The following is a 57,671-nucleotide window of genomic DNA, read 5'->3' as shown; positions in this document are numbered from 1 at the left end:
TTTCGGTCGGTATTAAGTTCGCCATTATGCGCCATTCGCCTAAAAGGTTGTGCAAACATCGGATTTGGTGCGGTATTGGTGGAAAACCGTGTGTGAAAGAATAACGTGTGAACTTGGTGAGACACATCCGTTAAGTCGGTAAAATAGGGGATTACTTCCCAGCTATTTAAGCGGCCTTTTAATACTTGGGTGCGGCTACTCATCGACAAGAGGTAGAGTCCGTTAAGTTCAGGGTCAGTAAAAGCCACATGCTCTATGTCGTGGAGTGCGTGATGGATCAGCTTTTCAAAGTGAACTTGAGTATCACACGGGCTTGGTTTTAAGAAAACGACTTGTTTGATTTGTCGTTGTGCCTGTTGGCTGGCGTGATTCAGTACGGTCTCATTTGTTGTGATAGTGCGAAATGTGACAATGGATAAGTCATATGCCGCCAGTGTTTTTTTAATTAATTGGGTGGCTTTGTTGTGGTGCGTAAGTTCTTTGGGGTAAAAAAAGTTGGCTACCCCAAATTCACCTAGTTGTAATTTTGAGTTGCCGGTCATTTTTTTGAAAAAGTTAAGCGACAAGTCAATATTCACGCCCGCACCATCACCAATACCCTCTGCATTCATTCCACCTCTATGTGGTATACGGCAAAGCGCTTGGTGAGCATGTTTGAGCAATTGATGTGTTTGTTCGCTTTTTTTATGGGTAATAAACCCAACACCACAGCTCGAATGCTCTAAATTTCTATCAAATAAATATCTTTTCATTGAGTACCCAATTTACTAAACGGGTGAGTTCATTGCATCACAAGTACTTAATTTGAACTACACATTTTTTAAGCAGGTCATCCAAACTAATGTTCAATGTATGCTTATGCAAATGATAAATATTTGTATTCGCTTTTGTTTTATTTTAATTTAATTAATTCTTGTAAGATTTGTTTTTAACTTGTTGTTTTTAACTTGTTATTTTTAATCAGTTTAAAAGTATTTTATGAATTGAATTTTTTTCATAAGTATAAATTATGAATCTATATGAAGAATTTCTCACTGAATTTGCTAAATTATAGCTATGCTAGGAATGCTGTTTTTGCGAACAGAATGAAATGGAACATGGGTCGTTTCAATGTTAAATATATCACGACTTTTGGTTTGGCTTTTACAATGAATGTTGATTTACGAGTGTGGCTGTTAGGTATCGGAGCTACATATAAATGCGCCACTTTAATCGTGGCGCATAATGGGAGAATTAATAAAAAACCACTTCCCATATTTAACAAAACCCAGTTCAACAATTTGCTTTTGTTAAATAAAATACCGTCTTCTGTCGCTTACGACATCATTTTACATCGGTAATGTTTATGGAAACTGATTTTTATTTTTAGTTTCATGAAGCCAGATCCTTCTGCGCAAAATGTGAATTTTAAGTATACAGTACCTTTTTTAAATGTAAATAGGTTGTTTTCTTTAATGACCTGTTCATTTTCGAATGTAGTCATTAACGAGTTTAACTGTAGAAAGAACTACTTGCCTTTTTGTTTTGTTACAGTATAACATATCTAAAAGTCGGTAGGCTCCCAACCCTTCATCGATGTAAGACTCTCAAATATTTTTAGATAGTGATGGAAATGAATATAAAACTTAAGTTATTAGCAACAATGGTTGCTGCTGCATTAACTTCGGCTTGTGGTAGTGATACTCAACATACCCTTACACCCGTTGTAAACCCTGTAAGTGAAAGCGTAGAAGGGGGAGAAGACCATACGGACCACGAGCACACAGAGGTCAGTATTGAAGGCCGTTTAGTTGTGTCTTCACATCAGAGCAATGTGCTGTCAGTGATTGCGGCGAAAGATGGTGAGCATTTAGATAGCATAGGAATTACAGGAACGCCACAATATCTGTATGCCACTGAGCATCATCGCTATGTTATGGCCGTGCAACGGGATGCAGGCATAGTAGAGTTTGTTGATGGGGGTTTATGGCAAGAAGATCATGGTGACCATCTACACCCATATGAACAAGCACCAAGTATCGTAGAATTTGCATTACAAGGGGTTAAGCCTACTCATGTGAATGCCGGTGAACACAATAGTGTTGTTTTCTATGATGGTGACAAGGATACAAATCAAAACGCCCAAGTAATGGTATTCAATGAATCCAACATTGCCAATAACAATCGTGATTTTTCAACACTTGATTACAGCACGTATCAACATGGTGCAATGCAAACGGTCGGTGAGTATTTAATCAGTACGATTCGAGATGAGCAAAGTCTATCGACATTGCCAAATAAAATTGGTTTATTTCACGGCCACGGGGATCATTTTGATCAGGAAAAAGTATTTGATGTAGACTGCCCGAGTTTGCATGGCAGTGCACAAAGTAGTGAATTGGTTGCGTTTGCATGTGCAGACGGTGTTGTAGTTATTAACACACATGATAATGAATTCACACATGAAAAAATCATGAATTCAGAAGAGTTTGCCGAAGGTGAGCGTATCGGGATGCTACGTGGGCACCCTGAAAAAGATTTATTTATAGGCAGCAGCAGCGCAGCCGTATATGCCATTGACCCAAGTAACAATTCAGTAGAAAAAATAGCATGGCAAGCCAGTGATGATGCCCGTTTAGTTGGTGCGTACTTTAGCGCTGAAGGAGAGCATTTTGTGCTGATGGACAGTGCTGGTGTGATGAGTGTATTTGAAGGGCATCAACATGATGATGAATATCACTGGGAAAAAGCCCATAACATTACAGTCAGTAGTGCTGATACAACCCAAATGCCAGAGGAACATGGCTTTGTAATGACACTGTCTCAGTCTCAGCAAGTGGCGTATGTGAGCGACCCAATTAATCAGCACATTGTCGCAATAGATTTAGAAAATGGCGAAGTGGTGCATACTTTTGAGCTAGATATAGTACCTAACAAACTGTTATGGCTAGGTATTGCGACTGAATCAGATGATCATGGCCACTAGGCAAACGGATTAATTTGTTGTACTAAGTTTTACCCTGTGAAGTTTAGCCCGCTCTGCGGGCTTTTTTACATCAAGCAAAACAGCGTGGGTTAACCCCATAATCATACACGTAAGGTGAACTGCGATGAAATACACACAAAAGCGGATGGATCAGACTGCTATCGGCATATCAATGCTCTGTATAGCACACTGTATATTTTTACCACTATTATTGGTACTAGTACCTTCAGTAGGGTTGGGATTTCTAGCTAATGAGACTGTTCATCAATATTTGGTGTGCGGTGCACTGGTGATAAGTTTTGTCGCACTTAGTATTGGCTGCAAGCGGCATAACGCATGGCATGTATTGATTGTAGGTTTAACTGGACTGAGCTGTTTGGTGTTTGCGGTTGTATTTGGTCATGATGTGCTGGGGGAGATGATGGAGCGGGTGGTTACCTTGATCGGTTCTGGATTAATAATCGCTTGCCATATTCGTAATTATCGCTTGTGTGCAAAGGTCCCTTGTACCTAAGTTTTATTTTGTCGCAAATAATTGGCACTGGGTTTATTTTTGATTAATTTTGAATAGATGAGTGGTATCACTCCAATCACTAACTTACGTTTTAGCTTTATTAAAAGAGTCGATTATGAACTATTTAGACATAAACAAAGCAACATGGGATAAGCGAACACTGCTGCATGTTAAGTCACAGTTTTATGATGTAGACAGTTTTATACACGGGCAATCGTCGCTCAATGATATTGAAATAAATCAGTTAGGAGATGTGGAAGGTAAAGACCTTCTGCACTTACAGTGTCACTTTGGACTGGATTCATTATCTTTAGCGCGGTTAGGGGCAAATGTGACTGGCGTTGATTTGTCATCAACCGCGATTCATGAAGCAACAACTCTAAATGAACAATTAGGCCTTAATGCGACGTTTGTGTGTGATGATGTATGTCACTTTGGTGACATCAATACTCAGCAATTTGATGTTGTGTACACCTCCTATGGTGTGTTGTGCTGGTTACCAGATTTAACGCATTGGGCACGTGGTATTGTTAACGCATTAAAATGTGGTGGAGAGTTTCATTTAGTTGAGTTCCATACGTTTAATGATTTGTTGTCTGGGTATGCTTACTTTCCTAAGAGCGAGCCTGATATTGAAGAAGAAGCCACATATACTGAAAATTGTGACGGGCAAGTGTCTCAAGTGATCACCTGGCCACATTCATTGAGCAGTGTTATCACCGCGCTTATTAGTGCAGGTTTAACCATTGAGTTATTTGAAGAGCATGCATATAGTCCTTACGATTGTTTTGACGGGTTAGAGCAAGTCGCAGAAAAACGTTATCAAAAGCAGCACAAAGGGCAGCAAGTACCGCTTATTTATTCAGTTAAAGCGCTCAAACCTTAGCATTAAGCGATAGGGTTAAGGGCTTATCTATTGAGGTCCAAGTGAATACACTTGGACCAATCGACCGTTAAAAATTAAAGCGTAATGTTAACGCACAGTGGTCGCTCAGCATGTTGTTTTGAGCCATATCTTCAAAGTAATGAAATTGAGATCTTGGCTTGTCGAGGTGCTGTAATAAGGAAGACGATATAATAATATGGTCAATAGGGGCAGGGTACCTTGGATGGCATCCTTGCACACTATCAGTGGTATTAACCCATACGCTTTCGTTCACCGACTGAGTGAACCCTAAATCAGCACGCAAACGGTTGTTCGTGTTTGCTAGTCGGTGGTTGAAATCGCCTAGCAATACCAAATTAGGCTGACTTTGCTGCTGCTTGTTAAGTGTATTTATTAAAATTTTGGCCTGCTGAGCCAATATGTCACAGCTTTTCCGGTCGCTGTCTAAATAGTTATCAACAAAACAGCCACTTTTTAAATGAAAATTAATGAGTGATAGTGGTTTTCCCGCATGTTCAATATTAAGTTGTAATGCATGACGCAGCCCAAACTGAGGAGCGCTAAGCGCATCAAGGTGTGTAACGGCGTTAACCGAAATGGTTTTTTTGACTGCATACGCGACTTTTTGTTGCGTTGACGATTGTTCGCTGCCTCGGCATGTATAACTCGGAGAATCCTCCCTATTAGAGATGAAGACTTGCCAGTCAGCTGAATCAAATACTCTATGTACGGCAGCCACTGAACCGACCTCTTGTAGTGCATATATATCCGCGTCTACGCGGTTCTTGTATGCACTTAATGCCTGATAATCAGCACTGTTTCGTGCTTTGCATCCTTGATTATTTTGCGCTGCTAAGTGTTCAATATTCCACGTAGCCACCACTAAGTCGTTTGTTGTTTGTGTGCTGGTCGTAGTCGTAACTGTTTGGCAACCAAGTATGGCTGAGCTGCAAACGAGTCCTGAAAGTAGGTGCTTGAATCCCGGTGTGTTCATGTGTGTTATTCAATAATTTATGGTAAAAATATTTTGTTATATTATCACATGAAATGCAATGGGTTGCGATAGATAGCACGAAGCGGTAACACAGTGCAGGGAATACTAAATGGTCCGAGTTTAAGTAAATTGGGTATTACAAGGTTTGTTGAAAGATACGCTATGACTGCCTATTACTTAGGACGATTTATAGCGTTTAATCGCCAGTGGGAATGAGATGTTCTCACTGGCGAGAATTTAACTAACCTCCGGTTTGGATAAGGGTTTTGGAATAGAAAATGTTTTGTAAACAAACTTACGTACAATTCAAGGATGATATTTTGTTCAATATCAAGGCGCTTTTATGCAGTAATAGCGGGCTATTAAAAATGAAAGCAACGCCGAGAGTGAGAAAAATAGCTTTATTGGGCAAATTCGCTTATCCAGAGCTGAGGTTAACTAGCTACCATTTAACACAAATTTTACCAAAGTGTGCACCATTGATTTGGTGTTCAAATGCTTTACCAAGTTCTTCATATTTAAACACCTTATCAACAACTGGGCGGACGTTATTGCTTTCCAATGCTCTAACATAATCTTGTTGGTCACTCCGGCTACCCACTAGCATTCCCTGTAGTCGCGCTTGTTTAAACATGAGCACACCGATTGGCAATTCACCTGCAAATCCAGTTAATACCCCAATTAATGATATTTTACCGCCCACGGCAACGGCCTCAACCGACTGCGCAAGTGTACCTGGTCCACCGACTTCAATCACATGGTCAGCCCCTTTACCGTTAGTGATTGCTAACACTTCTTTAGCCCACTCAGGGTGTTCTTTATAATTAACCCCTGCAAATGCACCAAGCGCTTTGGCTTTTTCGATTTTTTCGTTTGATGATGAAGTTACAATGACTTTGGCACCAAACATTTTACCAATTTGCAATGCCGCAATCGACACGCCGCCTGTACCTAGAGTGACTATGGTATCGCCTGCTTTTAAATTGCCGTCTGTCACTAAAGCGCGCCATGCAGTCAAACCCGCCGTCGTTATGGTTGCTGACTCTTCATGGCTCCACCCATGTGGTGCAAGCGTAAATGCCGATGTTGCACGTGTCACATATTCTGCTGCTAGACCTTCTGCACCATCGCCTGGTGTTTGGCTAAAATTACCGACGTCGGCATTTGCCTGACCAGACTGCCATTGCGGGAAAAAAGTTGAGACCACGTTATCACCCACGCTGAACTCCGTTACCCCTTCACCAACAGCAACAACAACGCCCGCACCATCAGACAGCAACACCCGATCTTGTGCTGTTTCCATAGCGCCTGAGGCTACTAAATAATCGTGATAGTTCAACGAGCTTGCGTGGATTTTGACTTTAATTTCACCTTTTTCTGGCGCATTTGACTCAAGGTCATTTGCAACATAAATATGCTCTAAGCCGCCGGTTTTTTTGAGTTTTATAGATTGCATCATTAAAGTTTCCTACAAAAGTTGTATTTGATAAATACGGAAATTGTTATTGGTTAGAACCGACATCGTTCTAACAAGATGGCGCTCATTTTAGATAAATATTGATACTAGTGATATGTTGTGTATGTTGTATTATGTACAAGTAAATGATTGTTGTGTGCTGAGTAGCGAGTAGTGGGGAATTGATAGTATGTTAGAAAAGTTGGATGTAAGACAAATGCGGTTATTGCTACTGTTACTTGATAAAAAGAGTATCAGTAGAGTTGCAGAATCACTCAATGTGAGTCAACAAGCGGTGAGCGTACAGCTAAAAATATTGCGAGATATTTTCCAAGATACATTGTTCGTAAGGCATGGACATGGTGTAGCACCTACTCCGAAAGCAATAAAACTAGGATTGATGTTGAAAGACATTGTTAAAGCATTAGAAGATAGCGTTCAACCTGAAGAATTTAACGCCAAAAATATCAATAAAACGATTGTCATTTCAGCCACAGATTATGCGCAGCAAGTGATCACCACAGCGCTATTTAGCCATATTAGGCGAGTAGCACCCGGGATAAAACTGATCATTACAGAGTTAGAAATTGAAACTTTAACACAATCATTAACAGCGGGTGATGTTGACTTAGCCATCACGATCCCTGAGTTTTTGTCTGATAACTTGCCTTGTGAGACGCTTTTTAATGAGCAATACAAATTGGTATCGAGCGCGGATAACGCGCCAATAACCCTCGCGCACATTACCGACTTAAATCAGCATGAACACGTCATTGTGTCGCCATCACGACCCAACTTAAGAGGTTCCTCAACTGATTGGTTTAAGTGTCATCACGTGAATAGAAACATTGTTGCTTCAATACCCTCGTTTACCATGTTGTGTGAATACGTGTACAAGTCAAATGTTATCGCGTTTATTCCCAGTAGAATGTTGCCTGATAGCCGACTTAGAGAAATTAAACTCACACAATATCCGCCAGGTTTTGATGCAGTTGTTGCTTGGCACCCTAGAGTGACACATGATCCACTTTATAAATGGTTAATTACTCAGATAAAACAGATTTCAGAATGAAATAAGACCATTAAATGGTAACGTTTTAAAATTTTAACAGCTGATTTTAGTGTTGGAAGAGCACGTTTATTTCATGTTACTGCTTAGGGAAAGCGCACCTACTAAGTTGTATAGAGACAATCGCCGTGGTGTTCCGCTTAGCTCGACCCTGTCAATAACTCTGTTATTTGTATAGTTTACATGATTCACACTGACTTTATTATTCTGACTCTTAGCTAGCCCCAATATCTTTTTCTACTTTTTCACGTCCAATAAGCAACAAAGCATCGTGCACTTTTCGACGGGAACTCCGACAAGACCCCCCACTTGAGCAATCGTGGCCTATTTAGAGATGAGTGATGTACCAAGATCAGTGCGAGAATAATAAATCATTACTAAGCAGCCGCGATTGGGCTTCTTCATTTTTGAACCTATTTAAATAATGGCGGTAGTCAAAATTGACCGTTTGTGAAAAACAGTAAAATTTCGGATAGTAGGCCACATTACATTAAAGTCTAATACATCGACTGTTGGGGGTAACTTATAGTTAAGGAGGTTTCTATAAACATTCATTAAACAAAAGGAAAAGGTTATGAAAAAGTTAATTTGTGCATTAACACTGTGTAGCGCAGGATCTGCGATTGCCAATGAGTTGCCAAGTATAGAAAATTTGCAACATGATTATGAACTTCAAGAATATGTTGATTTACTAAAACATGAGATAAGGGAAAATCATGCTAATTATCAGCTTTATGTAGAGTCATTGGGTCAAAATGGTGAAATAGTGCCACTTGCACCAGCGCCAAAAATTACTTATTTGGAGATCCGCGGTGTTTATTCTGCACTGTACCGTAAATGGGATTACGTTGACCAAAACGCTTTTTCTACAAACCAGGATCATGGCGGTCAGTTTTATGCATTAACCCTTGAATATGGCTATGCTCAACCTTCGTCGCGACGCTTTCAAATCAATGGCACAACACTAAAATTAGAAACCTCGGAGCCAGTTAAAGATTCCGGCAATACGGTCATTGGGTGGATAAATTATTGGAAAAACCCTATGACAGACTTTACAAGCGGTAATGCGACTTATAACGGGACTTCGATTAACTTTCCATACAATCAGGAAAGTGATCGTTTATTTATTCGTTAATATGGCTTTTTAAAAGCGGAAAATTGAATGTGAGCAGTTAAGCGCTCGCATTCAATCCAAATTGATATACTTCTAGCTTTCGTATCAGGGAATGATAGTTTTTTACCACTTCAGAATCGCCACCAGCCTGACTTTTAACGGCGGCAAGGTTGTCTTTCATGGTGTCAATCACATTGATTTTTTCACTCTTTGCTTGTGCAAGCGTCGTTCCACCCAATTGACCATCATGCTCGATTAAACCATATTTCCCGGTCATGAAAGCATGCTCACCCATTGAAATAACCCCTTGATCATAAAGGTCTTGAGCCGCTTTAGATTGCTCTTCAAGTGTCATGTTTGTGAAGTCATGTGTTCTATCAGGGAAACTCAATGAATTAGCAGACTCTGCGTGGCTATCGCTCATCTCAGGTGCAGCATGCTTTTGCACATATTGACTTGATTGTGTGGCAGAGACTGACTGGTAATTTGTAATGCCGATAGGGTTAATCATTTCATATCCTTAAATTGACTTATCTCTATTTTAATAAGCAATAGCCGTTCCAGTTGTACACCTTTTGTTATCTAAATGTAAAATTACGTACACCATTTTAAATTGTAGTCGCATAAAAAAACTAACTATCTGATTTAATTAAATATGATAACAACACGGATAAATGGTTTACTTGAATGACTTTATGGTGGCAATAAAGGTGAGGAGGCGTTTGCCGAAAGCTTGCCCGTAGTTGAAATTTTCGGCGGTTTATTGCCGCCCGCCTCCTCTTTTAGGTTTATGTTTCAATGCATTCAAAATTGACATTGAGAGATACCTGAATTGCTGAACTTGATTATGTGTATCACCCTAACTTTAGAGGGGAAGTGTGCGTTGATTAAACTTAGAATATTGTGATTTGTAATAGAAATAGCAGACACAAAAAAGCCTGTTAAAGATTTCTCTCTAACAGGCTGTTTTATAACACTTTAAAGTGGTGGAGCTGGGGGGATTTGAACCCCCGTCCGGAAAGCGTCGACCTTCGGTCCTACATGTTTAGTATCGTCTTTTGGTTAACCTTTAAATCTCGGACGTACACGATAAGTAAAGGCGAGGCCGCTTGGTTTTAGCCCTTCAACCCCGGCCAGGGTTTCCGTAGCGATCTTGTGTTGGGTGACACTCCAGAACCAGAACCACAAGAATTTCATGGAGGAGTGCTAGCGGGCTATTAAGCCGCTAGAGAGTAGTTATCGTCGTTTGCGATTACATTAATTGCGGCTTTTTTACGAGGCCAGCCGCACCTCGACATGCACCTTAGGCTTCTGGAATCCCGTCGAATCCTAATCAGCCCCTGAATATGTTCATTCAGTGAAGAGCGCCAGTATAGCGGAAAGTAATGCTCAAGCTCAAGCTACTTTTGCCGATAACTTATTTAATATGAACTGGTTGGCGAATTTATGTGCAAGTTATTCGTAAGTCGCATTTACAATCATTCATAATTTGTAGCAATTCGTAACAGTTACTGCTTAACATTATGGGTCCATTGTGCTCAAATGGAGCTGTTGCTTTGCATGATAAGAATAAGAATTCTATGCACATACTTTGGGAAAAAGTTCATGTCGTTGTTTCGTTTTGATGAAGACTTAGGCTATGTCTATTTGTTGTCTCATCCTGTTGAGTCGGGTTTTCCGGCGAGTGCCTCTCAATTAGTTGAGTTATTGGAGCAATCTGAACATGCAGATTGTGAAATAATTCATGCTAATATAGGTAAGCTGTTTTCTGCTACAGAAATAGGCGATCAAGATTCATTAGCTGTTGCTAAAGCGATTGATGCGTCAATCGCAATTCGTGTTGACGATGCCAATATGGTGGCGGAAGCTCGGATCACGGTTGCTTGTGGTGGTAAAATGGTCTCGGTTGATAAGGCTGCGAAAGCGTTGGCAGATGCTGGTGTTAAGCGGGGTATTAATCAAGATGTGTTGGAGCAATTCTTAGGGCAACAGTTTGAACAGCCAGCAGGTATGGTGTACGAAGAAATAGTTGCCCATGGTGTGCGTGCAAAAGATGGTACCGATGCGCGTTTTGTGCGTTTGTGTATGACAGCGCAAGACAGAGTGTTGAGCCCGCAAACAAAAGACGGCGGCAAAGTAGACATGCGGGACTTAGGAGCCATTATTACAGTTAGCCCTGGCAGCCCCTTGATGAAACGCGTTCCGGCAACCCCAGGTGAAAAAGGATATACGGTATTTGGAGATGATTTGGATCCTAAGCCAGGCCGCGATTTTGAATTACAAGTTATGGAAGGCACCAAACTTCACCCTAAAGATCCCAACGTATTGATTGCTGATGCCAAAGGTGTGCCTGTTGCTGTGCCAAGAGGTATGCGTGTAGATGATGTATTGTGTTACGACTGTGTTGATGTGACCACCGGCCACGTTGAATTTGATGGCAGTGTTATTGTCAGCGGTGATGTAAAAGATGGTATGCGTGTAAAAGCGACCGGCGACATCACGGTTATCGGGTTCGTTGAGTCATCAATACTTGAAAGTGCGAGTGCCATTACCATTATGCAAGGTGCAATTGGCAGAAAGCGCAGTGAAGGGGAAGATTTCTCTTGTCATATTAAGGCTTCACGTACAGTGTCAGTTGGTTATGCTCAGTATTGCCATATCGAAACAAGTCAGGATTTATTGGTTGATCGCCAAGTATTGCACTGTGATTTAATGTCTCGGCGTTTAATCCGCATTGGTAAAGGTGAAAAACCACGCGGTAAGCTCATCGGCGGCAACGTTTTAAATGCACTTAGAATTGAAACAGGTGAATTAGGTGCGCCTTCAGGGACCCGAACACGTATTTCAATTGCCCAAAACTGGCATGAATTAAAAGAAAAACAAGAAGAGTTTAAGACGTTTGAAAAACGTTTATCAGATAAGGTTGTGGAAATAACCCGGGCTAAAATAAAGGCCAATAAATCGCCGAAAACAGCTAAAAGAGATGCATTTCTGAAAAAGTTAGAAATGAGCGAACAGCAATTGAATCAGCATTACAAGCGCAATCAGCGAAATATGCGACTAGTGCAGCAAAAATTGGCACGTCTTGTTAAAACGAGCCGGATAAAGGTCAATGAGTTGATGCATCCAGGTATTGAGCTAACTATTGCTGTTGATAGTAAGCAATTTACGCGTATTTACCCACCCAACATGGTCAAGCTCGACGAAGGGAAAATCACGCAGCACTTTAGTACTTAAAGGGTACTTAAATGTAAATTGAGTTTAAAGTCTGTTTGAAAGAAAGCGCCGATAAGGCGCTTTTTTGTTTTTGGCGCTTATAAGCGCAAAGTGATGTGGGGTTTAGATCTGTTTCTGTCAGGATAAGGAAGTGCGGGGCCTGCCTAATTGATCCACTTCGACAAGGCGATTCGTGTGATAAGGTATGTGTTTATTGGAATAATTCGCTATTGGGTGTGAAATGGACTCTGATCTGCGTCAGCGCGACGAAAGGTGAGGTTTGATGTAAAGCTAGAGTTTTGGTTTATATTTATAAACGAGTGTGTAGTGGTTTTGGTATAAACTCAGACCTGCGTTAGAGCAATATAAGGAAAGGGGCTAGCTTAAAAGTTGAGTTTTAGCTGACTATTGGTTTTTTTGTTTATATAAGAGTTTTTGTGCTGGTTTTGGCATACGTCAGAGCGATTAAAGAGAGTGATGTGGTTTAGACCTTCTGTAGTAATGAAAATTATTGGCTCAGAGAGTGATGAGTATATTGAAGTTTTTGCTGCCGAGTTTAATATAAACACTGACCTACATCACAAAGATGAACATCGGGGGTTAGTTTGGAACGGGCCTGAGCTAGTACACGTACAGGTTAATGTATGATACCGCACTTCACTGTACTGCATTCAACGTGACGTGAATATACCTGCTTGTTTATAGTCTTGATCCCTAGTGAGCGAGTGCTTATGATAGGTATATTGCTCCTTCTTTAAGTACTCAGCAAGTCACACATTGTAAAATAGGCGCGTTAGTAAATCTTCGTTTACGAGTGAGTTTTTTAAGTTACTCATTGCTAATTAGTTTATTTTTTACTTCTCCATTTCTTATTCATATTGGCCAATAATTTATTGGCGGTCATTATTTGGTCATTTTAATTTTTTAATCTAAATTTAAGGTTAAAGGTTGACACCGGTGTCATAAGCGTGGCTTAATACAGTGACACCGGTGTCAGGTTGAGGTGAGAGACAACCTGATAGCGTACCTTTGAACGGGTAAATCAAAAGAAGCTCAGTACGGTATTAAAGTGGAGTCTTTAAATCTGCTGAGCCTTTTTCCTCTAACGATAGAGACGAGTCGAATTTTATGATGTTGCATCCTCGAATTAAAGAAGTCACAGAACGTGTTATCGAACGCAGTAAAACAACGCGTCAAGCCTACCTAGCTCGCATACAACAAGCAAAAAAACAAACACGCGTACGCTCAGGCCTAGGATGTGGCAACATTGCTCATGTAATGGCTGCATGTTCTAGTTCAGATAAAGATCGTCTAAAAGTAGACGAGCAACCGAACTTGGGAATAATCAATTCATATAACGATATGTTGTCTGCCCACGTACCTTACAAAGACTACCCTGATATTATCAAAGACATAGCCCAAAAGTATGATTCTACAGCGCAAGTTGCAGGGTGTGTACCGGCGATGTGTGATGGGGTTACCCAAGGCCGCGATGGCATGGAGTTGTCATTGTTTTCTCGAGATGTGATTGCCATGTCAACCGCAGTTGCATTATCACATGACGTATTTGACGGGGTATTTTGCCTTGGCGTGTGTGACAAAATTGTCCCAGGGCTTTTAATTGGAGCATTGTCATTTGGCCACTTGCCAGTTTACTTCTTACCAGCTGGCCCAATGCAGTCGGGTATCCCAAATAAAGAAAAAGCACGCGTTCGCCAAAAGTTTGCACAAGGCTTAGTCAGCAGAGAAGAATTACTCGAAGCGGAAAGCGCCTCTTATCATAGTGCAGGTACTTGTACTTTCTACGGCACGGCAAATTCCAACCAAATGTTAATGGAAATAATGGGCCTACATTTACCGGGTAGCTCATTTATTAATCCTTACACAGAGCTTAGAGATGGCTTAACTGGTAATGCAGTTGAGCAGATGTTGGAACAGCTTATTGATGGCAAAAATGCCAATTGCTTGGCTGATGTAGTGAGTGAGAAAACTGTTATTAATGGCCTTATTGGTTTACTAGCAACTGGTGGGTCTACCAACCACGCTATTCACTTGGTTGCGATGGCTGGTGCAGCCGGTGTGCAAATTACTTGGAAAGACATGGCCGACTTATCTGAAGTTGTGCCTCTTCTTACTCGTATATACCCGAATGGATCGGCAGACGTAAATCACTTTCAAGCAGCCGGCGGTATGGGCTTTTTAATGCGTGAACTACGTGATGGTGGCTTCTTACATAACGATGTGAAAACCATTGTTGGTGAAGGGCTTGATGCTTATACACAAGAGCCAATGCTTGCCGCAGATCCGAGTTTAATTATGACAAACAGTACAGGCCCTAGCAAAGTTAAGTGGGTGCCATGTCCTGAAAATTCACTCGACGAAGATGTACTGCGCCCTGTAAGCAATCCATTCAGTCCACAAGGTGGTTTACAACTACTGACAGGTAATATTGGTAAAGCGGTAATTAAAGTATCAGCAGTAGATGAAAAGCATCAAACAGTGACTGCGCCAGCGAAGGTGTTCAGTTCACAAGCTGCATTACAACAAGCATATGCAGATGGCGAGTTAAACCAAGATTTTATCGCCGTGATAAAAGAGCAAGGTCCGAAAGCAAAGGGCATGCCTGAACTTCATAAATTAACGCCGGTGATGGCAACATTGCAAGATCAAGGCTACAAGGTTGCGATAGTGACTGATGGTCGAATGTCAGGTGCATCAGGTAAAGTGCCTGCAGCCATTCACTTAGCACCTGAAGCGGTTGAAGGCGGTATTATTGCTAAAATTCATGAGGGTGATTTGGTGACGTTAAATGCCCCTGAAGGCGAGCTATTTGTACATGTGTCAGACGAAGAGCTCTCAGCACGAGAGTTGCAATTGAGTGAACCAGAAGCAACATTTGGTACTGGTAGAGAGTTATTCACTGGCTTTAGAAACATTGTTAGCAGTGCAGACCTAGGCGCAAGTGCCTTTGGTCTAGATCAATAATAAACGCATTGGGTATGAGGACTAACATGAGTATTGAACAGATTTTATCATCGGCACCAGTCGTGCCTGTAGTGGTTATTGACAATTTAGAAGATGCCGCGCCACTTGCACAAGCTTTGTATAACGGTGGCTTAAAAGCACTCGAAGTAACATTGCGCACACCAGTTGCAGCGCAAGCAGTAAAAATTATGAAAGAGACGGTCCCAGAAGCCTACGTTGGCACTGGTACAGTGGTAGATAAAGCATCATTTGAAGCATCAGTGGCAGCGGGTGCAGACTTTATGGTGAGCCCAGGCGTAAATGATGAGCTACTCGCATTAGCCAAAGCCAGTGATATTCCTTTTTTACCAGGAGCCGCGACACCAAGTGAAGTCATGCAATTAGCTTCTCATGGATTTAAATTTTTGAAATTCTTCCCAGCAGAAGCAGCTGGCGGTGTGCCAATGCTTAAATCAATAGGTGGCCCGCTACCTCAGGTCACTTTTTGCCCAACAGGTGGGATTTCATTAGACAGTGCGCCGAAGTACTTGGCGTTGAAGAACGTAATTTGTGTTGGTGGTACATGGATGCTTGATAAGCAGCTTATCGCTAACAAAGACTGGCAAGCCATTGAAGCGCTTGCAAAACAAGCAAGTGAAGTTAAATAATCAAGGGGAATCTCAGTTATGATCAACATCGCAATTAATGGCTATGGCCGTATCGGTCGCAATGTTTTACGAGCGCTTTATGAGTCTGGCCAGAACGAACAAATAAAAATTGTTGCTATTAATGACTTAGCACCAGCGAATGTTAATGCGCATCTGACGCAATTTGACTCTGTACATGGGCGCTTTAATCAGCAAGTGACGCTTGCAGATAACACGCTCATTATTGGTAATGATGAAATAGCCCTAACGCAAGAGCGAGATCCAGAGAACTTGCCTTGGAAATCGCTGAATGTCGATATTGTATTAGAGTGCACGGGTATTTTCACTTCACGCGAGACTGCATCAAAGCACATTGAAGCAGGTGCTAAAAAAGTGATCGTATCAGCACCTGGTACTGACTTAGATGCAACCGTTGTTCACGGTGTAAACAGTGACGTATTATCAGCTTCAAGCACCATTATTTCAAATGCTTCATGTACGACTAACTGTTTAGCTCCTGTTGCAAAAGCATTGAATGATGCTATTGGTATTGAACAAGGTAGTATGACGACTATTCATGCATTTACGAATGACCAAAACTTATGTGATGTATATCACAAAGATTTGTACCGAGCGCGCAGTGCGACTCAGTCAATGATCCCTACTAAAACAGGGGCAGCTAAGGCCGTAGGTTTAGTATTGCCAGAGCTTGCAGGTAAACTTGATGGCATGGCGGTTCGAGTACCGACAGTGAATGTATCCTTGGTCGATTTAACGTTTATTGCTAAGCGTGATACCACTACAGAAGAAGTGAATCAAGTCGTGAAAGCTGCAGCTGAGGGCGCGATGGCTGGAATTCTCGAATATAACGAATTACCCCTTGTATCAATTGATTTTAACCATAACCCTGCGTCATCAGTATTTGATGCGTCACAAACTAAAGCCGATGGTAAATTGGTTAAAGTGATGGCTTGGTATGATAACGAATGGGGTTTTTCAAACCGCATGATTGATCAAGTTAAAGCATTAGGTCAGTTCCTATAACGCATTATAACTAAAGTTACTTGTCAAAAGGCCGCTATTCAGCGGCCTTTTTATTTTTCTACACAGATTACTTGTTAGTCATTAAATTATTGTCATGATTAATGATATTATTGAAACTTTTCAATAATACGTGTGGCGTATGTTGCTACTTTTGGTCACTAATTTTAAAGAGAACGAATATGTCGGTGTTGAGATTATGGCTGTTGTTAATATGTGCTGTGTTGGCCGGGTGTAAAAGCACAGGAGAACAAAGCATAAGCGCTGCGCAAAAAAACCAGAGGTATATGAGTGTTATCGATACCTTTCGAAACAACCCGGAGCGAGTGAGCTACAACGCTATTTGGCGAGCTTATTTAGCGTCATCTTTCGTGCGCGATGTGGTCCAAAAAGATGAAGAATATAAGCAGATTTTAATTGATATTGCGCAACATAATGTGCGTTGTACAGATATAAATTGGTTTGAATTGACACGAGCGAACTTCTGGTCTGTGAAACCACATTTATCTGCTCAATCGTGCTTTGAATCGTATGGTGATCTAGCACAGGCTCGGTATCATGCATCGGCTGTGGCTTTGATTGAATCAGGAATACAGGCTAGCGGCAATGGCAATGAATACTATTCGGCATATGAAGTGATGACTTGGGCTGATGCCTTTGACATGATGGAACGGTCTGATCATGAAATCATTGATATCTACCTGCAACTGGCGCATGCAAAACAGGCTATTTACTTAATATATGTGGTAAATGATCCGGCTACGGGACTACAAAAAGAAATTTACTTTGAAAACAATCAGTTTATTCACAGTGTACTGGGTGTGCAGTACCCATTTGGTGTTATTTCAAATTTACTTGAAACACAAGTTATAGACCCATTAATAACCAAAGATACTGGTGCGAGGCTGGCTAAGGCACAATTGTTAACGCATCGACAAGAGTGGGAAGCCGCTGTTGCTTTGTATAACCGCGCTACGCAAGATAATAGTCCTATTGCTTATTATAAACTCGGCGTATTGTGTTTAAATAAGGTACCAGTCAATGATTTAAATACGCAGTGTGAATCATACTTCACCCACAGCGCAGACATGGGGTATTTGGACGCCAATATCGCTTTGGCATTAATGTACGAACAAGGGATTGGGGTAGAGCCGAATATAACTCGGGCGAATGAGTATATGACGGATGCTGAGCAGGGGTTATCTCTTGGGGATGGACGGTTAAAATATGCTTGGTTATACAAAAAAGTGGCGGATGCCAATGCGTTAGAAGAGCAGACTAAATATATAGAAATGGCTGCGAGTGAAGGCTCATTAAAAGCTAAGTACTATATTCAGCTACATGCCTTACAGGAAGTTAAAGAGGATGAACTTGTTAATACATTATCTGGTTTTTCACTCTTAGCTGAGCAAGGCTTAACAGGAGCTCAGTCAACCTATGCAGAGCTATTGCTAAGAGCGAATAAAAAGGGAAGTGATGGCTGGCTAAAGGCAAAAAAATGGATTGATGAGGCCGCACAAAAACGCCACCCACATGGAGATTATCTGAAAGGGCTAGCGCTAAAATTTGGCTATTTTGACACACCAGATAAAATGGCAGCGTATTTAGCTTTTCGACGTTCGGCATTAAATTATTCAGCACGGGCTCAATTGGAACTTGGACGCAGTTATCAGTTTGGCGAAGTGGTGAGTGCAGACCAAGACCTTGCTATTTCATGGTATTTATTGTGTGCAAATAAAGGTAATAAACAATGTTTAAATAAAGCAGGCCAGTACTTTAGACGCGGGCTTGCTGTTGAGCAAAGCGATGTAATCGCACGATCTTACTTTGAGTTGGCAGCAGAACTAGGATACACACCCAGCATGACACATTTAGCGCAAATGTATATTTTTGGTGATGGGGGTGAGCAAAACCTTGAACAAGCGAGGGTGTTATATAATAAAGCGTGCGATAAAGGCTATAGCAAGGCGTGTGTTGAGTTGGGGTTACTTCATCGTGATGGCGATAACTTGAAAAGAGACAGTGCTTTAGCAAGTAAACTATTTAATATTGCTTGTGATAACAATTATATGACCGGCTGTCATTTTTTAGCTGAAGCTTATCGCGATGGTCATGGTGTTAGTCAAGATTTGAAACGTGCCGTGGCGATGTTTGTGAAAGTATGCAAATCAAATAAAGAGAGCCGCTCATGTCGCAATTTGGCTGAGATGTACGAGTTAGGTCATGGGGTTGAAAAAAGCGAAGCATTTTCTCAGTATTACCGTAAAGCAGCATGCCAACATAGCACTGTTGGTTCATGTACGCTTGAGCATAATACGCACTAGCCATAGTGATAATATGAGTAAAAAAGCCACTTAATTTAGTGGCTTTTTTATTTTATGATGCGTCAGGCTCAGTTGGGGTATCTGACTCTTCTTCAGGAGGAAGAGGCCAGCCGCCTAATGCTTTCCACTTATTCACGATATGACAGAACAGTTCAGCTGTACGCTCTGTATCATATAACGCGGAATGTGCTTGATTATTATCAAACTCGATCCCCGCAGTGCGACAAGCTTTGGCTAAGACTGTTTGACCGAGTGCAAGTCCGGCAAGTGATGTGGTATCAAAGCTAACAAAGGGATGAAATGGGGTACGTTTTATGTTATTGCGCTCGATGGCCGAGTTTAAAAAGCCATGATCAAATGCCGCATTGTGGGCCACAATAACAGAGCGAGAGCAGCCAGCTGCTTTTTGTGCTTTACGCACCATTTTACAAATTTCTTTAATCGCATCAGCTTCGGCAACAGCCCCGCGTAGCGGTGAGAAAGGGTCTATACCATTAAACTCAATGGCGGACTGCTCAATGTTTGCGCCTTCAAACGGTTCAACGTGGAAGTGTAAAGTATGATCTAAGCTTAGTTCACCTTGTTCATCCATTTTGAGTACTGAAGCTGCAATTTCTAGCAAGGCATCGGTATCTTTATTAAAGCCTGCTGTTTCTACGTCGATAACAACAGGGAAGAAGCCACGGAAGCGCTGTGAAAATAAGGTTTGCTCTGTTTCTGCCATAATACTTTTGATTGCTGAATGTGAATCAGCCATTATACAAGTTACACAAGAGGATGTTAACTGCGTAGGATGAATGTCGTTATTTTTTTAGGCATAATAATTGCTATATACTGTTGAGTCGAATTACATTGTTTAGTTTGTCATAGTAAATAGCGACTTAAGTTGGCAGTTTTTTGACAAAGTTGGAGTCAGGTTGTGAAATTATATGTATTAATACTCAGTTTTGGCTGCTTATTGAGCGTAGTAAGTGAAGTGAATGCAGCGATGCGGCAATATAGTGCCAACGCGGATACGTCTCATTGGACGCTTGATAAAACGACTCGTCTTTCTTGTGAACTTAACCATGAAGTGCCTTACTATGGAGATGCAATTTTTACGTCAACAGCCAGTAAAAATAAAGACCTGACATTTAATTTAGATATGGTTGTGCGTCCTGAAAGTTACGACTTTGCAGGTTTACAATCAGTGCCTCCGGCATGGCGTGCGGGTAATCCAGTCCGTGATATTAGTAAAATGCAATTACTGAAAAAGTTCGATGGTGAACTTGATAATAGTATCGCATGGGAAATGCTGACAGAGCTTGAAAAAGGCAACTATCCCACATTTTATTATAAAGATTGGCAAAATAGCAGTGATCAAATTTCAGTGGCGTTATCGTCTGTTAATTTTCGTGAGATGTATTGGGCATTTCTACAATGTAGGGATAACTTGCTTCCATACAGCTTTGAAGACATAGCCTTTACAGTAATGAACTATAAAAAGAATTCTAGTATGCTGACTAAGTCTTCAAGAAAGCGTTTAGAGATGATTGGAGAGTATTTAAAGAATGACGAAAATATAGAGTCTATCTATATTTCGGCGTATTCAGACAGTTATGGCGGGAGAAATACCAATATGGTGTTGTCACGCAAGCGTGCAGAAACCATCAAGCGGTATATGTCAGATATGGGCGTACCAAGCGAGAAAGTTCGCACCGACGGCTTTGGTGAAAAACGGCATGTTGAACCAAATGATAATGCGCTAGGACGCCGTAAGAACCGTCGTGTGATCATTCAAATTGCAAAATCTTAAATTCGAGCAATAGAGTAAAAGCCACCTATTGCAGGCGGCTTTTTGAAATGATAGCGTTAAACACCAATTTTATTACGAATTAAATCTCTAACAATAAATCGATTTGGGTGTATTACATGATGTACACGTTCGCTGAGTGGTCTGGGCTCATTACATAAGCTGGCGACTAAGTGCTCTGTTGTGAGGGGCGCAGTACATAACCCTCTAGCACCAAATCCCGTAAGAACGTGCAGCCCTTGATGAGGCGTTACCGGAGTGCCAAACCCATAATGTTTACCTTTGGTTAAATTATGGAAGCTATCGATTAAATCTTGTTGCTCTGGTATTTGGCCAAGCATTGGTACGTGGTCGCTAAAACAACAACGCACGGCGGCTTTCTCGCTGTTAATTTCCCCCAAACCTTGGGCAAATTCAGTTTGACTGTAAAATTTCATAAGTTGTGCATGGTTGGTTTCATTGTCATCCGCTCTGACTTCTCGGCTTTTGGTATTTTTATCGAATGTGGCTCCCATACAATGCTCACCATTGTGGCTAGGTGTAAAATATCCTTTGTGGCACAATACTGTGCTTAATTTACTTGATTCAGAGCCTTGAGCAATATGTGACACTTGCCCCCTCACGCCATGAATATTTATGTCAGCGGTTTGGCTAAAGCGATCGCTGTGTTCACCTGCACAAATAAAAACATCAGAAAAAGGCCCGAACTTTTTATCCTCTGTCTGTAAATACCAGCCGCTTTCAGTATATTCTAGTCGTTCAATATCCGTATTAAAATAGCTGTCGGACTTTACCTGTTGTTGCGCAGCATTAAATATTGCATGTGTCAGTTGCGCTGGGTCCACCCAACCGGCCTGTTCGATGAATAACCCCGCATATGGCAAGGTTACACTCGCGATATCAGAGGCTTCAGACTGGGTTACAGGCCTAATCAAAGGGGTTGGCCATTGAGCTTTGTTGACTAAGTTACTCTGTTGCTGTGTTTTACTGTCATTAAAAGCTTGTAATAGTACGCCACACCAATTGTGATCAAAGTGATACCCTTGTTTATGTATATCATCGTAAAATCGTCTAGCGTATAAAAATGTGTGGGCGTATAGTTCACTGGGGGGAGAATTATCCGCTTGTAAATTCGGATAAACAGCACCTTGGCGATTATGGGAAGCGCCTTGTGCGAGTTTACTATCTTGACAAAAAAAAGTGCTTTTTTTCCCTCGTTTGGCTAATTGATATAGCAAGCAACTGCTTGCGATACCCCCTCCAATAATTGCGACGTTGTTTAACGCACGCGTATCATGGTAATAATATGCTGGGGTGGTTTCCTGCTTTGTTGCTTTTTCTAGTGTGCCTACCACCATTTCGCGTTTACGGCCAAAACCTTTGACTTTCTTGCAGATGAAACCTGCATCTTGTAAACCGCGACGGACGAACCCTGCGGCCGTGAATGTCGCAAACGTTGCGTTACACCGAGATAAATCGGCCATTGCGTTGAATAAACTCTGTTGCCACATATCTGGGTTTTTACTCGGCGCGAAACCATCTAAAAACCATGCGTCAACAATCCCTTGTGACTGGTAGCTTACTTGGGGTAATGAGTCATGAACATCACCAAACCATAAATCTAATACGACTGTGCCTTGCTCAAATTCAAGACGATGGCACCCAGCAAGTGCAATGGGGTAGTGGTTACATAGCGCATTAGCTTGTTGTTGCAGTGATGGCCATGCAGCAAGTGCTTTCACGAGTTCTTGGTGTTTAATTGGAAATTTTTCAAATGAAACAAAATGGAGTTTATTCACAGCGCTGTTTTTTGGTCGATTATTAAATTGTAGCCAAGCATTGAGAAAGTTTAACCCAGTGCCAAATCCTGTTTCAGCGATGGTAAAATGAGATTGGTCATGATTTTGTAATCGCTCGGCTATATTATTCTGAGTAAAAAAGACATAATGAGACTCAGCGAGTCCGTCATCATTTGAGAAATATACGTCATCGAACCTATCGGCGACTGGCGTGCCCATCTCATTGAAATGGATTTGTGCATTTTTTATCATAGTAATATGTAGTAACAGCAAAAATATTAATGTCATTTTACGCGTTTTATATGTAATAGTCCGTTGTAATTTGAGTAAAAAGAATTCAGAGTACGTGTGTAAGCTGGAAAGCTGACCACTTAGGTGGGCATTTCAGCGTAGAATAGCCACAATTTAGTAAATGACTAAGGGAATTTACCCATGAGAAGAGCCGTAATTACGGGGATCGGTGTAGTTTCAAGCATCGGCAATAACAAGCAAGAAGTATTAGAATCTCTACAAGCAGGAAAAAGCGGTATCGTTTTTAACCCTGAATTTGCCGAGTATAAATTACGTAGTAATGTCTCAGGTAACCTTGATATTAACGTAAAAGACTTTGTTGACCGTAAAGCACACCGTTTCATGGGAGATGCAGCTGCATTTTCTTATATTTCAATGGCGCAGGCTGTTGAAGATTCAGGCTTATCAGAAGATCAAGTCTCTAATGAGCGCACGGGCTTAATTGTTGGCTCAGGTGGTGGTTCTTCTAAGCATCAAGTTGAAGCCGCAGATATATTACGTGAAAAAGGTGTAAAGCGTGTTGGGCCGTATATGGTCCCGCGTACTATGGCGAGTACAACATCAGCATGTTTGGCAACCCCTTTTAAAATTAAGGGCGTCAATTACTCAATTAGTTCAGCATGTGCAACATCTGCTCACTGTATTGGTAACGCCGTTGAGCAAATTCAGCTTGGTAAGCAAGATGTTATTTTTGCTGGTGGTGGTGAAGAATTACATTGGACACTGGCAATGGAATTTGACGCAATGGGGGCATTGTCTACAAAGTATAATGAAACACCGGCACTGGCTTCTCGTACGTATGATGCAAACCGTGATGGTTTTGTTATTTCGGGTGGTGGTGGTATTGTTGTTGTTGAAGAGTTGGAACATGCACTTGCTCGTGGTGCGCACATCTATGCAGAAATCGTAGGTTACGGCGCGACATCAGATGGTTATGATATGGTAGCGCCTTCAGGTGAAGGTGCAGTACGCTGTATGAAGCAAGCGATGCAAGATGTAGATGGCCCGATTGATTACTTAAATACGCATGGTACATCGACACCAGTTGGCGATGTTAAAGAGCTAGGCGCTATTCAAGAACTGTTCGGTGAGAAATCTCCTGCAATTAGTGCCACAAAAGCGATGACAGGCCATGCACTAGGTGCTGCAGGTGTACATGAGGCAATATTTTCAATATTAATGCTAGAAAATAACTTTGTCGCACCATCGATTAATATTGACGAGTTAGATGAACAAGCGAAAGGCTTAGATATTGTGACCGAACGTCGTGATGTTGAGTTAAACACGGTGATGTCAAATAGCTTTGGCTTCGGCGGTACAAACGCAACACTCGTGATGCAAAAGTACAAAGGCTAAGTTTAAACACATAAAAAACCTCGCTAAGCGAGGTTTTTTTATGTCGATTTTTGATAAATACTGACTAAAGCTGATGCTTTTTCAATTGCCGTGTTGGCACATGTTATGTGGTTTCTCCTCAATGAATTCAAATAGATGATGTTTTGCTTTAGGAGGTACACCAACCACGATGCACAGTACGAGCCGTGTAAAGCGAAGTTTTATACTTGTTCTACTCTATGTGATTCATCGGCTGATAGGTGTGCTAACACATGATGGCACGATTTGAGTGAGAACGTATTCACCTTGTTCTGAGTGAATTGTTTATTTGGCTGTGCGTAAAAGGGATTCACCTGAAGAGGATAGACTTTATAGCCTTAAACCATGCATTGTGGGTGAGTCAAGTAGTGCAACCGCTGGTAGGTATCTGTCATGACTGCGCGCAATATAAGGTCCCAAAATACAAAACGCCCAATAATATATTGAGCGTTGTAATCTGAAAAGTATCTTCCCTTACTAGAGAAAACTGAAGTTAGCGTGCTGAATGCTTCATAAGACGCTCTTTTTCACGAGACCAATCTTTATCTTTGGAGTCTGAACGCTTGTCATGCATCTTTTTACCTTTGGCTAAGTGAAACTCTAGTTTTACCCAGCATTTTTTCCAATACATTGCGGTTGCAATAAGGGAAAAACCATCTCGCTCTGTTGCACCCACTAAACGGTCAATCTCCCGCTTGTTTAATAATAATTTACGATACCTCATAGGATCGCAAATAACATGCGTTGAAGCACTGTTTAGTGGTTGAATTTGACTGCTAAGCAAAAATGCTTCGCCATCTTTAAGGTGAATGTAGGTGTCTGAAATGTTTACTTTGCCCGCTCGGATACTTTTAACTTCCCAGCCTTGGAGCTCCATACCCGCTTCAAACTTATCGTGTAAAAAATACTCATGTCGCGCTTTTTTATTGAGCGCGATGGTATTGGTTGTTGATTTTGATGATTTTTTCTTTGCCATAATGGCTGTAGTTTACCTAGAAAAGTGGACAGAAAATAGTGCTTTTTCAAATTTATGTCTTATTTTCGCGCAGGAGCTTACTGCATACAAGATAAATTTTCAAAAGCTTGCTAAAATCGCGACAAATAGAATGGAGTAACTATGCCACAAATAGAAAAAAGTGCGTTGGTGATGTATAGCACTCAAGAAATGTTTACTCTGGTTAATGATGTTGACGCATACCCAGAATTTTTACCAAATTGTTCAAATGCAAAAATAATTGAAGCAACTTCAAACGATATGGTTGCCAGTTTAGAAATATCAAAAGCTGGGCTTAAAAAGTGGTTTACCACAAAAAATAGTTTTGATGGCAATCAGATGAAAATGCAGCTAGTAGATGGGCCATTTAAGTCATTATATGGTTATTGGGAGTTTATTGAATTAGATGACCAAGCTTGTAAAGTGACGTTAAAACTTGATTTCGAATTTGCAAATAAGTTAGTGGAATTGGCTTTTGGGAAGATTTTTAATGAAGTTGCTAAAAATATGGTAACAGCGTTTACGCAGCGCGCTAAAACGGTATATGGGGCACGCTCATGATAAAAGTTGAAGTAGTATTTGCAGTGCCTCACAAAGCGGTGGTGTTAACCGTAGATGTTGCCGAAGGGACTTCTGCTGAGCAAGTGGTACTACAATCAGGCATACTTGATAAATGTCCAGATATTGATCCTACTAATTTAACATTAGGGATTTGGAATCGCACAGTAAAAGGCAAGCAAGCTGTAAAGGAAGGGGACCGAATCGAGATTTATCGTCCACTCATTGCAGATCCGAAAGATGCACGACGACGTCGAGCAGAAAAAGCAAAAGAAGAAGGCAGAGCAAACAAGATCACCGGTGGTAGAACCTCGAGGGTAGGTCATTAACTGTGGTGATTGGTCTATTATCGGTGCTTAAGACAACAAAAAAGGGCCTAAAGCCCTTTTTAATCTTAAACTATCAAAAGCGTTATTCATCTAAAGGAGTGTTGAACTCTTTAGGCTCATCATAATCGCCGGTAATACGGGTTAGCTTTTCATCTTCAAAATACACGGTCAGCGATTTACGTTGTTCTGATTCACGGTCTATATTGAATACATAAGCATAGTGCCAAGTCTTACTGTTAAAAGCATCCTTCGCGATTGGGCTGCCTAAAACAAATAACACTTGTTCGCGAGTCATGTTTATGCGTAGTTTTTCTACATCTGACTGTTCTAAAAAGTTACCTTGTGGCACATTGATGCGATATACCCAGCTAGAGCAACCAGACAGCATTACCGTCGTTATAAAAGCAACGAGCCAAACAGAAAGGGATTTATTAGACTGCATGTATTTGTGTATCCTTATTTTCAATTATTTGCATGATACCGATTAAGCGCAGAAGGTAAAGCTTCTTGTCGAAGTTCGACCTTAGTGTATAGAAAAAGTTTCTCAATAGAAGGGAAAAAATAAGAAATGTCTGAGATTGATATCAAGTCAACCTGGTATATTTATATTGTTGAAACACGGTTTGGTCATTGGTATACCGGAGTGACTAATGACGTAGCTGCCCGTATTGAGGCGCACCAAGAGGGAAAAGGGGCCAAAAACTTAAAAGGCAAAGCACCGCTACAATTGGTTTTCTCATACCCAGTGGGTACTAAAAGTGATGCTTGTAAATTAGAATGGCAAGTTAAAAAACTCAATAAAGCACAAAAAATTCAATTGGTTGCCTCTAATGGTGAGTCGAGTAATTTAACGATAAAATCACTAATGAAATTAACAACAAGCTGATACCGCTCAAAATCAATAGCGGTTATTGTGTCGCGCTTAGTGTGGTGGTTTTTATCTTCCCCAATGCCGAAGTAAATATAAGGTATGCGTGCTTTGGCGAATGCATAGTGATCACTGGCACGATGCCAATCAATTCGAGGGTTATCCATCATTCTTTGCATTTTATAACGTGAATTCGCAATTCTCAGGTTGAAGTCAGGCGTAGGGAGTGTCTTAAGGATAGATAGAGCATTGGAAGTGTGCTTAGAATGTAACACGTAGACTCTATTTTTAGACGTTGGGGCTAACATATCTAGATTTATGTTTAAGGCGATATCTGTGGCCTTGAGTTGACTTACAAAGTATTTTGCACCGTATAAGCCTTTCTCTTCTGCATCTGTTGCGACAAACGTCACTGAACGGTTTCGCGTTTTGTTGTTCAGTAGTTCGGCTAAATAAAGTAACGCAGATGTACCCGATGCATTGTCATTTGCACCAGCATAGTAAGACGTGGGTTGGCCTCCTAAATGGTCATAATGGGCTGTAATAACGAGGTTGTTCCCGCAAGTTTGTGTATTACAGGGTAGCGTTGCGATGATATTATGCCCTGTAGCATGGTGAAAAAAGCCAGCCTTAAATGGAAAAGCTTGATATTTCGTTTCTAAATTCAGATGCTCAAACCGATTGTATATATATTGCCCGCTAATATTTGGGGTGTCAGTTTTACCTGCGGGTCGCCCAGCATGTGCTGGGCTTGTTAAAGTGAGCATATCTTCGTGCAATTGCGACGCACTAGCTTGATAGGCGGCGGTAAAAAAGGCTAAAACACTAATTTTTAGCCACAGTTTGTAACCACTGAAGTTTATTTTGGTAGCGTTTTCGATCATGGTTAAATTCAGATAATTTATAAGCTTGTGATAAGTACTTTTGTGCTTGCTCAAGGTTACCTCGGTAATAATGTACTTTTGCAATGCCAAAATAACTGCTATGTAGTTTAGTATCAAGTCTTCTTGCCCTATTAAAGTGACGAAGCGCGAGGCTTAAATTGTTCGCTTCTAAAGCTTCATTCCCTAATACAATTTGGTAGTACGGGTTATCTTTGCGTTCTGCACTGAGTTTGCTTTCGATTGAATCCGCTAGATGCGCTCGTTCGGTTAATCTATACAATAACGCCATATTTCCCATCACAGTTTTGTTATCTACGTTTAATGCTAGGGCTTGTTGATAAGTTTGCTCTGCAAGTTGGTGTTGGTTAACGATTCTATATAACACCCCAAGATTACCCCATGCACCTGAGTAATGTTCATCAATATTTATCGCGGCCTTAAAATAGTTATAGGCAAAGTCGTGCTCGCCATTAATCATATGTATGGCGCCACGGTTGCTATAAAACATGGCTAAAATTCTTTGCTTAGTAATGTTTGATGTTGGGAATTTTTGTTGGCGACTGTTGGGATCAAAATCAATCGTGAGCGATTTTGGTGCTGTATAAAGTGACACAGCACTGGTTCTTGTTCGATTTCTGGCAAAGTTTGATTCAGTGATAACCAAGTTCACATGCCCGGTTAATAAACTATACCCTAATGTTTGATCCCAATATTCTGGAATATGTACTCTTTGGAATTGGGATTCAAAACCAAGGTGCTCGGCGAGGCTAAATGATAAAATAGATAATGAAAGGCAATTCGCATTGAGATCAAAGTAGGCTTCTGAAGCGGTTAAATTAGCACCTGACTGATAAGACAGCGATGATTCACCATTATCTACTAAAAATTTAAGCAAGGTTTGGGTCTGTGATAACGAAGGGGTTGCCCCTCTAAAGTACACATCAAGTTGTGTTTTTATTTTAGCGTCAAGTTGAAATACTTCGCGTTCACTCGGCACGCGATGTTCGGTGAAAAGGGTATCATTCAATAAGTTTTTATTTGTCGATACTTGCTGCTCAGTGCTGTAACACGCACTTAGTAAAAAACATACCGGGATCAGACTGACGAATTTTATTTTATTTAACGTGGACATAACCACCTCCCACTTAAAACTGCTTATTTATCAAGCATAGTTCAAAACATAGCTGAGGAGTAGTTTGTTTGGTTACAAATTGTTGCAGGAATAAATGGTGTTTACATCGCTTGATATAAACACCATTTAGAAGCTCGGTTAAGTGAACTTTTATAGGCAGCTAAATTACCCTTGCTCAAAGCTGGCTACTAAGCCATCTAGTATTTTAGCTGAGTCTGCAAGCGCTTGAATTGAATGCTCAGTATTTAACTGCTCATTCATAACTTCATCGCTAATGGTGCTGATATGTTCAATGCTTCGGCCCACATCGGCAACTACGTTACTTTGTTCTTCGGTGGCAGCAGCGATTAATGTGGTCATATCATTAATTTGGTTTGCAGTTTCGGTGATGGTTTCCATCAGTTCCACAGAGTTTTGCATTGTTTCAACACTTTGTACTGCTTGATGCTTCGACTGACTAATTTGTTTGACAATAGAGTCAGATGCAACCGTTAACTCTGTAATTGTGGCTTGAATCTCATCAGTTGATTGCGAAGTTCTACTGGCGAGTGCACGTACCTCGTCAGCTACTACGGCAAAACCACGACCATGTTCACCCGCGCGTGCAGATTCAATTGCCGCATTGAGCGCTAATAAATTCGTTTGTTCTGATATTCCGCGAATGACATCGACAATATTGGCAATAGATTGCGTTTTTTCGGCCAATGTCGTTACTTCTGAGGCCATCGCATCAATATCATTAGCCAACCCTTGTAGCTGGGTTTGACTTTGCTGAACACCATGGTGGCTCTGATTTGACATTTCTTTGCTCTGTTCTGTCAATTTAGCTGTATTATTTGCGCTTCCAGCAATCTCTTGTACCGTTGCCCCCATTTCATTTATTGCGGCAGCCACTGAAATAGTTTGTGACTTCTGCTCATCGAGAGATTGAGAGTTACTTTGGCTTTGTTCAAAAACGCGTTCACTGGCACTACGAATATCGCCACTTTCACTGGCAACTTTCTTTATGGCTTGCTCAATTTTATTAATAAACTGGTTAAAACCCTCAGCTAAAGCCTGTAATTCTGGTTGCTCAGATTCTGGCACTCTGTAATTTAGTTTCGCGTCTCCGCTCCCTAAACGTGCAAATAGTTGTGCCATATTTGATAGAGGCGCACTTAAATTTTTAGCTAAGAATAAGCTAATTAAACTCGCAACGAGTGCAACGGCAACCGAAAAAGCAATTATCTGCCACTGCAGGGATAGAATCTCTTCAATGACTTCAGATTCAGGCACTTGGGCAATGACATATAAGTCAGTACCAGCAATTGGACTTGCTGCTACTAAGGTTGTCTGCTCGGTTAGGTTGAGTTTCTCAACAACAAAGTCTTGATTGGAAAGTAAACTACCAACAGCTTGGTTGCCGTATAAATCTCTGAGTGTGGTGGTGGCAACTAATGCTGCATCTGGGTGCAGCTGAATGGTACCTTCTTTATTGACCACAAATACAAATCCGGTTTTTTCGATTCGCATATTACTCAACATACGTTGCATATCATCAATGCTTTTTGCAAGTCCAGCAAGGCCGACGCCATTTGTTTGCTGATGATTGACAAACATTTTTACATCCCCAGGGGATTCTTGGAAAATGCTAATTGAGTATTCGGCCCCGCTTTGTGTAAAGCCAAAGAACCAGCCATCTTGTTGATGATTGAGTTCTCTGAGAAAGCCATGTTGGTTCCAATACTGTCGTGTTTCTCGGTTAGCCCATGAAGCCGTGGCCAATTGATATTGGTCAACCAACCTACCGAGCTCGTTCACTAATAGCGTTTCACTGAGTTGCCCATTCTTTGCTGACTCAGTAATAAAAACATTACTAGAGAGTTGTTTAGCAGCATCTTTTAGTTGGTAGATTTGTTTTGAGATTGACTTATTAATGCTTTCGACTTTTGCAGGTAGCTCTGACTCTAACATGCGTGTTTCAGTCATCGTTTTTGCGCTATAAATCGCAGTCGCACCGATTATCCCTGCAACAGTTATTGCAATTAGGCTACCTAATAATGTGATTTTTTGAGTGATTGTAAGGCTAGTTTTTCGCATTGATCCACACTTTTCTAAAACAAGGGAACTATTCTACCATAATCAATAATGCGATCGAACAAAGTGTAGCAATTGTTCATTAAATTACCACTTTTGTATAATGTTAAAAAAGGTACGAATGAAGCATAGATATGAAAAAAGCCCATAGCAAATGCGTATGGGCTCGGTTTCTAACAAGCGAACTGGTTTAAACTATTTTTTTCATAGCAGACATGTAGCCGCGTAGTTGCTCCCCAATGATTTCGACTGGGTGGCTACGAATGGCTAAGTTAGCATCGATAAGCTCTTGATTATCAGCATAATTGCTTGTCACATCTAAGCCTTTACCAATAACGTCGATATCAATGTTTTCCATAAAAGGTTTAAGGAGTGGCAAACATGCATGGTTATATAAGTAACAACCGTATTCTGCAGTATCTGAAATAGTGCTATTCATTTCGTATAGCTTTTTACGCGCAATCGTATTGGCGATAAGAGGCGTTTCATGAAGTGATTCATAGTATGCTGACTCATCAATGATCCCTGCGGCAGTCATTGTTTCAAACGCGAGTTCAACGCCGGCTTTGACCATTGCTACCATAAGAATGCCTTTGTCGAAAAAGGTTTGCTCCGAAATTTCTTGATCAGTATTAGCTTGCTTTTCGAATGCAGTTTCTCCCGTTTCTGCACGCCATGATAATAACTTAGCATCATCTTCAGCCCAATCAGCCATCATACCTTGTGAGAACTCACCACTAATGATGTCATCCATATGTTTGTTATATAGCGGACGCATAATCTGTTTTAACTCTTCACTTAATGTGAAGGCTTTTAGCTTTGCGGGGTTAGATAAGCGGTCCATCATATTTGTGATACCACCGTACTTAAGTGCTTCAGTGATCACTTCCCATCCATATTGAATGAGTTTTGATGCGTATGCAGCGTCGATACCTTGCTCAACCATCTTATCGAAACATAATAGCGAGCCTGTTTGTAACATACCGCATAGAATGGTTTGTTCACCCATCAAATCTGATTTTACTTCAGCAATGAATGATGACTTAAGTACACCCGCACGATGACCGCCAGTGCCTGCAGCATATGCTTTAGCTTGGGCTAAGCCCTTGCCTTGTGGATCATTTTCTGGATGAACAGCTATTAGTGTAGGCACTCCGAAACCGCGCTTGTATTCTTCGCGTACTTCGGTGCCTGGGCATTTTGGTGCAACCATGATAACAGTAAGATCTTCACGAACTTGCATGCCTTCTTCAACGATATTAAAGCCATGAGAGTAAGCGAGTGTTGCGTCTTTTTTCATTAAAGGCATAACCGCGTTAACAACCGAAGTGTGCTGTTTATCAGGTGTTAAGTTTAGAACTAAATCGGCACTTGGAATAAGGGCTTCATAGGTACCAACAGTAAACCCATTCTCTGATGCATTTAAGAAAGATTGGCGTTTTTCAGCAATCGCAGATTCACGTAAAGCATAACTAACATCGAGTCCTGAGTCTCTTAGGTTCAGACCTTGGTTTAACCCTTGTGCACCACAACCTACAATGACAAGTTTTTTGTCATTTAGTACGCTCACACCCTCATTAAATTCTTGAGGGTCCATAAATTCACATTGTGCCAGCTGTGCTAGCTGCTCTCTTAGTGGTAAAGAGTTAAAATAATTCGCCATGTTAGTGCCTTAAAAATAAAAAAGTATTTAAATAGAGTGTGAGGCCAGCATAAGCGCTGTTATTAATTACGTAAAATGATATATTTGAATTGTAGTATTTCATATTATGAAATGCTACCTAGCGTAAGTAATGTGAGGCCGTATGGATCATAAGCAATTAAAGTATTTTTTGGGACTTGCAGAAACACTGCACTTTGGCCGGGCCAGTGAACAGTGCCATATTAGTGCCCCTACATTGAGTAGACAGATTAAGCAGTTAGAGCAAGAGTTGGGCGTCGCTTTATTTATTAGAGATAACCGCAGTGTGAGTTTAACAGCTCAAGGGAAAGCGTTTGTTGAGTATGCACGTACAACCTTGTCGCAGTGGCGGCAGTTTAAGAGCCAATGTCAAGATAGCCGACAGCCACTAAGTGGAGAATTGAGCTTTTATTGTTCTGTTACGGCGACTTATAGCTTTGTTTATGACTTGTTTGCACAGTTTAGACAGCAGTATCCCGCGATAGAGTTGAACTTAAATACTGGAGATCCAGCATTTTCTATTGCCCATGTGCAAAATGATAAAGAAGACCTTGCTGTTGCTGTCAAGCCAACACATTTACCCAATGGTATATCGTATCTGCCACTTGGACGTTCACCCTTGGTGATTATAGCACCGACAATGGCGTGCCCTTTGAGTGACTTATTGGACTCAAACGTCAATGGAGTGATGGAGTGGAGCCAATTACCCTTTATCATGCCGGAACATGGCATATTAAAAGAGAGGCTTGATACCTTTTGTACTGAGTTGCAATTTACACCGAAAGTATACGCCCATGTTTCAGGGCATGAGGCGATGGTCGCCTTAGCAAGCTTAGGGTTTGGTATTGCGTGTATCCCTGAGATTGTGCTGGCTCAATCACCCTTTAAAGAGCAAGTTCGATATTTGACCGTGTCAGAACCAATGGAGCCGATAGAAGTGGGCTTAGTATGTAAAACAAAGCGATTGACTGACCCTGTTGTTGCTGTGTTATGGAAAACGGCAGAGAATTTGTTCACCTTGTAAAGCTGCCATTCAGTTTCAAGCATTAAACTAGCCAAATTAAAATAAAAACTAATCCTTTAGGTGTAGAAATGGCTAAAATTTTGTTCGCTGAACGTGAATCGGAATGTTTTATACAGCGAAAAATAATCTTTGAGCAAGCAGGATATGAAGTTTTTCATTTTTCGAGTGAGGCTGATATGCCTGATTGGGAAGGGGTTCAAGATATTTCGGGTGTTGTTGTCAATGAGCAATTTACCCTTGATAATCCAGCAGACCTAATTGATAAAATGAAGTCACAGTTTGCCGCACCTGTCATGGTTTTTACGGAAAAAACAGACGAAGCTGATCATAGCTTTTTGTTGGAGTCGGGGGCGGATGATGTAATAACGAAAACAGCCACCCCGCGTTTGTGGCAAGCAAGGCTGAATGCGCTGCTACGTCCTGCGGCGTCAAAATCAAGCACTTTATTGACATTTGGACTGCTAGTAATCGATGCTCGAGCACGGCTAGTGACATTGAATGATAAAGAAATTTACCTGACAAGTCATGAATTTGAACTACTATGGTTATTGGCAAGTAATGCAGGGAGAGTAATTAGTCGAGAGCATGTTTATAAAACCATTATTGATAAACCTTATCAAGATGACACTCGAACGGTTGACGTACGCATTTCACGACTACGAAAAAAATTAGAAGATGATTCATCACAACCTGGAAAAATCAAAACGATTTGGAAACAAGGTTATATTTTTGTTAAAGATGCTTGGCGGTAGCTTATAATATTTAATCTTATGCAATTATCTTTATGTTGCAATGAGTTATTAGCATAAATTAGTGCCTTCTTTTTTGAATGAAAAGCGAAATAAATATCAGATAGATTGCTTGTTTTATATGTGTTTGAACAGCCGTTTTTTTGTAAATCTATGATTTCTAGCAGATAGAGGTTTACAAATTGTCATATTTACTTTGTTTCGGCAACGCAAATAATATTGATTGCTATTTATATGCGTGTATACTTTTGTCCCAGATAAGAAAATGTAAATACAAATAATTTTCAGAGGAAATCATAAATGATTTTACGTAAGTCTCTTCTTGCAACATCTATCTTGGCCGCAACTCTTGGTTTAACTGCGTGTGGTGGTTCTAGCTCAAATGATTCATCTCCAACTACGCCAACTACACCAACTAATTCAGTACCAACTGCTATTAGCATCTCTGACGTTAAAACGGTTATGGAAAATTTAGCAGCGGCGCAAGTTGTTGGTACATTAGTGGCGACAGATGCGGATTCAGCAGACACACATACGTTTACAACCGAAGATGAGCGCTTTGTGATTGAAGGGACTACATTATCAGTCAAAGAAGGCGTTGTAATTGACTTTGAAGCTGAGCCAAAAATCATGGTTATGGTAAAAGTAACAGATAGTGCAAGTGGTGAGTTTAGCCAAGAGTTAGAAGTAACTGTAACCGATGAAATGGATTATGACTTCCTAAATAAAGATACTGGCGAGTCAACAGTATCATATTCAGGCCAGACTGCGCGCCATATATTAATCAAAGAAATATACAATTACATTGCAAGCGATGCATTTGCGGAGCATGCAGGTTCAATGACAGCCGTTGAATTAAAAGCAGAACTAAATAAATTTTATAAACTAACCGATGATGAATATTCTGCTATTTGGGAGAATAAAACGTTATCAGTGACAACAACACCAGCGGCGAAGCAGACAACGTTGTTTGCAGTGTCTAGTTCACATAAAGATCTAAGTGGCAAAATCGCGGGTAATGATAGCGAAGGTCAACATAAAGTATGGAATGATGGGACCAGCTTTATTGGGTGGGAGGGATTGGCGACGAATACACCTGAGGGCTTAATTGATGTGCTATTTGACCAACTTGTTACTCGTGCTCAATCTGCGAACGTTGAAACACCTTTAGGTGATGAAATCGATAGTAAGTATGTTACTGCTGATGGCGTTGATTTGAAGCAAATGATTCAAAAATTCTTATATGGTGCGGTTGCATTTTCACAAGGTGCTGACGATTACCTTGATGATAAACTAGAAGGTGACCCTACAAAAGATCGTAAACCAAAAGGCCTATTGTCAGATAACACCAGTTTGGTTGATGGCAAAGCTTATACAAACCTAGAACATCAGTGGGATGAAGGCTTTGGTTACTTTGGTGCAGCACGTAATTATCTAAGTTATAGCGACGATGAAATTGCAGGTAAGGGCGGTCGTGATGCATGGCAAGGGTACCAAGATACAAACGCGGATGGAAATGTTGATCTTAAATCAGAGTACAACTTTGGTAATTCAACTAATGCAGCAAAACGTGACCGTGGTTCAAATGGAACAACCGATTTAACCAAAGAAGCATTTGAAGCATTTTATGCAGGTCGTAAGCTTATTGCTGACAATGCGGGTTCAGCTTTAACTGAAGAACAAGCTAAAGAGCTTAAAGCGACGGCAAAAACAGCCGTGTTGGCTTGGGAAAAATCAATTTCAGCGACTGTTGTTCACTATATAAATGATACGCGTACAGACCTAGAAGAGATGAAAGCAGGCGGTTATGACGTTTCTAAATTTGAAACTTTGGCGAAACATTGGTCTGAAATGAAAGGTTTTGCACTTAACTTACAATTTAACCCTGATACACCATTTAATGATGCAGGTCATGCAGGTAAGTTGGCTAAAGTACTAAACTTAATGGGCAATAAGCCAGTGATTAGTGGTGGTACTGCTGCCATTGAAGCATACAGCGCTGATTTGTTAGAGGCACGCGCTATTTTAACTGAGGTTTATGGTTTCGATGCTGACGTCGCTGCAAACTGGTAGACACAATCAATAGTTAATATGAAAAAGGTTAGCCTGAAAGGGCTAGCCTTTTGTTGTATTAAAAACATATAAAAGAGGCAATTAATGAAGCATGCTTTTAAACCTTTGTTACTCGTAAGTACCTTGGCACTTGTACTAAGTGGATGCGGAGAAAGTACTTCTTATGATGCTGGTACGGGCCATGATGTTAGCAAAAATCAACCAGATACGGGGACTCCGACAACCCCGACGGACCCATCAGCTCCTCAATTCTCAGAAAAACAATTATTAGTTAGCTTAACTGACAATGTATTTACACCTACATTCAATGAATTCGACAGTAAATCAGATGCATTACCCAGTATCTTATCAGCTTATTGTGATCTGGAAGTTAAATATGACCCATCATTGCAGGACGGTGAGGTATTAGCACAATTAACAACAGCCAAATTAAACGCACACAATGCGTGGAAAGAAGCGATGGTTAGTTGGCAACATGCTGAGCTTATGATTGTGGGCCCTTTGTTGGAGAATGATAAATCACTGCGAAATGATATTTACTCTTGGCCAAATGCAAGTACTTGTAGTGTCGATCAAGATGTGGTGTTTTTTGAAAATGGTACCATTAATGGCAACGCATACGACATTAGTAAGCGCAGCGATAAACGTCGTGGTTTAGATGCGCTAGAGTATTTATTGTTTAATGATGACCTAGTCCACAGTTGTTCATCAACGAGTGCAGGTGAAGTATTAGCTGATTGGAACACTCGCCCAGAGCAAATGCGCAAAGCCTCTCGCTGTCGTTATGCTGTTGAGGTGTCTAAAGATCTTTCAGTGTCTTCCGATAAGCTGATTGCGCAATGGTCTGGCACATCAGGATATGCGAGTGTTCTGCAAAATGCGGGTGAAGCAGGTAATAAATTTGCCTCGACGAATAAGGCTATAAATGAAATATCAGATGCCTTATTTTATATGACGGAAGAGCTAAAGGATTATAAATTAGCAACACCACTTGGTCTATTCAATAATGAATGTGGCGGGATAACATGCCCAGAGTCGGTGGAGTCAAAATATGCCAAGCATTCTATAGAAAATATACGTGCTAACCTGAATGCATTTGAATTGTTATTTAACGGCGGCGGAGCGAGTAATTTAGGCTTTGATGACTTTTTAGATAACCAACAAGCATCAGATACAAAAACGGCTATGTTACAGGGAATTCTTAATTCTAAAGCAGCCTCTCAAGCAATAACAACCAGTCTACAAACTGCGCTAGAAAGTAACACTGCGACCGTCACAGATACACACGCTAAAGTAAAAGATGTGACCGACCAACTAAAAAATGACTTTATAACAAAACTTGCGTTAGAACTACCTGCAACGTCGGCTGGTGACAATGACTAAGGGCCCTTTTATGCAAAAATCATTACTCGCATTAGCGGTTGTATTTGCGATACCGCAAGCAATTGCTGCAGACAAGCCCGCCGATGACGGCGAGCTTGAACATATTCAAATATTGAGTCACTACGATAAACTCCGTACTGAAGCAGGGTCTGCTACGTTGTTAACAGAAGCAGATTTAGAAAAATTTGAATATGATGATATTCACCGTATTCTTACGTCAGTACCTGGTGTGAATATTCGAGAAGAAGACGGTTATGGTCTACGGCCGAATATCGGTTTTCGAGGTGTAACACCAGAGCGCAGTAAGAAGATAACAATTATGGAAGATGGTATATTAATTGGGCCATCTCCTTATTCAGCGCCAGCCGCTTATTATTTCCCAGTGACTACACGTATGACTGCGGTTGAGGTGTTCAAAGGCCCAGCAGCAATAAAGCATGGGCCACAAACGGTTGCTGGCGCTATTAACTTAGTGACACGGCAAATACCCGAATTCTCAGAAGGAGCCATAGATATATCGGCTGGCTCTGATGGTTATCAAAAAGCTCACGCGCATTTTGGTTCTGTGGTTAATAATGTTGGCTTTTTATTAGAAGGTGTTTCTTTAAAAGCTGATGGCTTTAAAGACCTTGATGGTGGCGGTGATACCGGCTTTGTTAAAAACGATATTTTAGCCAAGTTTAATTATAAACTGCAACAAGGTGAATTTGATCACACATTTGGATTGAAATTATCTTATTCTGATGAGGAGTCTGACGAAACTTATTTAGGTTTAACAGACACGGACTTTGCCGCAACCCCTTATCGTCGATATGCGGCATCACAACCTGCTTTGATGGAAACAGAACATCAACAGGTTATGTTTTCTCATTACTTAGAAAGTGATGATTTTACACTGACGTCACGAGTGTACCGAAATGACTATGAACGAGCTTGGAAAAAACTAAACGGTCTTATTAACCGTCAATTCGCATCAACTGGAGCCAGTTTATCTAAGACTTTAGCAGATCCGGATAAGTATGATCTGGAATATAGAGTGATTTCAGGTCAGCAAGACTCCGTTTCCGATGGACAGCCAGTGTTATATTTGAACATGGGCACTAACGACCGTGAATATTACTCTCAGGGTATTCAAATAGATGGTGGTTTTGATTTCGAGCTTTATGATTTAAAGCACAAAATTTCTGCTGGATTACGGTATCATGAAGATGAAATTGAGCGAAAGCACTTTGAAGAAACGTATAGCATGGTTTCTGGAGTTGCGATTGATACTGAATTGGGTATACGGCCTCAAACACAAAACTTAGAGTCGACCAAAGCTTGGTCAGTGTATATAGAAGATCAAATCACTATTGATGCCTTGACGCTTGGAGTAGGCGTTCGTGGTGAGTTGATGGATATGCACCACGAGGACAAGAAAGACTTAACTAAATGGCAAGATAAAACAACGCGTATCTGGTTACCAGGCGTGAGTGGGTTTTATCAATTATCGGAAGAATCAGGGCTATTATTTGGTGCACATAAAGGGTTTGTTCCTTCATCTCCGTCGCGATCTGCCTCAGAGGAATTAGAGACAAGCGTAAATTATGAGTTTGGTGGTCGATTTAATGATGGTGTTACGCAGCTAGAGTTGGTTACATTCTTTAATGACTATAAGAACTTGACTGAAACATGCGCCTCATCAAATTGTGGTGAAAACCAGCAATTAGACGAAGAGTTTAGCGGTGGCGAAGTGGATGTTTATGGGCTTGAAGCACAGTTTTCACAAAGCTATCCGTTAAACTTGCAGATTGAAATCCCATATAGTTTTGTCTACACGTATACTCAGAGCGAGTTTAAGTCTAGTTTTCAATCTGATTTCGCTCAGTGGGGTGATGTGACTAAGGGGGACTCATTACCTTATTTACCCGAACACCAAGCTTCATTTAATATTGGTTTAGCGACGAGCAATTGGCGTGTGACTGCTGCTGTAAAATATGTAGGCAGCATGCCGGAGGTTGCAGGTAATGGGCAAGTACTTTCAGGTGTTGAAGTTCCATCAAGTGTCATTGTGGATTTGTCGGCTAGTTATGAGTTTGACCAGTATGGACGTCTTTATGCCAAAATTGATAATGTCTTTGATGAAGTCGATATTGTCAGCCGTAGGCCCTACGGGGCGCGTCCAACGAAATCTAGGCAGGTTTCGGTAGGGTATAAATATCAATTTTAGCGGTTGATTACAATAATATTTTATGATTGTTACAATAGGGCCACTTAGTTGGCCCTTTTTTGAAGGTATGTTAGGGGAGTATAATGCTAGAGCAGTTGTGGCAAGCCATTGCAGGATTACCGCACTATTTAATTGATGCGAATAAGCGAATCTACATACCTTATTTGCTCAGTGCAATTGTGATGGCAATACCGGTGTACCTAGCGAGCGAACAGGTGCGATCCGGTCGCGGTTTTGCGAAGTTTTTATTTCCTAAAAAAGTGTGGCTGTGTCAAAGTGCACGGTTAGATTATGTGCTTCTTGTCACGAATACCTTAATTAAAGCTGCGACATTTGCGCCAATCGTATTGACGATGGTACCGGTTGCTATTTTTATTACTGACACGTTGGAGGCATTATTTGGTGCGCCATTACATTTAGCATGGCCAAGTGGCGTGATTATAGCTGTTTTTACCTTGATGTTATTTATCGTCGATGATTTGACTCGGTTTTTATTACACTTAGCACTCCATAAAGTACCATTTTTATGGGAAATACATAAGGTACATCATTCAGCTAAAGTCCTGACACCATTTACAATTTATCGTTCTCATCCGGTTGAAAGTTATTTTTATGCATGTCGAATGGCGTTAACTCAAGGTATCGTGGTGGGTTTAGGTTACCATTTTTTTGGGACCGGACTCAGTATGTATGACATACTTGGAGCAAATGCATTTGTATTTATATTTAATATTTTTGGTGCCAACCTTAGGCATTCGCACATTCGCTTTACTTGGGGTGATAGACTAGAGAATTGGTTTATCAGTCCTGCCCAGCATCAAATTCATCACAGTGATAACCCCCAGCACTTTGATACGAATTTAGGCTCAGCACTGGCTATTTGGGACCGGATGTTTGGATCTTTAATTCGCGCATCACAGGCACCGCATATGTCGATAGGGGTTGGTAAATATGACGCGGGGCACGACTCACTCATCGCTATTTACTGTAAACCAATGCTCTTGGCTGTTGGAGCGTTGTTACCGCACAAATTGGGTAAACGGCTGGTGCAAAAGCAATCAGTAAAAAAGGCCGTAAATAAACTGGATCAATAAATAGAGTTATTTAGACGAAAGTAATGGCATGAGTACCTGCTCAAGTCCATTCAACTTTACTTCGTAAATCATTGCGAGTTGTTCACCTAATATTCCTTGAGGAAAGCCTTTGCTCTTAAACCAAACAACATAGGGTTCAGGTAAAAGGAGTAAAGGAGTACCTGCATACTTGCCAAATGGCATTTTAGTATTAATGGCTTTTAGCAGAGCCTGTTGATCGTGCATATGTTGTGTTCAACCCAAGCGTAAGTATGCCTTTATTGTATCAAGGCACACCATTAGGTAAAGGCAAAGAACACCGTCAATACAAAGCGTATCAGAAACGCCAGTTAACATTGGCCCACAGTGTTATGCCTGCTTCATTTATTTTATCAATTTGTGGGTAGCCACTGACGGCAGTGCCTGATTTGCTTAAATGTTCACTGTAAGTTTTATCAAGTACGTTATCGACACCTAATGTCCAATCAAGGCTGTCGGACTGACTATAGCTCGCGTTCAATGCTAGAGTGCCAAAACCAGCAGATTCTCCGAAGTCTTGCCCCGCAATATTACCTTGTCCAACAGCGACTCTATGTTGGGCAGCAACAATGCGCCAAAGTACACCGATATGCCAATTTTGGCGCTGATAATCTAAGGTAAATCGAGCTTGCAATGGGGGCTGTTGTGCCAAAGGCAGGTGATCAGATAAGTTACTAGCACGCACGTAGTTGATGCTGGCTCCGGATATCCAATTTTTAGTGAGGTCATAGCTCACGTCAGCTTCAAAACCGTAAGTTTGAGCATCGACATTGCGGGTCACTTTTTTATTCATAGAGCCCTGATTGAACAGATTGTCTGTTAAAATATAATCGTCAATTTGACTATAGAAAACAGAGATGGAACCTTGCCATTGTGTACGTTGGTGAACTAGACCGATATCAAATTGATTGGTTTTTTCTATGTTTGTATGAAATGCACTTAGACTGTCAGGACTTTGACGACTACCGCCTAATAATTCCCAATAATCAGGAAATCGTTCTGTGTGGCCGAAGCCAATAAAGTAGCTACTATCATCACTTTGCTGTTGGAACCGTGCAAAGCCACTCCAAAGGTTATCTCTACGGGTTAATGAGGCGCTCGGGTTTGGCATTGTTTTCATCATAGATGAAATACTTTGTCGTTCATCTGTTGCTTGCCAATGATCTAAACGTAAACCAGTTACCACTTGTTGGTTTTTATCTACACTATATTCATATTCAGCAAATACACCGGTCTTTTCAAATTCTCCATCAGTTGAGCGCGGCAGAGTGTCGTATGATATCTCAAACTGGTTACGAATAACTCGATTACGGTGACGATCTTGCTGGTGATCGACCCCGAATTTGACGGTATGGCCCTCATTTAAATTGGCATCAAATAGAAGTTTGCCCCCTTGTGTTCGGCGGTCAGGGTTCGAAGCTGTAGGCGTTTTCATCATCATGTTAGGCACGAAGGGTCTTAAGCTATAGTTGTCCATAACGTGGTCTATATTATTGTAATACCACTGTGCTCCAACATTGGTGATTATATTGTGGTTAATCGCCCAATCGGTGCGTATTGTGGTGTGAGTCCTATCGAATAAACTGCCATCCATCATACGGTCAGCGTAAGCCGCTTCGCCATCACTGCGACCATAAGTAATGCTGATTATTTTGTCATCGGCAGGTGTGTAAGCAAACTCGGAGTCAGCATTCCAACGTTTATATTGTGAATGAATCACATTATTGTCACCGTCTGAAAAATCATCTGCGCGATTATAGCTGCCAGAAAATCGGACATAATACTCAGAGGAACCCGCTTTAATATCCGTGTTTAGGCCGCTTCGATTTGCACTAGCGAATACAATATTGGCAAACCCATCTACCCGTGGCTTGTCTAAGCGCTCTAAAGTACGTTCAAATACCACGGTTGCAGCACTATTGCCTGAACCATATAAAACAGTTTGCGGTCCCTTTATCACTGTCAATGTATCGTAAGACTGTGGGGTAATGTAAGCGGTTGGCGGGTCCATTCTATTACCACACCCTCCAAGCGCAAGGCCACCGTTGCTGACGATATTCAACCGAGATCCTGCCATGCCCCTAAATACTGGATCGCTACTAGCCGATCCTTTTTTTATTAATGAAAATCCAGCGATGCTGGTGAGTAAATCAGCCCCATCTTGCGCTGGAAGAGGTTGACGAGGCAGTTTTGGATCAGTTTTAATATCTAATGGTGAATGCATAGGAGCAACAACCACAATACGCTCTATATCGTCGTAGTTAGCAGCTGCATTGAGAGAGGTTAATAGTGCAAGGCTAATTAGAGTTTTTTCCATCATTGAGTCTCAGTCATTAAATTGTGATGGATTTTATATGTTTAGCGTCAGTTTGGAGTGTGACAGATTGTCGCATCAAGACTGGTTTTGCAGTAATTTTGATGTAGGTCAATATAGGGTATTGTTACGCTAAAGAATATAACTGGTTGGTCTGCTTGGTTACAGTTAAGAGGGGGCAATGGCCATAAAAAAGTGTCTATACGAGGAGGGTTAAGTATGAGCGCGTTAGCGCTCGATGACTTGCATTTGTTCGTTACTCCAATTGACTGCATCACTATAAATTTCAGGTAAGCAGGTCGAGTCTAACTTTAGGTCTGCACAGGTTTGTTGTGCTTTTCCCCATTGGGCTTGTTCATAATCCATCGCAATTGATAAGTATGTGGCGAGCACTCCATCGCCATTGAGTAACGCATCTTTTATTTCGATAACCAGAGGTAGTTTACTCATCACACTGTCCATGGTCTCGTCAAGTATGGCGTCCATCAGCGACATCATACCCGATAGAAATGCGGTGCCTATATTGTGCTTATCATTTCTTTTGGTTGCTAACAGTTCACAAAAACGAGCTCGGGTTAGTGATAGCTTAATAAGCTCCATTGGCTTTTCAGCAGAGACCTGTGCAGCGAACAATAGTGACAGAAACTTTTTTAACTCTGCGTTACCAAGTACTACAAGCGCTTGCTTAATCGTACTTATTTCTGCTCTACGCTTAAATGCAGCAGAGTTAGAATATCTTAAAAGTTTATAAGATAAGTTAACATCACGTTCAAAAACAGCGGTTATTCTTTGTAAATCGACATCGACACTGGACGTTTCATACAGTAGCTCCGCGAGGGCCATTTCTGAAGGTGGGAGGGCTTTACTTTGTACCATTTCAGGTTTAGCAAAAAAGAAACCTTGAAATAAGCTAAACCCCCAATCAATGGCTTGCTGGTACTGCTCATATGTTTCGACTTTTTCAGCAACTAGTTTTATGTTGTTGAAGCCTTTAGTCGCATCGATAATTTCTAGTATTTCTGCGTGTGATGTGGCAAGGAAGTCAACTTTAATTTGATCAATAAATGGATAGAAGTGTCGCCATACTTTTTGATGTTGATAGTCATCTAGAGCGATTGTATAGCCTTTATCTTTGAGATCCTGTACGGCAGCCAGCAGCCGCTTTCCTGGCTGCACGGTTTCTAGGATTTCAACCACAACCTGCTCTCGGCTGAGCATGGTTGGGTAGCCTTTTAATAGCGTTTCAAGGGTAAAGTTGATATAGGCGGGCTTATTGTCTGTTAAATCATCCAATCCAAAATTGAATTGGCTTCCTTCAATTAAGCGAGATGTTGCTTCGTCCCCGTCAATATTTGGAAAAACATTGTCAACTCCGTCACGAAAAAGCAGTTCATAGCCTACTAATTCTTTATTGATGTCTAAAATAGGTTGGCGGGCAGCATAAAAATACATCTACAACAGGTCTCTTTTAATACAACTATAATTTCAATATAAGTGATGTTGCGTAGTAATTCATTATTTTTTTATGATTGTTTCGTCTTTTGGTATTAATTTAGTGGCTCATTTAGGTTTTTCAACTGGATATTTGTAGGGTAACCATGCTGTACTGGGGTAGAGGAAGTAGACGTGTTATAGTCACGCAAAACTAATAAAGTGCTCTATTTAATGACAATCAGAAAGACGGTTGTTGGATAATTATCATTGACAAGAGTGCTCTCATTGAAGGAGATAGCTTTGGAATTAGGTACGATTATTTCATTAGTACTGTATTTTGCAGTTATGTTGGGCATAGGTTTATATGCTTACCGTAAATCGACAAGTGATGTATCAGGTTATATGTTAGGTGGCCGTAGTCTATCACCAAGTGTTGCCGCTTTATCTGCAGGCGCATCTGATATGAGTGGCTGGATATTAATGGGCTTGCCTGGGGCAATGTTCGTGACAGGGTTTAGTAGTACGTGGATTGCGATTGGTTTGGTTATCGGTGCTTGGTTAAATTATTTACTGGTTGCACCTAGATTGCGGGTTTATACCGAGCTTGCCAATGATGCTATTACGATCCCTGATTATTTTGCTAATCGATTTGAAGATAAAGGTAATGCGTTACGTATTGTATCTGCGCTGGTGATTATCGTGTTTTTTACGCTTTATACATCATCAGGTGTGGTGGCTGGCGGTAAGTTGTTCGAAAACTCGTTTGGAATGAGTTATGAATCTGGGCTGTATATCACTACAGGCGTTGTGGTTTTATATACATTATTTGGAGGCTTCTTAGCTGTTAGCTTAACCGACTTCGTACAAGGCTGTATTATGTTTATCGCGTTAATATTGGTCCCTGCCGTGACATATTCATTATTAGATAATCCGCTATCATCTACGCTTGAGGCGGTTAATCCACAAATGCTTACGTGGATAGGCGCTGGTGGCGCAATTGGGATTATTTCTGCGATGTCTTGGGGGTTGGGTTATTTTGGTCAACCCCATATTATAGTGCGCTTTATGTCAGTAAAAAGTGTGAAAGATATGCCAACTGCACGTCGTATAGGAATGAGTTGGATGATCATTGCTGCACTGGGTGCGGTTGCGACAGGTGTGTTTGGTGCAGCTTACACACATGAGAATGGTATTGTTGTGAATGACCCAGAGACCATTTTTTTAGTGTTGTCTGAACTCCTATTTCACCCGCTCATAGCAGGGTTTTTATTGGCTGCAATATTAGCGGCAATTATGAGCACAATCTCGTCACAACTTTTAGTTAGTTCGAGCTCATTAACTGAAGACTTTTATAAAATATTCATAAATCGAAATGCAACGGACAAAGAGCTTGTCTTGGTTGGGCGTATTAGTGTTGCTGCAGTTGCGATACTCGCGATTTATTTAGCCTATGATAGAAACAGTTCAATACTCGATTTGGTCAGTAATGCGTGGGCAGGTTTTGGCGCAGCATTTGGACCTCTTGTGTTATTAAGCTTGTTCTGGCAAAGAATGAATTTTGCTGGGGCACTTGCAGGTATGATATCTGGTGCTGTAACAGTATTAATTTGGATTTATGCGCCAATTGAAATTGCAGGGCAAAGCTTAAGTAGTCATATTTATGAAATTGTTCCAGGCTTTATTGTTTCTGCATTGACGATAATCCTGGTGAGTTCCATGACGAGAGAACCTCATGAGCGGGTTCAAGATTTGTTTAAAAAAGTACAAAGTAATTTATAACAATGAAAAGAGTGCATGAAAGGGCCTAATATGGCCCTTTTTACATTGCCTCTAAAATAGATCGCTAGCTGTGTTGGTTTTGAAACTATAAAGAGATTGTTTGTTACCAAAAATCGCACTTATTTTTAGAATTAGAGACGATGTCTACCCTTTAGCAACAAAGTAATGATACGATGAGTATTGCACTAGGAGTCATAGTTACTTTTTAGTCTATTTGTTAATTTCGGTAAGTATCGCCTTGCGACAAAACCACTAACTAAGTTTATTAATCAAACTAAACAGGGACCCCGTGAAAATACCTAAACGCCTACAACCACTTGTTGATGATGGTTTAATTGATGCGGTCATAAGCCGGCTAATGAGCGGCAAAGAGGCTGATGTTTTTGTTGTGCGCTGCGGTGAGCATATTCGTTGTGCCAAAGTGTATAAAGATGCAATGAAACGTAGTTTTAAAAAGGCGGCACAATATCAAGAAGGTCGAAAAGTAAGGGGAGGACGCCAAGCTAGGGCAATGGGTAAACGCTCAAACTATGGTCGTCAGCTCGAAGAAGAAATATGGCAAAATGCAGAAGTTGATGCTTTGTCACGCTTGGCGGCAGCCAATGTACGTGTGCCTGCAACCTATTGTTGTGTCGATGGTGTGCTACTTATGGAGTTAGTTTCTGATGCAGAAGGTAACGTAGCACCACAACTTGGTGCGATAAGTTTGTCAGAAGAAGAAGCCATTAGACAGTACACTCTGATGATCCATTATATTCGACTGATGCTTTGCACAGGCCTGATACATGGAGACCTTTCTGAATTTAATGTGTTAGTGGATGATTCAGGTCCTGTAATTATTGATTTACCACAAGCGGTGAATGCTGCGGCCAACAATAGTGCCCAAGCTATGTTCGAACGTGATGTAAATAATATGCGTCGCTACTACGGTGAATATGCGCCAGCTTTACTGCAAACTAATTATGCAAAAGAAATATGGGCATTGTTTGAAGAGGGGAGTCTGACTGAAAACTCAGCTTTGACTGGTTTATATGAAGATGATTTCCAAGCTGCCGATGTCGGTTCTGTATTAGAGGAAATCAATGCAGCTATGTTAGAAGAGCAAGAGCGGCAAGCACGGATAAGCGGCCAAGACGATATTGGGTAATATGTACTATCTTTGTGATAAAAAGGGGAGTGATACTGCTCCCTTTATGTTTTTTATCTCAGATATTTTTTCCTAGAAACACTCAGAGCTACCCATTTCTATTATACGGTTTGTTTCTTCACTATTTTCAAACATATATAAAGCGCGATTGATATCGGAAAGGACAGTGCGCCACTTAGGTTTATTTTTACTGAGTGCAAAATAAAGATGGTTGTATTTAATTGGTTTTGTCTCATCATCAATATTTCTCAATAAAGTGACCTTTTCTGGTTTTGATAAGTCAGAATAATTTACGGTAAATCGCAATACCGTTGGATCTCCTATAATGAGGTTTACTCTACCGCCCACGAGTAGCTTGACTAACTGTAAATCATCAACAGCTTCTACGATTGCAAACTCGTTGTTGTCCATCATGGCATCGAACTCAGGGGTATTTTGGTACCCGCGTACGACGCCTATTTTCTCACCTTTAAGAGAGCTTAAATTACCACTAAACCGGTCTGGATCGCCTTTACGCTTGAGAAAACCAATCTCACCACCTGAAAATGAGTTGGACAGTGCTAATACTTCTCGGCGCGTTTTGTCTTTGACGTAATCAGAGGGGGCCGAATCTTCAATATAATACTCAGGCATTAAGATATCGGCTTTACCAAGCTCTACAGCTCTGACGGCACGTGCCCATGGCAAAAATTCAATGAAAATACTATAGCCTTGCTCGGCGAGCAGCGATACTGCAAATTGAAACACCCACCCTTTGTTGCATAATGCGTTACCTATGTAGGGGGGCCAGTCTAATGTGACAATATGTAGTTGCCCTTTCGTTGCTTCGGCATTGTATAGATAGCCGGTCTTATGCTTAGACCCCTGCACTAGGTGGTATTTGGCGTTTTTAAAGTAACCAACGTTAATTGCTGCATGGGCATAAAGATGAAAAAAGCAAAAACTAAGAATAAGAATCCAACGCATAGTGGAATGCCGTGATCATTAATTATATAAACAAGTGTAGGTAAATTTTCCTTATTATTCATTGAATGAAGTGTGTAAATGTAGGGAGAATAAAAAAACCGGCTTTAAGCCGGTTTTTTTATTGTGAATTTGTAATTATTGTACAAGTTCTTGATCAGAGAACTCATCAGCAAACATAGGGCTAGATAAGTAACGCTCTGTTGCGCTAGGTAAAATAACGACAATATTTTTGTCTGCATTTTCTGGCTTTTCAGCAATGCGTTTAGCTGCGACAACAGCTGCACCAGATGAAATTCCGACCAAAATACCTTCGTCTTTCATAAGTTGATGTGCCATAGCAATCGCATCTTCGTTTGAAACAAGTTCAGTGCCATCGATAAGTTCTAAGTCTAAGTTACCAGGAATGAACCCAGCTCCAATACCTTGAATTTTGTGTGGGCCCGGTTTAACTTCGTCACCTGCAAGTGTTTGTGTAATGACTGGCGAGTCTGTTGGTTCAACAGCAATCGCTTTTACATCAAGGCCTTTTTCTTGCTTTAAATAACGAGAAGTACCAGATATAGTGCCGCCAGTGCCTACTCCAGCAACAAAGTAGTCAACTTTACCTTCCATCGTTTCAAAGATTTCTGGGCCGGTAGTTTCAAAGTGAATTTTGGGGTTAGCTGGATTTTCAAATTGTTGTAATAAAACATATTTACTAGGGTCACTAGCCTGAATTTCATTGGCTTTATCGATAGCCCCCTTCATGCCTTTAGCGCCTTCAGTTAATACTAAATTAGCACCTAATGCTTTAAGCAATTTACGGCGTTCTAAGCTCATGGTATTTGGCATTGTTAGAGTGAGTTTGTAGCCACGTGCTGCAGCCACAAAAGCAAGTGCAATACCTGTATTGCCAGAGGTAGGCTCAATTAGCTCTTTGCCTTCGGTTAACAAACCTGATTTTTCAGCTTCCCAAATCATTGATGAACCGATACGACACTTAACACTAAAGCTTGGGTTACGTGCTTCTATTTTGGCGTATACATTACCACCTGTCACTCGGTTAAGTTTCACGATTGGAGTTTGACCTATCGTGTGTGTGTTATCAGCGAAAATTTTAGACATTGTGTTCCCTTAGGTACTTTAGGTTTACTTATTGCCACACTTTACTTGGCTTAAATGAAAAAAGAAGTAAAGAATGGCTATAAGATATATTAAAATTGCTTATAGCTAAACGAAATAAAAAAACTGTTTATTATTCCTACATTAACCATGCGTAACTAAATTTAGCGAAAAAGGTTTTATTGTCTTTGGTTAGGGTTTCAAGGTCGTCGTCTTGATAGCCATTATCTGAATAACCAGCAAAAAACACCGTTTGAGGATTAATTTTGTATGAGTATAGTAGCTGTGAACTTAGCCCTTTATACGTTGCATCGATATCATTATCTATGTAGTTGTGTGTATTTCGGTCAATGTCGGTGCGAATGATGGCAAACCGAAGATAACTGTTAATATTAAATTGATAAGTGAACCGAACATCCGTTAGGTTGGCCGTATATACATCATCACCTTCGGCCTTTAAATTTTCATAAGTATGTCTAAAGCGGACCTCAAAGTGTTTCCCTAAATTAACATGGATGGTTGGGCGAGCAAAATACTCCTGACCGATACGATTATTGGCCAAATCAACTTTATTTCCTGTTCGTAGGTTTAAGCCAGCAAATACTCCTGAGATGGGTTTAAACTCCATATAGGTCCAAACCCGATTCTCGGTGAAAAGATCCGTATTTCCATCAATACGAAGTTGTGTTTTGTCGTGTCTAAGTCCAGTGCGTTTCCGGTGGTCAACACCAAAATCGATGACACTTTGAAGCGGCCCATCAATGACGAAGTTACTTTGGATTTCTTTTTCTAGTAACTCTCCATCATCATTATGTGTGATATCCCAATCTGAATACCATCGAGCGCGATTCCACCAACTCTGCTCAGCGCCGTACCAACGGTACTCAAGTCCTGCAACGAACTTGTTAAAATCAACCTGTGACATAAACCCTAAGTCAGAACGTAGCCCAGCACCATGACTGCGGTAGCTAGAAAATACACGCCAGTGTTTTTGGTTATGCTCATAATTAACAAGGTAACCTGTGCCATAGGTACTTTGTTTGTTTAATGTTCTCAGAACACTTTCGTTATAATCACAGTCTTTAAATTGCTGGCAGGGGGGGGCGGTTATTGTGTCACAGTCACCGTCTTCACCATCACATAGTTCATCGATAAAAGCTTGAGAATACTCGGTATCAGATGAAAATAATTGCACCTTTAGTGTATCACTTGAGGTTGGTTGGTACTTACTATCAATGCTAATTAGCTTATTCTCATAGTCACCGCTTTGCCTTAGTGTCGCGGTCGTACCAATCGAGAGGGTATTATCTAGATCATACCGGTAACGAAAAGCAGCATTGTCACTTTCTTGTTCTAATGTGACGACGTTAGAGCCAAGGTTGCCTGGGACCATAACATTTAAATGTTCATCATTCGCTATAAACCCAGCGAAAGTATGACCTTGCTTGTTACTCGTAAATTTCACACCGTAATCTGGTGCTGCAATGTTACGGGTGTGGATCAGGTTAGAATATGATGAGAAATAGTCACTATTGTCTAAGAAAAAAGCGCGTTTCTCAGGAAAGAATAGGCTAAAACTATTATTAACACTTAATTGCCCAGTATCAGTTTCAACTTGAGAAAAATCAGGGTTGAGTGTTGCGTTTAATGTCATATCAGGTGTTATTGCCCATTTTAGGTCTAAACCTGGTTCGGTATTATTGTCGTTCTGCCAATCTTCTATATCGGCACCATCAATCTCTCGTGTTTCAGATTTACTTAAAACAAGAGAGGGAATAATGGCGAGATTATTCCCTTGCTTAGCCTGCTCAAACCCCGCGTATTTTGGCATTTGGCATATCCAGCAACTATTTGCATGAGTGATTTGCATATTGGATAGACGAAGGCGCTCGTTTCTAGGATAAAATCGCACAAACTCCATGGCCATTGTTTTGATGGTTTGACTATCATCAAAATTAAGTACTCGCAGCGGAATTTCTACTTCAACAATGTAGCCTGTATCATGGATTTGTCCTGCACTATCCCAAATGCCATCCCAAGACGCACTTTCACTATTGGTGAGTTCATTTTCAATTGAGTCCTGTTGAACTCCAAGAGGGTTGATGAAAAATTGATATGCGCTTCGACTGTTGTTAAATGAATCGATTTTTATGCCAACCAGATCATCGCTCCATGCGCGGTCCCTATCTCGATAGAATGCTCGTATCATCGAAGGGTCTGGGTCTGAGGCTTCAAAGCCGAGAAATAATGATGTGCCGTTTTCGTATACTAATACTGATGTTTCAACTGGGCTAGCCTCATTTTCGTATGGCCAAGTGACATTATTAATGGTAATTTTTTTAGCGTGTTTCCAAGCTGGATCGTTTAGATTTCCGTCAATTTTTGCTGATTGATTAATATAAGGAAGTTGATCAGGAGATGTTTGAGCTAAACAGCTCGCCGACAATAAGATAGGCATTGCTATAAGCGTTTTTTTTATCATTTTAAACATAGAAATTGCACATAAGTATATCTCTATTAAATATTATACGACTCTAATTAACAATCGACACGCGGCAGGGTGCATTTTTATGAGATTAGAGTGGGGCACTGACTGGTAATCACAATTTACTTTCGTAGAACACCGAATTTATAACATTTTCATGTGAAAACATGGTAAAAAACGTCATCGTTCTAGTTTGAGAAATTTTATGTCGTTAATCTTAAAGCTTATCGTCGGTATTTTAGGCGGAATTGCAGCGGGTTTTTATCTCCCAATTATATTAATTGAGTTGCTTTACACTGCAAAAGTCATTATTGGTCAGCTTATTAGCTTCACCATTCCCTTGATCATTTTATTTTTTATCGCCTCAGGTATTGCAGGACTGCCTAAGGGCTCCGGTCATTTACTTGGTAAAACGGTGGGGTTTGCATATGGTTCAACAGTGATTGCAGGTACATTGGCTGTGCTGGTAGTTAACGCATTTATTCCATTCTTTGATGGTGCGATTACATACGAAGCTGCGACTTCGACAGAAATAAAAAGCCTAATTGCGTTGGAAGTTCCACCTTTAATGGGCGTGATGACTGCGTTAGCGACAGCGTTTATCTTTGGAATAGGTATAAGTCAACTTAACTTACAGACCTTGAAAGATGTTACGGACCAAGGGCGGGATATAATTGATGCTCTCTTGGCGAAGGTGATTATTCCAGCCTTACCATTTTATATTGCAGGGGTATTTGCTGAAATGGCGGTGGCTGGAACGGTTGCTGATACATTAAGTACATTCGGTATAGTATTAGTTGCAGCTATTGTTATGCATTGGTTATGGTTGAGTGTGTTGTATATTGTCAGTGGTATTGTATTAAAGCGCAGCCCGTTAGAGTTAATACGTAATATGCTACCTGCGTATTTTACAGCAATCGGTACAATGTCGAGCGCCGCCACTATTCCCGTATCATTAAAGGCCAGTAAAGCGAATGGTGTAAAAGAAGAAGTTGCGAACTTCTCAGTCCCCCTGTGTGCCACTATTCATTTATCAGGCTCAACGATTACGATAGTGACCTGTGCAATGGCTGTTATGTTATTGTCTCCTGATATGACCGTACCTCCTTTGTTATCTATGCTGCCATTTATTTTTATGTTGGGCATTGTTATGATTGCAGCACCAGGAGCGCCTGGTGGGGCCGTGATGTCGGCATTAGGGCTTTTAACTTCGATGCTTGGCTTTAATGAAGCGGCTGTGGCTTTAATGATAGCACTGTACCTTGCGCAAGATAGTTTTGGTACTGCGTGTAATGTAACGGGTGATGGTGTCATTGCGCTTTGGGTTAATCGGTTTTCAGATAAATCGTAAGATCTAATTACCAAATATTAAGACTGGGAGTATGAAGCCTAGTCTTTTTCATTTCTTTTTAGTATTTTTATCTCTAGATGTAACTTTGTTTAGTATGCTTTGTAAATTTATGTGGTACTCTCAACAAGTTGCATTGAAAATGTGTAAATATCAAAGAATTAATTAAGAGGGTCAGCCATTGATTAACGTACTTTTAGTTGATGATCATGAACTTGTGAGAACAGGTATTAAGCGTATATTAGATGATGTGCGCGGTTTTAAAGTGGTCGCAGAGGCTAAAACTGGCGAGGAAGCTGTGGCGTATTGTCGCCAAAGTGAGCCAGATATCGTATTAATGGATATGAATATGCCTGGTATTGGCGGGCTAGAAGCGACTAAAAAGATTTGTCGATATTGTCCAGATGTGAAGGTTATTGTGTTAACGGTGCATTGTGAAGACCCATTCCCAAGTAAAGTAATGCAAATTGGTGCTCATGGTTACTTGACCAAAGGTGCTGGACCTGACGAGATGATCAATGCGATACGTGCAGTCAATGCAGGACAAAGGTATATAGCACCAGAAATTGCACAGCAAATTGCATTGGCGCAATTTAGTGGCCGAAATGATGAAAACCCTTTTCAGTCGCTGTCTGAGCGTGAGCTACAGATCATGCTTATGATAACCAAAGGTGATAAAGCACAGGATATCGCGGAGCGTTTGAATTTGAGCTCTAAAACGGTGAATAGTTATCGCTATCGTATGTTTGAAAAGCTAAATGTAGGGGGGGATGTTGAATTGACCCACTTAGCAATTCGCCATAAAATGATTGACATAGATACGACGCACTGATCGCTTGCTTAAATGGCTGTTTTTGATCACAAAGCATTTCTAAAAACATTATCAACGGAACCTGGTGTTTATCGTATGTACGATAATGAGCATCAGGTTATCTATGTTGGTAAGGCTAAAAATCTAAAGAAGCGCGTATCGAGCTATTTCCGCGCAAATATTCCTGATACTAAAACACGTGTGTTAGTAGGTAATATTTGCAACATTGAAATTACCTTAACTAATACTGAAACAGAAGCATTACTGCTAGAAAATAATCTAATAAAGAAATACCAACCTCGTTATAATATTTTGCTGCGAGACGATAAGTCATACCCTTACATATTCTTAAGTGGCCATGTACATCCACGGTTAGCATTTCATCGTGGAAGTAGAAAGTATAAAGGAGAATATTTTGGCCCATTTCCCAGTAGTGCAGCGGTATCTGAAAGCTTAAGATTAATGCAAAAGATCTTCCCCGTTCGTCAATGTGAAGATGCATATTATAGGGCACGCAGCCGGCCTTGTTTACAGCACCAGCTAAAACGATGTTCCGCACCATGTGTGGGAAAAGTAAGTGATGATGAGTATCGTGATCAAGTCGATATGGCACGCCAATTTTTAAACGGCAAATCTCAGCAAATTATTGCAAAGTTAGTGCTGAGAATGGAAAAGGCGAGTATGGCCTTGGACTTTGAGCTTGCAGCGAAAGTACGTGACCAAATCGCGTTGCTGAGACAGATGCAAGAACAGCAGTCGGTAGCCGGTAATTTTGCTGAAATGGATGTTGTTGGCTTTGTACAGCAAAATGGTTTGAACGCTGTTCATATGTTGATGATCCGTGATCATAAAATACTGGGTACAAAAACGTACTTTCCCAAAGTACCAAAAGACTCCCAAACAGATGAGATCTTGACTGCTTTTATTGGGCAGTATTATCTGGGCAGTGGTGCCACTAGTCGCATTGCAAAAGAAATTATTTTGCCTTTCGAGCTTCAAGAGCAGAGCGAATTAGCATCCGCTTTGAGCGAGGTTTCACAGCGAAAGGTACAATTAAAAGCACTAATTCGAGGGGAACGAGCACAGTACTTAGCGTTAGCAAATAAAAATGCAGCAAATAGCATTGCGGTTAAACAAAGTGCGCAAGATTCTATTAATAAGCGATACGCGTTGCTTAAAGATGCATTGCAGCTAAGTGATATTAAAAGAATGGAGTGCTTTGATATAAGCCATACCATGGGAGAAAACACGGTCGCATCTTGTGTGGTATTTGATGGACAAGGCCCCAATAATAAGGAGTATCGGCGTTTTAATGTTGAAGGGATTACGCCTGGTGATGATTATGCAGCTATGAGTTTTGCATTAACTAAGCGTTATGGAAAATTAAAAGATGAAGAGAAAGTACCAGATGTGATTTTTATCGATGGTGGTAAAGGTCAACTTGGTAGGGCTGAAGCCTTTTTTGAAAACTGGACATTAGAAAAAATACCGTTACTGATTGGTGTTGCTAAAGGAGAAGGCCGTAAACCGGGTCTGGAAACATTGCTAATTGATGGCGGTAGACGAACGGTTAATATTGCTTCGGACTCACCCGCATTACACCTTATTCAACATATTCGTGATGAGTCCCACCGTTTTGCGATAGCTGGACATAGAAATAAGCGTCAAAAACAACGGACTCAATCGTTATTAGAAGAAATAGAAGGAGTAGGTCAAAAACGCAGACAAGCTTTGCTCAAATACCTAGGTGGTATGCAAGGGGTTAAAGCTGCTAATATCCATCAATTAAAGCAAGTTCCTGGGATCAGCCCGCAAACGGCTGAAAAGATATTTAACCATTTGCATGACAAAGCTTAATCATTCATGCGAACATACAAAAAAGATCTCACTAAGTAGTTATGTGGAATATTCCAAACACACTGACAACGTTTAGGTTGTTACTCATCCCTGTATTTGCAGTTTTGTTTTACTTACCTTATTCATGGGCATTTTTTGCCGCCGCTTTTATATTTTGGTTAGCGGCAGTAACGGATATCCTCGATGGCTATTTAGCACGTAAACTTCAGCAGTCGACGCCGTTTGGTGCGTTCTTAGATCCCGTAGCGGATAAAGTTATGGTAAGTGTTGCACTCGTAATGCTGGCGACTTATTACCAAAACATATTTGTAACCTGTGCAACGGTGATCATTATTAGTAGGGAGATTGTCATATCCGCATTAAGAGAGTGGATGGCTGAACAAGGAAAAAGAAGTAGTGTGGCTGTGTCAAGTATGGGGAAAATCAAGACTGCAGCTCAAATGTTAGCCATAATAGGTTTGATTTGGCAATATGCACCATGGATGATCATGTTGAGTTATGGTCTTCTGGCTATTGCAACGTTATTAACGGTGACATCAATGCTGTCATACCTTTATGCAGCCAGATCAGAATTGATTAAATCTTAAGTAAAATGTTTATAAATAGAGCGCTTTAGATAAAAAATAAGCAAACGATTAAAAACATTCATTTTTTTTATTGACGCATATCATAACTTCTGTAGAATGCGTCCGTGTTGAGAGGGCAGTATGCCCTTTAAATCAAAAAGCGAGTATAGCTCAGTTGGTAGAGCGCGACCTTGCCAAGGTCGAGGTCACGAGTTCGAGCCTCGTTACTCGCTCCAGTTTTGATTATGTTTGGCGGAATGGCAGAGTGGCTATGCAGCGGATTGCAAATCCGTCTACCTCGGTTCAACTCCGGGTTCCGCCTCCACATCTCAACACTCCACATGC

46 protein-coding genes, 2 tRNA genes and 1 other RNA gene (1 of these 49 running past the window's edge) are annotated in these 57,671 nt (G+C 40.9%); 30 read left to right on the top strand and 19 right to left on the bottom strand.

Annotated features, from left to right (window positions below; all coding sequences use genetic code 11):
* Window positions 1-752 carry the start of a glutamate synthase-related protein gene (locus tag J8L98_RS12605; RefSeq protein ID WP_210996706.1) on the bottom strand. The gene continues 4,702 nt to the left of window position 1, outside the view, so the window shows 752 of its 5,454 coding nt (coding positions 1-752); its start codon is at window positions 750-752; its stop codon lies beyond the left edge, outside the window.
* Between the two features lie 860 nt (window positions 753-1,612).
* Here J8L98_RS12605 and J8L98_RS12600 point away from each other — a divergent pair.
* The 3 genes from J8L98_RS12600 (at window position 1,613) to J8L98_RS12590 (ending at window position 4,365) form a co-directional block, all read left to right on the top strand.
* Window positions 1,613-2,965 (top strand): hypothetical protein, encoded by a 1,353-nt coding sequence (locus tag J8L98_RS12600; RefSeq protein ID WP_210996705.1) that lies wholly within the window; start codon window positions 1,613-1,615, stop codon window positions 2,963-2,965.
* Between the two features lie 124 nt (window positions 2,966-3,089).
* Window positions 3,090-3,479 carry a MerC domain-containing protein gene (locus tag J8L98_RS12595; protein WP_210996704.1) on the top strand — a complete coding sequence of 130 codons (390 nt, stop codon included), beginning with the start codon at window positions 3,090-3,092 and terminating at the stop codon, window positions 3,477-3,479.
* 115 nt (window positions 3,480-3,594) lie between these two features.
* Window positions 3,595-4,365, top strand: a complete 771-nt coding sequence (locus J8L98_RS12590) for a class I SAM-dependent methyltransferase (RefSeq protein WP_210996703.1) — start codon at window positions 3,595-3,597, stop codon at window positions 4,363-4,365.
* 67 nt (window positions 4,366-4,432) lie between these two features.
* Here the strand turns inward: J8L98_RS12590 and J8L98_RS12585 are convergent, their stop codons facing one another.
* Window positions 4,433-5,359: an endonuclease/exonuclease/phosphatase family protein gene (locus J8L98_RS12585; RefSeq protein WP_210996702.1), complete on the bottom strand. Its 927-nt coding sequence runs from the start codon at window positions 5,357-5,359 to the stop codon at window positions 4,433-4,435.
* Window positions 5,360-5,801: 442 nt separating this feature from the next.
* Window positions 5,802-6,818 carry an NAD(P)-dependent alcohol dehydrogenase gene (locus J8L98_RS12580; RefSeq protein ID WP_247682545.1) on the bottom strand — a complete coding sequence of 339 codons (1,017 nt, stop codon included), beginning with the start codon at window positions 6,816-6,818 and terminating at the stop codon, window positions 5,802-5,804.
* A 187-nt stretch (window positions 6,819-7,005) separates the two neighbouring features.
* On the opposite strand from J8L98_RS12580, the gene J8L98_RS12575 reads away from it, so the two are divergent.
* Window positions 7,006-7,887 carry a LysR family transcriptional regulator gene (locus tag J8L98_RS12575; RefSeq protein ID WP_210996701.1) on the top strand — a complete coding sequence of 294 codons (882 nt, stop codon included), beginning with the start codon at window positions 7,006-7,008 and terminating at the stop codon, window positions 7,885-7,887.
* 571 nt (window positions 7,888-8,458) lie between these two features.
* Entirely contained in the window at window positions 8,459-9,019 is a 561-nt protein-coding gene (locus tag J8L98_RS12570; protein WP_210996700.1) for a DUF4879 domain-containing protein, read from the top strand.
* A gap of 37 nt (window positions 9,020-9,056) precedes the next feature.
* Here J8L98_RS12570 and J8L98_RS12565 read toward each other — a convergent pair whose 3' ends face one another.
* Window positions 9,057-9,509 (bottom strand): hypothetical protein, encoded by a 453-nt coding sequence (locus tag J8L98_RS12565; protein WP_210996699.1) that lies wholly within the window; start codon window positions 9,507-9,509, stop codon window positions 9,057-9,059.
* Between the two features lie 473 nt (window positions 9,510-9,982).
* Window positions 9,983-10,339: a transfer-messenger RNA gene (gene ssrA, locus J8L98_RS12560) on the bottom strand.
* Between the two features lie 264 nt (window positions 10,340-10,603).
* Between ssrA and J8L98_RS12555 the strand changes: the two genes are divergently transcribed.
* The 6 genes from J8L98_RS12555 (at window position 10,604) to J8L98_RS12530 (ending at window position 19,190) form a co-directional block, all read left to right on the top strand.
* Window positions 10,604-12,235 (top strand): FapA family protein, encoded by a 1,632-nt coding sequence (locus J8L98_RS12555; RefSeq protein WP_210996698.1) that lies wholly within the window; start codon window positions 10,604-10,606, stop codon window positions 12,233-12,235.
* Window positions 12,236-12,691: 456 nt separating this feature from the next.
* Window positions 12,692-12,862: a hypothetical protein gene (locus J8L98_RS12550; RefSeq protein WP_210996697.1), complete on the top strand. Its 171-nt coding sequence runs from the start codon at window positions 12,692-12,694 to the stop codon at window positions 12,860-12,862.
* 483 nt (window positions 12,863-13,345) lie between these two features.
* Window positions 13,346-15,199 (top strand): phosphogluconate dehydratase, encoded by a 1,854-nt coding sequence (gene edd / locus J8L98_RS12545; protein ID WP_210996766.1) that lies wholly within the window; start codon window positions 13,346-13,348, stop codon window positions 15,197-15,199.
* A 26-nt stretch (window positions 15,200-15,225) separates the two neighbouring features.
* Window positions 15,226-15,846, top strand: coding sequence for a bifunctional 4-hydroxy-2-oxoglutarate aldolase/2-dehydro-3-deoxy-phosphogluconate aldolase (gene eda / locus J8L98_RS12540; RefSeq protein ID WP_210996696.1), 621 nt, complete (start codon window positions 15,226-15,228; stop codon window positions 15,844-15,846).
* A gap of 18 nt (window positions 15,847-15,864) precedes the next feature.
* Window positions 15,865-16,869 carry a type I glyceraldehyde-3-phosphate dehydrogenase gene (gene gap / locus J8L98_RS12535; RefSeq protein ID WP_192508010.1) on the top strand — a complete coding sequence of 335 codons (1,005 nt, stop codon included), beginning with the start codon at window positions 15,865-15,867 and terminating at the stop codon, window positions 16,867-16,869.
* 179 nt (window positions 16,870-17,048) lie between these two features.
* On the top strand, window positions 17,049-19,190 hold the full coding sequence (locus J8L98_RS12530) for an SEL1-like repeat protein (RefSeq protein ID WP_210996695.1): 2,142 nt from the start codon (window positions 17,049-17,051) through the stop codon (window positions 19,188-19,190).
* A 52-nt stretch (window positions 19,191-19,242) separates the two neighbouring features.
* Here the strand turns inward: J8L98_RS12530 and rnt are convergent, their stop codons facing one another.
* Window positions 19,243-19,914: a ribonuclease T gene (gene rnt / locus J8L98_RS12525; protein ID WP_210996765.1), complete on the bottom strand. Its 672-nt coding sequence runs from the start codon at window positions 19,912-19,914 to the stop codon at window positions 19,243-19,245.
* A 213-nt stretch (window positions 19,915-20,127) separates the two neighbouring features.
* Here rnt and J8L98_RS12520 point away from each other — a divergent pair, with 213 nt between their 5' ends.
* Window positions 20,128-20,985: an OmpA family protein gene (locus J8L98_RS12520; RefSeq protein WP_312037162.1), complete on the top strand. Its 858-nt coding sequence runs from the start codon at window positions 20,128-20,130 to the stop codon at window positions 20,983-20,985.
* Between the two features lie 56 nt (window positions 20,986-21,041).
* Here J8L98_RS12520 and mnmC read toward each other — a convergent pair whose 3' ends face one another.
* The gene (gene mnmC, locus J8L98_RS12515; RefSeq protein WP_210996764.1) at window positions 21,042-23,033 is read right to left on the bottom strand and encodes a bifunctional tRNA (5-methylaminomethyl-2-thiouridine)(34)-methyltransferase MnmD/FAD-dependent 5-carboxymethylaminomethyl-2-thiouridine(34) oxidoreductase MnmC; all 1,992 of its coding nucleotides are present in this window, start codon (window positions 23,031-23,033) and stop codon (window positions 21,042-21,044) included.
* Window positions 23,034-23,213: 180 nt separating this feature from the next.
* On the opposite strand from mnmC, the gene fabB reads away from it, so the two are divergent.
* Window positions 23,214-24,428 carry a beta-ketoacyl-ACP synthase I gene (gene fabB / locus J8L98_RS12510; RefSeq protein WP_192508007.1) on the top strand — a complete coding sequence of 405 codons (1,215 nt, stop codon included), beginning with the start codon at window positions 23,214-23,216 and terminating at the stop codon, window positions 24,426-24,428.
* Window positions 24,429-24,939: 511 nt separating this feature from the next.
* Here the strand turns inward: fabB and smpB are convergent.
* Window positions 24,940-25,422, bottom strand: a complete 483-nt coding sequence (gene smpB / locus J8L98_RS12505) for an SsrA-binding protein SmpB (RefSeq protein WP_192508006.1) — start codon at window positions 25,420-25,422, stop codon at window positions 24,940-24,942.
* A gap of 141 nt (window positions 25,423-25,563) precedes the next feature.
* On the opposite strand from smpB, the gene J8L98_RS12500 reads away from it, so the two are divergent.
* Window positions 25,564-26,001: a type II toxin-antitoxin system RatA family toxin gene (locus J8L98_RS12500; RefSeq protein WP_192508005.1), complete on the top strand. Its 438-nt coding sequence runs from the start codon at window positions 25,564-25,566 to the stop codon at window positions 25,999-26,001.
* The gene (locus tag J8L98_RS12495) at window positions 25,998-26,327 is read left to right on the top strand and encodes an RnfH family protein (RefSeq protein ID WP_210996693.1); all 330 of its coding nucleotides are present in this window, start codon (window positions 25,998-26,000) and stop codon (window positions 26,325-26,327) included. Before J8L98_RS12500 ends, J8L98_RS12495 begins: the two co-directional genes overlap by 4 nt.
* Before the next feature lie 82 nt (window positions 26,328-26,409).
* On the opposite strand, the gene J8L98_RS12490 is transcribed toward J8L98_RS12495, so the two are convergent.
* The gene (locus tag J8L98_RS12490) at window positions 26,410-26,769 is read right to left on the bottom strand and encodes an outer membrane protein assembly factor BamE (protein ID WP_192508003.1); all 360 of its coding nucleotides are present in this window, start codon (window positions 26,767-26,769) and stop codon (window positions 26,410-26,412) included.
* A gap of 126 nt (window positions 26,770-26,895) precedes the next feature.
* Between J8L98_RS12490 and J8L98_RS12485 the strand changes: the two genes are divergently transcribed.
* The gene (locus J8L98_RS12485) at window positions 26,896-27,213 is read left to right on the top strand and encodes a GIY-YIG nuclease family protein (protein ID WP_210996692.1); all 318 of its coding nucleotides are present in this window, start codon (window positions 26,896-26,898) and stop codon (window positions 27,211-27,213) included.
* Here J8L98_RS12485 and J8L98_RS12480 read toward each other — a convergent pair.
* The 4 genes from J8L98_RS12480 to ilvC form a co-directional block, all read right to left on the bottom strand.
* The gene (locus tag J8L98_RS12480; RefSeq protein WP_210996691.1) at window positions 27,141-28,079 is read right to left on the bottom strand and encodes a M28 family peptidase; all 939 of its coding nucleotides are present in this window, start codon (window positions 28,077-28,079) and stop codon (window positions 27,141-27,143) included. The two genes, J8L98_RS12485 and J8L98_RS12480, sit on opposite strands and share 73 nt — an antisense overlap.
* Window positions 28,021-29,211 carry a tetratricopeptide repeat protein gene (locus J8L98_RS12475; RefSeq protein WP_210996690.1) on the bottom strand — a complete coding sequence of 397 codons (1,191 nt, stop codon included), beginning with the start codon at window positions 29,209-29,211 and terminating at the stop codon, window positions 28,021-28,023. Before J8L98_RS12475 ends, J8L98_RS12480 begins: the two co-directional genes overlap by 59 nt.
* A 165-nt stretch (window positions 29,212-29,376) precedes the next feature.
* Window positions 29,377-31,290, bottom strand: a complete 1,914-nt coding sequence (locus J8L98_RS12470) for a methyl-accepting chemotaxis protein (RefSeq protein ID WP_210996689.1) — start codon at window positions 31,288-31,290, stop codon at window positions 29,377-29,379.
* Window positions 31,291-31,477: 187 nt separating this feature from the next.
* Window positions 31,478-32,950, bottom strand: a complete 1,473-nt coding sequence (gene ilvC / locus J8L98_RS12465) for a ketol-acid reductoisomerase (protein WP_210996688.1) — start codon at window positions 32,948-32,950, stop codon at window positions 31,478-31,480.
* A gap of 142 nt (window positions 32,951-33,092) precedes the next feature.
* Between ilvC and ilvY the strand changes: the two genes are divergently transcribed.
* The 6 genes from ilvY to J8L98_RS12435 all read left to right on the top strand — a co-directional run bounded on the left by ilvY (window position 33,093) and on the right by J8L98_RS12435 (window position 41,500).
* The gene (gene ilvY / locus J8L98_RS12460) at window positions 33,093-33,992 is read left to right on the top strand and encodes an HTH-type transcriptional activator IlvY (protein ID WP_192507997.1); all 900 of its coding nucleotides are present in this window, start codon (window positions 33,093-33,095) and stop codon (window positions 33,990-33,992) included.
* Window positions 33,993-34,060: 68 nt separating this feature from the next.
* Window positions 34,061-34,744, top strand: a complete 684-nt coding sequence (locus tag J8L98_RS12455; RefSeq protein WP_210996687.1) for a response regulator transcription factor — start codon at window positions 34,061-34,063, stop codon at window positions 34,742-34,744.
* A gap of 297 nt (window positions 34,745-35,041) precedes the next feature.
* A complete protein-coding gene (locus J8L98_RS12450; RefSeq protein WP_210996686.1) occupies window positions 35,042-36,814 on the top strand; it encodes a DUF4856 domain-containing protein in 1,773 nt (590 codons plus the stop codon).
* Between the two features lie 84 nt (window positions 36,815-36,898).
* Window positions 36,899-38,197 carry an imelysin family protein gene (locus J8L98_RS12445; RefSeq protein ID WP_210996685.1) on the top strand — a complete coding sequence of 433 codons (1,299 nt, stop codon included), beginning with the start codon at window positions 36,899-36,901 and terminating at the stop codon, window positions 38,195-38,197.
* A gap of 10 nt (window positions 38,198-38,207) precedes the next feature.
* Window positions 38,208-40,406: a TonB-dependent receptor gene (locus tag J8L98_RS12440; protein WP_247682544.1), complete on the top strand. Its 2,199-nt coding sequence runs from the start codon at window positions 38,208-38,210 to the stop codon at window positions 40,404-40,406.
* An 83-nt stretch (window positions 40,407-40,489) separates the two neighbouring features.
* Window positions 40,490-41,500 (top strand): sterol desaturase family protein, encoded by a 1,011-nt coding sequence (locus J8L98_RS12435; protein WP_210996683.1) that lies wholly within the window; start codon window positions 40,490-40,492, stop codon window positions 41,498-41,500.
* 6 nt (window positions 41,501-41,506) lie between these two features.
* On the opposite strand, the gene J8L98_RS12430 is transcribed toward J8L98_RS12435, so the two are convergent.
* The 3 genes from J8L98_RS12430 to J8L98_RS12420 all read right to left on the bottom strand — a co-directional run bounded on the left by J8L98_RS12430 (window position 41,507) and on the right by J8L98_RS12420 (window position 45,284).
* Window positions 41,507-41,725, bottom strand: a complete 219-nt coding sequence (locus J8L98_RS12430) for a DUF3820 family protein (RefSeq protein ID WP_192507991.1) — start codon at window positions 41,723-41,725, stop codon at window positions 41,507-41,509.
* 91 nt (window positions 41,726-41,816) lie between these two features.
* Window positions 41,817-43,838, bottom strand: coding sequence for a TonB-dependent copper receptor (locus tag J8L98_RS12425; protein ID WP_247682543.1), 2,022 nt, complete (start codon window positions 43,836-43,838; stop codon window positions 41,817-41,819).
* A gap of 222 nt (window positions 43,839-44,060) precedes the next feature.
* Window positions 44,061-45,284 carry an HDOD domain-containing protein gene (locus J8L98_RS12420; protein ID WP_210996682.1) on the bottom strand — a complete coding sequence of 408 codons (1,224 nt, stop codon included), beginning with the start codon at window positions 45,282-45,284 and terminating at the stop codon, window positions 44,061-44,063.
* Between the two features lie 282 nt (window positions 45,285-45,566).
* On the opposite strand from J8L98_RS12420, the gene putP reads away from it, so the two are divergent.
* Entirely contained in the window at window positions 45,567-47,045 is a 1,479-nt protein-coding gene (putP, locus tag J8L98_RS12415) for a sodium/proline symporter PutP (RefSeq protein ID WP_210996681.1), read from the top strand.
* A gap of 289 nt (window positions 47,046-47,334) precedes the next feature.
* Window positions 47,335-48,192: a PA4780 family RIO1-like protein kinase gene (locus J8L98_RS12410; RefSeq protein ID WP_210996680.1), complete on the top strand. Its 858-nt coding sequence runs from the start codon at window positions 47,335-47,337 to the stop codon at window positions 48,190-48,192.
* Window positions 48,193-48,264: 72 nt separating this feature from the next.
* Here the strand turns inward: J8L98_RS12410 and J8L98_RS12405 are convergent, their stop codons facing one another.
* The 3 genes from J8L98_RS12405 to J8L98_RS12395 form a co-directional block, all read right to left on the bottom strand.
* Window positions 48,265-49,158, bottom strand: a complete 894-nt coding sequence (locus J8L98_RS12405; RefSeq protein WP_210996679.1) for a transporter substrate-binding domain-containing protein — start codon at window positions 49,156-49,158, stop codon at window positions 48,265-48,267.
* Between the two features lie 135 nt (window positions 49,159-49,293).
* Window positions 49,294-50,262 (bottom strand): cysteine synthase A, encoded by a 969-nt coding sequence (cysK, locus tag J8L98_RS12400; protein ID WP_192507986.1) that lies wholly within the window; start codon window positions 50,260-50,262, stop codon window positions 49,294-49,296.
* Between the two features lie 136 nt (window positions 50,263-50,398).
* Window positions 50,399-52,750 carry a carbohydrate binding family 9 domain-containing protein gene (locus J8L98_RS12395; RefSeq protein WP_210996678.1) on the bottom strand — a complete coding sequence of 784 codons (2,352 nt, stop codon included), beginning with the start codon at window positions 52,748-52,750 and terminating at the stop codon, window positions 50,399-50,401.
* Window positions 52,751-52,949: 199 nt separating this feature from the next.
* Between J8L98_RS12395 and J8L98_RS12390 the strand changes: the two genes are divergently transcribed.
* The 6 genes from J8L98_RS12390 to J8L98_RS12365 all read left to right on the top strand — a co-directional run bounded on the left by J8L98_RS12390 (window position 52,950) and on the right by J8L98_RS12365 (window position 57,651).
* Complete coding sequence (locus J8L98_RS12390) at window positions 52,950-54,095, top strand: dicarboxylate/amino acid:cation symporter (RefSeq protein WP_210996677.1); 1,146 nt, start codon at window positions 52,950-52,952, stop codon at window positions 54,093-54,095.
* Window positions 54,096-54,273: 178 nt separating this feature from the next.
* On the top strand, window positions 54,274-54,924 hold the full coding sequence (gene uvrY / locus J8L98_RS12385; RefSeq protein ID WP_192507983.1) for a UvrY/SirA/GacA family response regulator transcription factor: 651 nt from the start codon (window positions 54,274-54,276) through the stop codon (window positions 54,922-54,924).
* A gap of 12 nt (window positions 54,925-54,936) precedes the next feature.
* Window positions 54,937-56,760: an excinuclease ABC subunit UvrC gene (gene uvrC, locus J8L98_RS12380; protein ID WP_210996676.1), complete on the top strand. Its 1,824-nt coding sequence runs from the start codon at window positions 54,937-54,939 to the stop codon at window positions 56,758-56,760.
* Window positions 56,761-56,801: 41 nt separating this feature from the next.
* The gene (gene pgsA, locus J8L98_RS12375) at window positions 56,802-57,347 is read left to right on the top strand and encodes a CDP-diacylglycerol--glycerol-3-phosphate 3-phosphatidyltransferase (protein ID WP_192507981.1); all 546 of its coding nucleotides are present in this window, start codon (window positions 56,802-56,804) and stop codon (window positions 57,345-57,347) included.
* A gap of 139 nt (window positions 57,348-57,486) precedes the next feature.
* Window positions 57,487-57,562, top strand: a tRNA-Gly gene (locus tag J8L98_RS12370).
* Between the two features lie 15 nt (window positions 57,563-57,577).
* A tRNA-Cys gene (locus J8L98_RS12365) sits at window positions 57,578-57,651 on the top strand.
* The last annotated feature ends 20 nt before the right edge of the window (window positions 57,652-57,671 follow it).

This window comes from Pseudoalteromonas sp. MMG013, from assembly GCF_018100885.1.
GTDB classification, from domain to species: Bacteria; Pseudomonadota; Gammaproteobacteria; order Enterobacterales; family Alteromonadaceae; genus Pseudoalteromonas; species Pseudoalteromonas aurantia.
Note: the sequence above shows the minus strand (reverse complement) of the source record. Positions and strands in the feature narration are given on the sequence as shown.

What these genes read in the sequence shown, in the direction of transcription:
- uvrC (WP_210996676.1), top strand. Translation starts at nt 54,937, where the DNA reads ATGGCTGTTTTTGATCACAAAGCATTTCTAAAAACATTATCAACGGAA.
- cysK (WP_192507986.1), bottom strand. Translation starts at nt 50,262, where the DNA reads ATGTCTAAAATTTTCGCTGATAACACACACACGATAGGTCAAACTCCA.
- J8L98_RS12435 (WP_210996683.1), top strand. Translation starts at nt 40,490, where the DNA reads ATGCTAGAGCAGTTGTGGCAAGCCATTGCAGGATTACCGCACTATTTA.
- J8L98_RS12420 (WP_210996682.1), bottom strand. Translation starts at nt 45,284, where the DNA reads ATGTATTTTTATGCTGCCCGCCAACCTATTTTAGACATCAATAAAGAA.
- J8L98_RS12530 (WP_210996695.1), top strand. Translation starts at nt 17,049, where the DNA reads ATGTCGGTGTTGAGATTATGGCTGTTGTTAATATGTGCTGTGTTGGCC.
- J8L98_RS12595 (WP_210996704.1), top strand. Translation starts at nt 3,090, where the DNA reads ATGAAATACACACAAAAGCGGATGGATCAGACTGCTATCGGCATATCA.
- J8L98_RS12590 (WP_210996703.1), top strand. Translation starts at nt 3,595, where the DNA reads ATGAACTATTTAGACATAAACAAAGCAACATGGGATAAGCGAACACTG.
- J8L98_RS12555 (WP_210996698.1), top strand. Translation starts at nt 10,604, where the DNA reads ATGTCGTTGTTTCGTTTTGATGAAGACTTAGGCTATGTCTATTTGTTG.
- J8L98_RS12570 (WP_210996700.1), top strand. Translation starts at nt 8,459, where the DNA reads ATGAAAAAGTTAATTTGTGCATTAACACTGTGTAGCGCAGGATCTGCG.
- J8L98_RS12500 (WP_192508005.1), top strand. Translation starts at nt 25,564, where the DNA reads ATGCCACAAATAGAAAAAAGTGCGTTGGTGATGTATAGCACTCAAGAA.
- J8L98_RS12430 (WP_192507991.1), bottom strand. Translation starts at nt 41,725, where the DNA reads ATGCACGATCAACAGGCTCTGCTAAAAGCCATTAATACTAAAATGCCA.
- J8L98_RS12395 (WP_210996678.1), bottom strand. Translation starts at nt 52,750, where the DNA reads ATGTTTAAAATGATAAAAAAAACGCTTATAGCAATGCCTATCTTATTG.
- J8L98_RS12550 (WP_210996697.1), top strand. Translation starts at nt 12,692, where the DNA reads ATGTGGTTTAGACCTTCTGTAGTAATGAAAATTATTGGCTCAGAGAGT.
- gap (WP_192508010.1), top strand. Translation starts at nt 15,865, where the DNA reads ATGATCAACATCGCAATTAATGGCTATGGCCGTATCGGTCGCAATGTT.
- pgsA (WP_192507981.1), top strand. Translation starts at nt 56,802, where the DNA reads ATGTGGAATATTCCAAACACACTGACAACGTTTAGGTTGTTACTCATC.
- J8L98_RS12425 (WP_247682543.1), bottom strand. Translation starts at nt 43,838, where the DNA reads ATGATGGAAAAAACTCTAATTAGCCTTGCACTATTAACCTCTCTCAAT.
- ilvY (WP_192507997.1), top strand. Translation starts at nt 33,093, where the DNA reads ATGGATCATAAGCAATTAAAGTATTTTTTGGGACTTGCAGAAACACTG.
- mnmC (WP_210996764.1), bottom strand. Translation starts at nt 23,033, where the DNA reads ATGATAAAAAATGCACAAATCCATTTCAATGAGATGGGCACGCCAGTC.
- edd (WP_210996766.1), top strand. Translation starts at nt 13,346, where the DNA reads ATGTTGCATCCTCGAATTAAAGAAGTCACAGAACGTGTTATCGAACGC.
- J8L98_RS12440 (WP_247682544.1), top strand. Translation starts at nt 38,208, where the DNA reads ATGCAAAAATCATTACTCGCATTAGCGGTTGTATTTGCGATACCGCAA.
- J8L98_RS12470 (WP_210996689.1), bottom strand. Translation starts at nt 31,290, where the DNA reads ATGCGAAAAACTAGCCTTACAATCACTCAAAAAATCACATTATTAGGT.
- J8L98_RS12475 (WP_210996690.1), bottom strand. Translation starts at nt 29,211, where the DNA reads ATGTCCACGTTAAATAAAATAAAATTCGTCAGTCTGATCCCGGTATGT.
- smpB (WP_192508006.1), bottom strand. Translation starts at nt 25,422, where the DNA reads ATGGCAAAGAAAAAATCATCAAAATCAACAACCAATACCATCGCGCTC.
- J8L98_RS12575 (WP_210996701.1), top strand. Translation starts at nt 7,006, where the DNA reads ATGTTAGAAAAGTTGGATGTAAGACAAATGCGGTTATTGCTACTGTTA.
- J8L98_RS12580 (WP_247682545.1), bottom strand. Translation starts at nt 6,818, where the DNA reads ATGATGCAATCTATAAAACTCAAAAAAACCGGCGGCTTAGAGCATATT.
- J8L98_RS12450 (WP_210996686.1), top strand. Translation starts at nt 35,042, where the DNA reads ATGATTTTACGTAAGTCTCTTCTTGCAACATCTATCTTGGCCGCAACT.
- J8L98_RS12445 (WP_210996685.1), top strand. Translation starts at nt 36,899, where the DNA reads ATGAAGCATGCTTTTAAACCTTTGTTACTCGTAAGTACCTTGGCACTT.
- J8L98_RS12495 (WP_210996693.1), top strand. Translation starts at nt 25,998, where the DNA reads ATGATAAAAGTTGAAGTAGTATTTGCAGTGCCTCACAAAGCGGTGGTG.
- J8L98_RS12585 (WP_210996702.1), bottom strand. Translation starts at nt 5,359, where the DNA reads ATGAACACACCGGGATTCAAGCACCTACTTTCAGGACTCGTTTGCAGC.
- fabB (WP_192508007.1), top strand. Translation starts at nt 23,214, where the DNA reads ATGAGAAGAGCCGTAATTACGGGGATCGGTGTAGTTTCAAGCATCGGC.
- J8L98_RS12390 (WP_210996677.1), top strand. Translation starts at nt 52,950, where the DNA reads ATGTCGTTAATCTTAAAGCTTATCGTCGGTATTTTAGGCGGAATTGCA.
- rnt (WP_210996765.1), bottom strand. Translation starts at nt 19,914, where the DNA reads ATGGCAGAAACAGAGCAAACCTTATTTTCACAGCGCTTCCGTGGCTTC.
- J8L98_RS12455 (WP_210996687.1), top strand. Translation starts at nt 34,061, where the DNA reads ATGGCTAAAATTTTGTTCGCTGAACGTGAATCGGAATGTTTTATACAG.
- J8L98_RS12600 (WP_210996705.1), top strand. Translation starts at nt 1,613, where the DNA reads ATGAATATAAAACTTAAGTTATTAGCAACAATGGTTGCTGCTGCATTA.
- ilvC (WP_210996688.1), bottom strand. Translation starts at nt 32,950, where the DNA reads ATGGCGAATTATTTTAACTCTTTACCACTAAGAGAGCAGCTAGCACAG.
- J8L98_RS12480 (WP_210996691.1), bottom strand. Translation starts at nt 28,079, where the DNA reads ATGATCGAAAACGCTACCAAAATAAACTTCAGTGGTTACAAACTGTGG.
- J8L98_RS12565 (WP_210996699.1), bottom strand. Translation starts at nt 9,509, where the DNA reads ATGATTAACCCTATCGGCATTACAAATTACCAGTCAGTCTCTGCCACA.
- J8L98_RS12490 (WP_192508003.1), bottom strand. Translation starts at nt 26,769, where the DNA reads ATGCAGTCTAATAAATCCCTTTCTGTTTGGCTCGTTGCTTTTATAACG.
- eda (WP_210996696.1), top strand. Translation starts at nt 15,226, where the DNA reads ATGAGTATTGAACAGATTTTATCATCGGCACCAGTCGTGCCTGTAGTG.
- J8L98_RS12405 (WP_210996679.1), bottom strand. Translation starts at nt 49,158, where the DNA reads ATGCGTTGGATTCTTATTCTTAGTTTTTGCTTTTTTCATCTTTATGCC.
- J8L98_RS12485 (WP_210996692.1), top strand. Translation starts at nt 26,896, where the DNA reads ATGTCTGAGATTGATATCAAGTCAACCTGGTATATTTATATTGTTGAA.